Below are 45,742 nucleotides of genomic sequence, written 5' to 3'. Positions count from 1 at the left end.
CCCCGGGACCGCCCCCGCCCGTAGCGCCCGCGCGGGCCTCACGGGCCTCACGGGCCTCACGCGCCGCCGCCGAGGCGGGGCGTGGGAGAGCGCGCCGGAAAGCCGAGAGCACCGCCTCCGGGTGGGACGGCGGTGCCGGGGAGGGGTCGAGAAGGGGGCGGGCCGGTTACTTGCTCGCGGTGGCGGCGGTGGTCGCCGTGCCGTGCCGGACGGTCTCCACGGTGGCGCCGACGCCGAAGGTGCCGAGGGCGATGGAGGCGAGGACGGCGGTGCAGGCGAGCAGGCGGCGGTGGCGCTGGGGCAGCGGGAAGCGCGGTTCCTGGTAGGGCGTCGGAGGGCTGGCGTTCATGACAGGGAGGGTTCCAGTGCGGTGTGAACGGTCGGTACGCGCGGGTGAAGTCCGGACGGGGGTTGGGCGTCGGTTGGTCGCACCCGCCCCACCCCGGCTGCGGGTGGGGCGTATGCCCAGGTCAGCGGCGGGTTCGTTGGTCGGCGAGGGCTTCGCCGACGGCGACCCGGACGGCGTCGCGCAGGCCGTGCGAGGGGTGCAGGCGGGAGGGCCCGGCGGCCGGGTCCTCGCGCAGTTCCTTCACCAGGGAGACGCACAGCAGCAGCATCACCACGACGAAGGGCAGCGCGACCAGGATGGTGGCGTTCTGCAGCGCGGTGAGCCCGCCGGCGAGCAGCAGGGCGGCGGCGACCCCGCCCATCAGCACGCCCCAGACGACGACCAGCCAGGTGCGGGGGTGGAGCGAGCCCCGGCTGGAGAGGGAGCCGAGCACGAGGGAGGCGGAGTCGGCGCTGGTGATGAAGAAGGTCATCACCAGCAGGACCGCGACGACGCTGGTGACGGAGCCGAGCGGCAGCGAGCGCAGCATCTCGAACAGCGAGGCCTCGGCGCCGCGCGGGATGGTGGCGACGAGGTCGGCGGCGCCCGTGGTGACGAGCCGGATCGCGGTGCCGCCCATGACGCAGAACCAGATGACGGTGGCTCCGCTGGGCACGAGCAGCACCCCGAGCAGGAACTGCCGGATGGTGCGGCCGCGCGAGATGCGGGCGATGAAGGTGCCGACGAAGGGCGCCCAGGAGAGCCACCAGGCCCAGTAGAAGATCGTCCAACTGCCGAGCCAGCTCTCGTCGGTGAACGCCCCGGTCTGGGTGGACATGCCGAGCAGGTCGGAGAGGTAGCCGCCGACCGTGGACGGGATCGAGTCCAGGACGAACACCGAGGGCCCGAAGAGGAAGACGAACAGCATGATCAGCGAGGCGAGCACGACGTTCGCGGTGGACAGCCACTTGACGCCCTTGTGCACGCCGGAGAAGGCGGAGAGCACGAAGGCGGCGGTGAGCGAGCCGATGATGACGAGCTGGGCGTTCTGGGTGTTGCGGACGGAGGAGATGTAGCCGAGCCCGTCCGCGACCTGGAGCGCGCCGAGGCCGAGGCTGGTCGCGGAGCCGAAGACGGTGGCGAACACGGCCAGCAGGTCGATGGCCTTCCCGGGCAGGCCGTCGGCGCCGCGCTGCCCGATCAGCGGGACGAAGGCGGCGGAGACGCGGTTGCCGCGGCCCTTGCGGAAGGTGGTGTAGGCGAGGGCGAGGCCGCCGACCGCGTAGATCGCCCAGGGGTGCAGCGTCCAGTGGAAGAGCGAGAACTCCAGGGCCTGCTGGGCGGCGGCCGCGCTCTGCGGTTCGAGGCCGGAGCCGGGCTGCGGGGCGGCGAACAGCTGGAGCGGTTCGCCGACGCCGTAGAACATCAGGCCGATGCCCATGCCGGCGCTGAACATCATGGCGACCCAGGCGAGGGTGGAGAACTCCGGTTCGTCGTCGTCGCGGCCGAGCCGGATGCGGCCGAAGCGGCTGAAGGCGAGCAGCACGGTGAGGGCGAGGAAGACGTCGGCGGCGACGGTGAACAGCCAGCCGAAGTTGTGCAGCACCCAGCCGAGCGCGGTGCTGGAGGTGCTGCCCAGGGAGTCCTCGGCGAACACGCCCCAGGCGACGACGCCGAGGACGAGCACGGCGCTGACGCCGAACACCGTCCGGTCGGTGGGGAGGGTGCCGGCGGGTTCGTCGGGCTCCTTCACGCGCTGGTCGGTCTGCGGCGGTTGGCTGCTCATCGGGTGGACCTCTCGACATGCTCGCGGGTTCAAGCGGTATGTCGCACTATGTCCAGTCCGCGCGGTGAGCGGGTGGAGGGCGCGCCGGGGGAGCCGAGGGTCGGGACCTACGTCCCGTCGGGCCTCGGCTCCGCCCGGCCGGTCAGGCCGCGCGCTCCTCGCCGGGCGCGTGCGCGCCGGCCAGGTAGTGGGAGAGCGCCCGGCGGCTGCGGGTGAGGTCCTCGATCCGGGCGTCGAGGTCGGCGAGTTCGCCGCGCAGGGTGGCGAGCAGGTCCGGGCAGGCGACCAGGGCGGGGACCGGGCCGGTGGCGCAGGGCAGGGTCTCGGCGATGACCCGGGTGGGCAGCCCGGCGGCGAGCAGGCTGCGGATCTGCCGCACCCGTACGGTGTCCTCCTCGCCGTACTCGCGGTAGCCGGCCGCGGTGCGGGCGGGCCGGAGCAGGCCCTGCTCCTCGTAGTAGCGGAGCAGCCGGGCGGATACCCCGGTCAGGCGGGCGAGTTCTCCGATGCGCATGACGGGGCGAACGCGGGCCGCGGCCGGGGTGTTCCCGGCCGCGGCCGTCCGGCGGCCCGGTCCTTCAGGATCCCGGCTTCAGGAAGTCCAGGACGACGTCGCGCAGTTGGGGCAGTGCCTCGACCATCGGCAGGTGCCCGCAGGGGAGTTCGACGTAGCGGGCGCCGGGGATGCCCGCGGCCAGCAGGCGGTGCTGGGCGGGCTGGACGAGCATGTCTTCGGCGGCGCCGACGACCGTGGCGGGCACCGCGACGGAGGCCAGCTCGGCGCGCACGTCCGTCCGGGCGGCGAGCCGGAACTGCTGCGGGAAGCCGTCCGGCTGCGGGGAGTTGAGCGCCTGCCGCAGCTCCGCCAGCCGGTCGGCGGGCAGCGCGTCCACCCAGCTGTGGCCGAAGACGACGGTGAGCATCAGGTCGGCGAGCTCGGCCGGCCGGTCGCGCAGGCGCACCATCGTCTCCGACAGTGCGCTCTGCCGGGCCGATCCGCCGGCCAGGCCCGCGACGAGCAGCAGCGAGCGGACCCGCTCCGGGTGCCGGGTGGCGATCCGGACGGCGACGGCGGCGCCCAGCGAGTAGCCGGCCACGTCGAAGTCGGTCAGGCCCTCCTCGTCGGCGGCGGCGACCAGCCGGTCGGCGTACTCGTCCAGGGTGGGCTCGCCCGGCTCGTACGGGCTGTCGCCGGAGCCGGGGTAGTCGGGGGCGACGACGGTGCGGTGGGCGGCGAGGTCGGGCAGCAGCGGGCCCCAGTTCCCGGCGGCGCTGCCGGCGGCGCCGTGCGCGAGCAGCAGGCCGGGGCCGCTGCCGCGGACGATCCGGGCGAGCGGGGCGAAACGGGTGGTGGTGGACGGCACGGGTGCTCCTCGGCGGGTGACGGGTGACGGGTGGCCGGTGACGGGTGGCCGGTGGGCCTTCCCGCCGGCACCGGGAACGCTAGGAGTTCACACCGGTGAGAAGGTCAAGCCGCGGGCCCCGCCCGGAGGCCCTGGTCACGTAGCGCGCCGGAGCGCTTACGCTGGGGTCGGGAGCGCCGTCCGGACAGTGCCGTCCGGGTGCCGCGGCGCTCCTGCGCCGGGGCGCCCCCTGTGCCCGCGTCGGCCGCGCCGGTGTCCGCGCCCCGCGCCGGGTGGCCGCCGAGGAGGTGCCCAGGCCCGTGCCCGGAAGCGTCAACGTGCCCGGAATCGTCAAGCCACTGCCCGCCGCGTGGTTCGTTCCGCACGACACCAACGCCGAGATGCGGTGGGAGGCCCTGCGCGACGCCGACGACGGGCCCGTCGTCGGCCGCCACGTCCCGGTGGAGCGGTTCTTCGTCCGCAACCACACCGGCACCCCGCTGATCGACCCGGACCGCTGGCGGCTGAGGCTGTTCGGGACCGGCCTGCGCGGCGCCCCGGCGCCCGGGCGGGCGGTCGAGTTCGGCCTCGACGACCTGCGGGCGCTGCCGTCCACCCGCCTCGGCGCGCTGATCGAGTGCGCGGGCAACGGCCGCAGCTTCTTCCACCGCCGGCAGGGGCACCGCGTCCCGGGCACGCCGTGGGCGCTCGGCGGCATCGGCTCGGCGCTGTGGCGGGGCGTCCGGCTGGCCGAGGTGCTGCGCGCGGCCGGGCTGACCGGCGGCGCGGTGGACGTGCTGCCGACCGGCCTGGACGCGGACTACGTCGTCGGCGGCACCAACTACGGCCCGGTGCGCCGCCCGCTGCCGATCGCCAAGGCGCTGGACGACGCGCTGCTCGCGTACGAGATGAACGACGAGCCGCTGACCCCCGACCACGGCGCGCCGGTGCGGCTGGTGGTGCCCGGCTGGGTCGGTGTCGCCTCGATCAAGTGGGTCGGCAGCATCGAGGTGGCCGACCACCCGCTGTACTCGCCGTGGAACACCGACTTCTACCGGATGTTCGGCCCGGGGCACCCGCCCGCCGGCGGCGCCCCGCTCACCGCCCAGGTGGTCAAGTCCGCCTTCGAACTGGCCGAGGGCGCGCGGCTGGAGGCCGGGCGCACCCACCGGCTGCACGGGCGGGCCTGGTCCGGCACGGCCCCGGTGCGCCTGGTCGAGGTGAGCGCGGACGGCGGCCGGAGCTGGCGGCCCGCCCGGCTGGACGAGCCGGCGCGGGCCGACGACTGGACGCGCTGGAGCTTCGACTGGCGCCCCGCGCGGCCCGGGCGCCACGAGCTGCGCGCCCGCGCGACGGACCGCGGGGGCGCCACCCAGCCCGAGCGGGCGCCCTTCAACCGCGAGGGCTACCTGTTCGGCGCGGTGGTGGCGCACCCGGTGACGGTGGTCTGAGGGCGGCCCGGGGGCCGGCTCAGCCGGTGGACTGGACCTCGTACGGGGCCGGGTAGTGCGTCTCGTACGGGGCCAGCACCAGCCGCACCACGTCCTCCAGGCGCCGTCTGGCGTCCCCGAGCGTGGTGCGGCCGGTCACCCAGGCCGTCAGTTCGCCCTGCCAGGCGTGCGCGACGATGTGCCGCACGAGCTCGCTGGCCGCCGCCGGCACCTCCGCGGTCACCGCCTGCAGGGCGGTGCTGTCGGCCCGGGCCATGCCCTGCAGCGCCTCGCTGGCGAAGGGGTCGGTGGAGGCGGCGACGGCGACGCGCAGCCGGGCCAGTTCGGGCTGCCGCTGGTAGGCCCGCATCCCGCCCCGGACGAACCGGACCGCCCGGTCGGTGGCGCCGAGCCCGGCGCGTGGCCCGCGCAGCTCGGCCACCAGGTCGGCCAGCAGCAGGCGGTGCCATTCGGCGATCGCGGCCGCCAGGAGGTGGTCCTTGGAGGAGAAGTAGCGGTACGCCGTCCCCAGGGCGACTCCGGACCGCTCACAGACCTGCTTCATCTGCAGCCGCTCGACTCCGATCTCGTTCACCAGGGCGAGCGCGGCCGCGATCAGATTGTCGCGGCGTTCGAGCTGACGTGGAGACATCGCCTCCACCGGCCGTGGTGACAGGTCAACCTTGGTCACCCGCACCATGATACGGGCCGGGGCCGCTCAGGAGTATGACGCCGTCCGGCCCCCTTCCGTTCGCCGGGCGGTCACCGGGGCGCGCGGGGAGGCCGGATGGAGGCCGGATGGAGGTCGGGCGACGGTCCGGCGGAGGCCGGACGGAGATCGGGCGGAGGTCGGACGAAGGTGAGGCGGAGTTCAGGCGGAGGTCATCGGGGGTCGTCGCCGCCCCGCTCGGCCCGCCGACGGCGCGGCCGCTGCTGCAGTTCGCGGATCAGCGCCTCCTGGACGGCGGAGGCGACCAGCCGGCCCTCCCGGTCGTAGAACTCGCCGAGCGCCAGGCCCCGGCCGTCCGAGGAGGACGGGCTGCGCTGGGCGAACAGCAGCCACTCGTCGGCCCGGAACGGGCGGTGGAACCACATCGCGTGGTCCAGCGAGGCCATCATCAGCCGGGGCGGCTCGGTGCGCTGGAGGAAGTTCGGCTGCTGGTGCAGCCCGGCGGTGGAGGCCAGCGTGAGGTCGGACAGGTAGGTGAGCGCGCAGACGTGCAGCAGCGGGTCGCCGCTGGGCAGCGGGGAGGCGATGCGCAGCCAGACGAACTGCTGCGGCATGCCGGGCACGGCCGGCGGCACGCCCGGGGCGTCGGCCGGGACGAAGCGCAGGTCGAGGTCGCGGAAGCCGTCCATGGCGACCTCGGGGCCGCTGCCGGCGGTCGGGGCGGGCTGCTGCGCGCCCCAGTGCGAGAAGGAGTCCGGCAGGCTCTCCGGGGCGGGCAGCAGGGGCATCTCGCGGTGCCGGTCGTGGCTCGGCTCGGCGCTCTTGAAGGAGGCGGAGAGGGTGAAGATCGCCGCGCCGCGCTGGAGCGCGGTGACGCGCCGGGTGGTGTAGGAGAAGCCCTCGCGGATGCGCTCGACCTCGTACCGGATCGGCCTGGTGGGGTCGCCGGGGAGCAGGAAGTAGCCGTGCAGGGAGTGCACGGCGCGGTCCGGGGCGCAGGTGCGGCCGGCGGCGGTGAGCGCCTGCGCGGCGACCTGGCCGCCGAAGGCGCGCATCGGGGCACCGGCGTGGCAGTGTCCCCGGAACGTGTTCTCGTCCAGCTGCTCGATCTCCAGCAGGCCGGCGAAGGATCCGGTGGTCCGGACGGTGCTGATGTCCTGTTCGGTCAGGTCGGTCACGCGCCCATAGTGGCAGAGACGGCGGTGCCGCGGTGTGACCTGGGTAACGCGGGCGGGGGCGGGAGGGTCGGTAGAACCTGTTCCAGTCGGGCGCCCGGTGGAGGGATTGTCGGACCCATCACCTAGCGTGCTCGGCATGACGCAATCCGCACACGCGTACGCCTACCTGCGTCCGTCGGCCGTCCTGGACGGCGCCGGCGGCCGGCGGCTCGACCTGGCCACCTCCGGCGGCGCCACCCCGCTCGGCACGGCGGCCAACCCGCGCTTCTTCGCGGGCTTCCTGGCCGACCCGGCGCCCGCCGCCGCCGCGCTGCTCGCGGTCGCGGACGTCGCCGCCGCCCGCTACCACCAGCCGCGGCGGCGCGCCTCGCTCGACCCGGTGGTCACCGCCAACGGGGACCGGCTGCGCTTCGAGTCCTTCTCCGGGTGCTGCGGCGTCTACGCCCGGCTCGACGTGCTCGCGGCCGGGCTGGACGGCGGCGAGATCGGTCACGGCACCACCAACGTCGACGTCAACGACCCGCTGCGGGAGGCGCTGACCAGGATCGGCCCGGCCGATCCGCTGCACCTCGCGGTCGGGCCCGACGCGCTGGAGGTCACCGGCCTCGACGGGCGGCTGGTGGAGAAGAAGGTGCCGCTGCCGGAGCGCTGGCTGCGCGGCTTCGCCGAGACCCAGGTGGTCGCCGCCGGGTTCGACCTGCGCGCCGAACTGCCCGCCGCCGAGGCCGTCCGCTTCCTGCGCGCCCTGCCGCGCTCCGGCCGCGGCGCCACCGGCTGGGTCGTCCCCGCCGGGCGGACGCTGCGGCCGACCACCCGCCCGGTGCCCGGCGCGGTCTGCCTGCCCGGGCCGGAACGGCTGGTCGCCCTGCAGCGGGTGCTGCGGCACGCGCTCGCCCTGCGGGTGTACGGGCCGCCGGCCGCGGCGGCACCGGCCGCCTCCGCCTGGGAGGTGGCGCTGCCCGGCATGCGGCTCACCCTGACGCTGTCTCCGGACGCCTCCCGCGGCTTCTCCGGCGAGGGCGGCGTGCTCACCGCGCTCGCCGGGAGCACCGTCGAGCAGGACGCCGAACTGGTCGCGGCGCTGCTCGCCTGGGAGCCGCGGATCGAGACCGGCGAACTCGCCGAGCAGGCCGGGATCGGCGCCGAACGGGTCCGCGCCGCGCTCACCCGGCTCGGCACCGCCGGGCAGATCGGCTACGACACCGCCGAGGCCGCCCACTTCCACCGGCAGCTCCCGTACGATGCCGGGCGCGCCGAGGCGGCCAACCCCCGGCTGCGGGGCGCCCGGGCGCTGGTCGCGGCCGGTGCGGTGCGGTTCGAGGAGGGCGGCGCCACGGCCGTCGTCACGGTCGGCGACCACCTCCAGAGGGTGCGCACGGACGCGGCGGGGCGGGCGGGCTGCACCTGCCTGTGGTGGGCCAAGTACCGGGGCGGGCGCGGGCCGTGCAAGCACGTGCTGGCGGTCGCGATGGTGCGGGAGGCGGCGGGGTCGGCGGGTCTGGCGGGGTCGTCGGGTCCGGCGGGGTCGGAGGTGCGGGGATGCGCGGGGCGACGGCGGCGGGCGTGACGGAGGCGACGGCGGCGGTGACGGCGGCGGAGAGGGCGGAGGCGATGGTGACGGAGACGGCGCAGGGGACGGAGGCCGGGGCGGTGACGGCCGAGGAGCGGGTCGAGCGGCTGCTGGCGGCCGTCCGCGGCGGGCGGGCGTCCCGAATACCCGCGCTGGTCGACGCGATGGACCGCGCGCAGCGGCGCACGGCCCTGCCCGCCCTCAAGGCGCTGCGCAAGGACCTGCGCGACGACTGGTCGAAGGACGGGCTCGCCACCCGGCACGCCCTGATGCTGGCCGGAGCCGGCTGCCACCCCGGCCCGGCCGGGGCCGCCACCTGGCTGGCCGGCAGCGACTTCACCCCCCGCGACTGGGCGTGCAGCCCCGAAACGGCCCGGCTGTTCGAGGCCCAGCCGGCCGACTGGCAGGTCGAGGTCGTCACCCGGCTGGCCGACCGGCCCGACCGGACCCGGGGCTGGTGGCCGTACTACCGGCTGGCCGCGGCCGTCCTGCGGCGCACCGGCCGCCCGGTGCCGCGCAGCGAGACCTTCGTGCGCGCCTGGTTCAGCCAGGCGTTCACCGACTCCGGGCCGCGGCCGCCGCTCGCCGAACGGCTGCGGGCCCACCCCTTCACCCCGGCGCTGCTCCCGCTGGTCCTCGAACTCGTCGACGTCTCGTACGAGTTGACCAGGCGGCTCAGCCCCCGCCCCGGAGACTGCTGGACCGAGGCGATCGCCGAACTGGCCGCCGCCGGCGACGTGGACCGCTCCGACCTGGTCGACCGCTGCCTGGCCCGGCTGCTGCGCGGCGGCATGGCGGCCGACCAGCGGGCCTTCCTGGAGCTGCTGCGCGCCCTCGCCCCCACGCCCGAGGAGTACGCGGCGCGGCTGCGCGACCTCGTGGCCCTCCTGGACGGGCTGTCAGTGGTCGCCGGACACGCCCAGGAGGTGCTGGCCGGGCTCGACGACGCCGGGCTGATCGAGCCCGAGGTGCTGTTCGAGGCCTCGGCGGTGGTGCTGTTCCGCACCGAGAAGAAACTCGTCCGGGCCCAACTGCGCTGGCTGGAACGGGCCGCCCGGCGCTCGCCCGAGCGGGCCGGCCCGGTGGCGCTCGCCGCCGCCGACGCCTTCGGGCACCCCGACCCGGGCGTGCAGGAACGCGCGCTCAACGTCGTCGCCCGGCAACTCGCGGCCGCCGGCCCGGCGGTGCTGCCCGACCTGCGGCAGGCCGCCGAACTGCTGAACCCCGTGCACCACCCGCGCGCCGGCGAACTGTTCGGCGCGCCGGTCGGCGACGGCGCCCCGGCGGCGGACGCGGACGAACTGCTGCCGCCCGTCCCCGCACCGCGGCCGCTCGGGGCGCCGATCGACTCGGCGGCCGAACTCGCCGAGGAGCTGTCCGCGCTGCTCGCCGCCGAACTGCCCGGCGTCGCCGCCTTCGAACGGGTGCTGGACGGCCTCGTCCGGCACGCCCACCGGGACCGGGCCGGGCTGCTCGCCGCGCTCGAACCCGTCCGGCGGGTCCACCCCTGGCACGGCGGCGCCCGGTGGGCCGACTGCACGCCCGGCGACGTGCTGTACGTCGTCGCCGCGCTCGCCGGCGAGACACCGCCGCGCCGGCTGTGGGACACCCTGCACGGCGCGGGCGGCTCCCCGCTGCGCACCCCGCGCGGCACCGTGTACGGCAACGCGCTCGCCGCCCGGCTCGAGGAGGCCGCCTGGCAGGTCACCGCGACCCGCCCGCCGTACCTGCTCGCCACCCCGACCGACGCCACCGGCGCCCTCGCGCCCCGCGTGCTGGTCGAGCGGCTGGCCGGCTACGAGGAGGCGGGCGTGGCGCCCGGGCCGGCCGACCTGTCGGCGGCCCTGCTGCGGGTCGGGCCGCCGGCCCGCGGCGACGCCGTGGACGAGGAGGTGCTGAGCGCCGCCGAGGCGCTGGCCTCGCCCGCCGGGCGGTGGCTCGCGCACTGGCTGCGCACCGGCGGGCTGCCCGCCCAGCCGTCCGAACGCGTCCTCTTCGCGCCCGGCCGGGGCTCCCGGCACGGCCACCACTACGGCGAGCGCTGGTGGGAGGACGTCCGGCGCACGGTCGTCGCCCAGCCCGGCCTCGGCGCCGCGCCGAAGGGCTCGGCCGTCGAACACCTCGCTCCGGAGTTCCGGGACCTGCTCGCCGCCACCGAGCCCAGCGTGGCCCGGGCCCGCCGGGCCTTCGACTGGTCCTGGCTGCCGATCCGCCCGACGCACTGGGCCGCGATGCTCCCCTGGCACCGGGAGGAGCTCGCCGCCCGCTGGCTCGACCACTTCGCCGGGGGCGCCGACCGGGACGAGCGCGGCCCCGGCCGGCTGCTGCCGCTGCTCGCCGAGTCCGGCGGCCCGGCCGGGCTCGCCCTGCACCTGGCCCTCGCCTACGGGCTCGGCGCCCGGCACGCCGAGGACCGCACCGGCGCCGTCGACGCCCTGCTGGTGCTCGCCGCCCGCGGCCAGCTGGACGCCGAACTGCTCGGCCGCGAACTCGGCGAACTCACCGCCTGGGGCACCGTCAAGGCCGGCCGGCTGGCGGCGGCCCTCGCCCTGGCGGCCGGGACCGGCGCGCACCGCACGACGTGGTCGGTGCTCCGGGCCGCCCTGCCCGGCCTGCTCGGCGCGGCCGAACCGGCCACCCGGGGCCTCGGCGACCTGCTCGCCGTCGCCGCCGACTGCGCCCGCCGCACCGGCGCGCGCGGGCCGGTCGCCGAGGTGACGGCGCTCGCGGAGCGCACCGGCTCCGCCCGGGCGGTCAAGGAGGCGAGGACGCTGCGCGATCTCCTCGCCATGTGATCCGGGGCAGACGGCTGACAGATAACAGATAACAGGTAACAGATGACAACTTTCAGCGAACAACTTTCAGATAACAGAGTTTGAAATCTGTTCGCTGAACTCCGTCGGCTGTCCGCCGCCGGCCGCCGACGCCGCGTCCACCCGCGTTCCCACCGGAGCGTCACCGACCGCCTCACCTCTCGCCTCGCCGCCCGCCTCGCCGCCCGCCTCACCGCCCGCGTCGCCGACCGCGTCGAACCGGGCGGCCGAGACGGCGCGCCACCACGGGTGCAGCGGCGGTGGGTCGGCGGGCTCGAAGGGCTTGCCGGGGCGGGGCACCGCGAGGCGGGCGCCGAGGGCCCGGGCGGCGGCGACCACGCGCTCGGCGGGCTCCTCCCACGGGTGCAGCGCCAGGTTGAAGGTGCACCAGTGGATCGGCAGCATCAGCCGCCCGCCCAGGTCGAGGTGCGCCCGCACGCCCTCCTCGGGCGTCATGTGCACCTCCGGCCAGAAGTCGCTGTACGCGCCGACCTGCATCATCGTCGCGTCGAACGGCCCGAGCCGGCGGCCGGTCTCGGCGAAGCCGGGGAAGTACCCGGTGTCCCCGCTGTGGAAGATCCGGTGCCCGCCGCCGCTCACCACCCAGGACGCCCACAGGAACAGCGCGCTGGTGCGCGGGCCGCGGCTGCAGTAGTGCCGGGCCGGGGTGGCGGTGAGGGTGAGCCCGGCGACCTCCGCCGACTCCCACCAGTCCAGTTCGACGATCCGCCCGGCCGGGACCCCCCAGTGCTCCAGGTGCGCCCCCACGCCCAGCGGCACGGCGAACACCGCGTCGGTGCCGATCAGCGCGCGGATGGTCGCCATGTCGAGGTGGTCGTAGTGGTCGTGGGAGACCACCACCACGTCCACCGGCCCGAGTTCGGACAGCGGCAGCGGCACCGGGTGCAGCCGCTTGGGCCCGGTCCAGGAGAACGGGGAGCAGCGCTCGCCCCAGACCGGGTCGAGCAGGACGCGCCGCCCGCCGATCTCGGCGAGCACGGTGGCGTGGCCGAGCCAGGTGAGCCGCAGTCCGGACTCCGGGGGCGCGGCGAGGTCGGCCGGGAGCAGCCGGTGCACGGGCACGGCGGCGGCCGGGAAGCGGCGGGTCTTGTCCCCGGTGAGCTGGGCGCGGGTGATCTCCAGCGGGCTGCGCTCGTAGACCAGGCGGCGGGTCGGCAGCGGGTTGCGGAACGCGCCGTCGGTGTACTGCGGCGAGCGGCGGATGCGGGCCAGCCGTTCGCCCCGGGGCTCGGCCCCGAAGGCCTCGGTCCGGACGCGGTGCCAGGCCGCGCGGGGCAGCCCGGCCAGACCCGGGACGGCGCGGTCGGCGGCGGGGCCGGCGGACGGCGGGGCGAGCTGGGCGGACAGACCGGCGAGGCGGGAGAACCACGGGGCGGGGCGGGGCACGGCTCCTCCAGGGACGGTCACGGCTACCGGGCATGCCGGGGCGCGCACCGCAGGGGCCGCAGGGCCTGCTGCGGTGCGACAACCATCTCGTCGGAGGTTACTCGCCGTGGGCCGTTCGGACCCGGTGGGAAGCCGGCCGCGGGCCGAACGGCGTACCCGGGGGCAGCCGCTCCACGGGCCCGCTCAGGCGTAGAAGCGGGTGATCGTCTCGGCGACGCAGTGCGGCTTGGCGCTCGCCTCGCTGGTGATCGTGAACCGCACCACCGCCTGCACGCCGCCCGGCACCTCGGTGGCCGAGACCAGTTCGGCCCGTGCCCGGATCGCCGTGCCCACCGGCACCGGCGCCGGGAAGCGCACCTTCTCCGAGCCGTAGTTGAGCGCCATCCGCACGCCCTCGACGCTGTAGCACTCCTTCGCCAGCACCGGGATCATCGACTGCGTCAGGTAGCCGTGGGCGATGGTCGAGCCGAAGGTGCTCTCCTTCGCCCGCTCCGGGTCCACGTGGATCCACTGGTGGTCCCCGGTGGCCTCGGCGAACAGGTCGATCTGCCGCTGCTCGATCGTGTGCCACTCGCTGGTGCCCAGTTCGGTGCCGACGGCGGCGGTCAGCTCGGCGAGGGAGGCGAAGCTCGTCACGGTGCGCTCCTGGAAGGGGGACGGGCCCCGAGGCGGGGCCGGAACGCCGGAAGCGTATGCCTACCCGCTGGTATCTGTCAGGAGCGGTCCGCGAAACCCGGCCGCCGCCCGGTCGGGAACAGCCGCCGCCCGCTGACCAGCTCCGGCACCAGGGCGACGAACTGCGGCTCCGGATCGCCGACCCACGGCCGCAGCCCCGAGCGCAGCACCCGCCGCACCGCCTCGGGGTCGCGCAGCACGTCGGCCCGCCCGTGCACCAGCACGCTCCAGCCGGTGCGGGTCACCGGGTCCAGCAGGTCGGCCTGGAAGGCCACCACGGTGCCGTCGAGCCCGCGCGCCGTCGCGCTGTCCCGGCGGACGGCGAGCACCAGCAGGCCGTCCAGCACCTCGAACGAGACCGGCAGGACGGCCGGCAGCGCGTGCTCGGTGTACACCACGCGCCCCACGGGCACGGTGCTGAGCAGCCGCAGGCACTCGGCCTCGCCCAGGGTCTCCACACGGTCCTCACGCTCCATGCGTCCGATCGTCCTCCGGTCGGCGCGTGCGTCGATAGGGCCCATGGTCCCTGGGCGGACGGGTCGGGAGCCCCGCCGGCGGCCGTCCGGGGCGGTAGCCTGCCCGGCGGCGCAAGGTCGCGCGCCCGCCCGCAGGACGGCGGCGGGGCGCGGTGGGCGGCGGCCCCGGGAGCGCCCGAGGCCGGCACGGGAGGGGGCGGACGGATGGCGGGCGGGGTCGACCTGGTGGTGATCGGGGCGGACGGCGGGCCCGACCGGGCCTTCGGCGGCTCGGCGCGGGCGGCGCACGGCGCGCGGCTGCTCGCCGAGGTGCTGCCCGGGATGTGCTTCGACACCGGCGCGGCCGGCTGCCGGGTCGCCGTGGTGCCCCCGGACGCGGACGCCAACGCGATGCTCACCGCCGTGCGGGAGGCGGCGCAGCACCCGGGCCGCTGGCTGCTGGTGTGCCTGGTCGGCCAGTTGGCGGCCGATCCGCGCGGGCGCCGGCTCGCCCTGGTCACCGCCGGCAGCACCCCCGACAACGCCTACCGGCGCGGCCTGGCCTGGGACTGGGTGGTCAGCGCGATGGTCCACGGCGGCCACGAGGAGGCGCTGCTGCTGGTCGACGCCGTCGCCGACCGGGACACCTGGGCGGCGCTCGAACGCGGTGGCGGCGAGGACGGCGCGGGCGAGCTGCTCAGCTACCCGCGCGTCCCGCTGTGGGGCCGGGTCGGCCGGTACGCCCCGGGCAGACGCGGCCGGGACGCCGTACTGCCGGGCGGCGAGGGCTCGTTCAGCCACGCCCTCACCGCCGTGCTGCGCGGCGGCGTCCCGGGAGCCCCCGCCGCCGTGTCCGTGCCGGACCTCCAGCCGGCCGTCGCCGCGCTGCTCGACGGCGGCGCCCCGGCCCCGCCGTCCGGTGGGCCCGGCGCGCGCCTGCTCGTTCCGCCGCAGGGCGGGCGCCTGTTGATGCGCAATCGGGCCGCCGTTCGGGGCGCATTGGCCGGATTGTCGCTTTCCGAAGAACTGTTGGCCGTTCTGTGGCGGGAAAGTGCCCCGAGGCAACCGCCTCCCGCGTAAGGTCAGGGGGCCTGAGGTGTTGCCGTGATGGGGTGGGTTGGCGAAGAATCGATCCCCGGCGGAAACACCGGCAGGGCGGCGGAATTCTTCCGGCGGCCGTGGATCACGGATCGTTCGGTCGCGATGAGGTGGGGCGATGCGGCAGCGCGGAAATGTGTTGCGCCCTGGGGCGATTGGCGTCGGTGGGGCGGTTCTGGTGGTGCTGCTCGGCGGGTGTGCGGGCGATGGTTCCGCGGGTTCCGCCGATCGTCTCGGGACCGCGGTGCCCACCGTTGCGGGAGTGAACCCGGTAACTCCTTCGAGTGGTTCTGCAAACGGCTCGATCGCGCCGACAGACGGGCCGGAGGGCGCGGCCGGGCGTTCCGCGCTGAGCACCTATCAGGACTGGTGGCGGGCCCAGGCGGAGGCTTTCGGGCGCACGGATTCGGACGGCATCACGCTGGAGGCGTACTCCTCCGGGCGCGCACTGTCCGACACCGTCTCCGGGCTGCGGCAACTGCGGGACGCGAAAATGGTGATGACCGGCGAGCCGCGCAATTCCCCCGTGGTCAAGGCCGTCGACCTGAAAGGCGATCCGCAGACCGTCGTGATCGAGGACTGCGTCGACGTGTCGGGCTGGCACCGCGTCGACGCCGTGACCCGGGCCGCGCGCGAACCGGCCGGAGCGCTGAGCCGGTACGTCGCCACCGCATCCCTGCGCAACTTCCAAGCGCATTGGCTGATCTACGACTTCAAGCGGGAGGTGGGCCGGACATGCTGAACGCGGGAGGAGCGGGCCGGCGATTCGCGGTGGCCGCGGCGCTGTCCGCCGGATTGCTGCTGCCCGGGGCCGGCGCGGCGACGGCGGACGAACCGCCGTCGGCCGGGGCCGAGCAGTGCTATCCGAGCGTGATCTGCGAACACGCCGACAGCGGGACGACGACCACCCCCGGCTCCGCGCAGACCGGCGGCACCGGCAGCGGCGGCGGGGGATCGGACGGCCCGCCGGTGTGCGGCTACCACGGCAAGGAATGGGCCTGCCACGACCCGCAGTTGGGCTGGTTCAACAACGGCGCCGGGTGCTACTTCAACCCGCTGGACCAGCCGCTGCCGGAGGGCGACAAGGCGTGGGAGGGGCACAAGCCCTCGGAGGGCGCGATCTACTCCAAGGTCTGCCCGCAGACGGACGGCGGGCTGGGCGGTGCCGAGTTCGTGTTCGTGGAGAACGGGAAGGGCGCGGGCCCGATCTCCCCGGAGGACGTAGCCCGGGACATGGTCTACCACCGGATCACCTACCCGGTGCCGGAGGTCGGCATCGCGCCGCAGGGCACGGCCGTGGTGAACAGCCCGGTCTGGCTGTGGGCGAAGAACGCGACCCCGCTGAAGTCGGACCCGCTGGGGGTGGCGGGCGCCAAGGTCGCCGTCACCTCCCGGCTGGAGCGCGTCGAATGGGACGTCGAGGGCCGCAAGGTCGTCTGCGCGACGGCCGGCACGCCGTACCAGGCGTCGTACGGCGCGGCCAAGTCCCCCGACTGCGGCACCGAGTTCACCACCGGCTCGGGCAGCAGGAAGGACGGCGTGTTCACGGTGACGGTGAAGGCGGTCTACGCGGCCGACGTGGTCATCACCGGCTCGGTGAACAAGACCTTCACCATCCCCGGCCTGGTCCGGGTCGGGCAGGCCACCACGCTCAAGGTGGCCGAGGTGCAGGTCCTCAACTGACCGTACGGGCACGGGGGTGCGGGTGCGGACCGCCCGGCGGCAGCGGGGCGGTCCGGCAGTGACGGCGCGGGACGACGAGGACGACGAGGGACGAGGGAAGGGCGGAACCCGGTGGACAACCGTACGTATCCGACGCCGGGGGCCGGCGCACCCGCGGGCACCGCGGTGTCCGCGGCCGCCCCGGACCAGCCGGGCGACGGCGACGGCAGGCGCCGCGGACGGGCCGCGCCGCACACCCCCGGCCGGGCCATGGGCGCCCGGCGCCGCCGCCCGGCGGTGCTCGCGATGGCCGTCGCGCTGATCGCCGCCGGCGGCCTCGGCGGCGCGGCGCTCTACAACAGCACCGGCCAGCGGGTCGCGGTGCTGGCGCTCGCCCGGGACGTCCCCTGGGGGCAGGTGATCACCGAGGACGACCTGGTGACCGCCCGGATCGCCGGCGACCCGGCGCTCAAGCCGCTGTCCGCCCAGGACCGCGGCCGGGTGATCGGCCTGCGGGCGGCCACCGACCTCAAGCGCGGCGCCATGCTCACCGGTGCCGACGTCGCCCAGGCGCTCACCGTGCAGCCCGGGCAGATCGTGGTCGGGGTGTCCGCCAAGCGCACCCAGCTGCCCGCCGGCCGCCTCCAGGCCGGGATGCAGATCGTCGTCGTCTCCACCCCCGACAACGGCCGGGCCGACTCGCTGCCCGCGACCGTCATCACCGTGGGCCGGGTGGACACCGACGGCAGCCAGGTCGTCGACGTGGCGGTCGGCGCGGCGGACGGGCCCCGGCTCGCCCAGTGGGTGCAGAGCGGACGGATCCAGGTGCTGCTCGCCCCGCGCGCGGCGGCGGGCGCCCCCGGCGCGGGTGCCCCGGCGGCGTCCGGCGCACCCACCGGGGCACCGTCCGCAGCGCCGTCCGGCGCGCCCGCCGGGGCATCGGCCGGAGCACCGGCCGGGGCGCCCACCGCCGGCGCCGCGCCCGCCGGCACCGGCAGCGCGCCCCCGGCCGGGACGGGCGGCGCCTGATGGCGGTGATCGCGGTGGTCGGCGGCCCCGGCGCCCCCGGCGCCACCACGACCGCCCTGGCCCTGCTGCTCGCCTGGCCCCTCCAGCCCGGCCGGCGCGTCCTCCTGGTCGAGGCCGACCCGGACGGCGGCGCCGTGCTCGCCGGCGCCCTGGAAGGCCGGGTCGAGGCCGTGTACGGGCTGCGCAACCTCGCCGTCGCCGACCGGCGCGGCCTGCTCGCCCAGACCATCTGGGAACAGCTGATCGACCTCTCGCCCGAGGGCGACGCCGACCGGCTGCTGCTGCCCGGCCTGACCGACCCCGCCCAGGCCCCCGGCCTCGCCTACACCTGGGAACCGCTCGCCGAACTGCTGCACGGCCTCGAACCGCAGGGCTACGACGTCATCGTCGACCTCGGCCGCTCCGGCGCCACCGGCCCCAGCGCCGTGCTCGCCCGCCGGGCGGACGTGGTCGCGGCCGTGGTGCGCACCACGCTGCGCGGGCTCAGCGCGGCCCGCCCCCGGCTCGCCGCGCTCGCCGAGGACCTCGCCTCCGGCGGCACCGGGGCGGACGCGCTCGCCCTGCTGCCGGTCGGCGAAGGGCCGTACCCGGCGGCGGAGGTGTCCCGGGAGCTCGGGCTGCCGGTGCTCGGGCTGCTGCCGCACGCCGCCCGCACCGCCCGGGTCCTCTCGGACGGCGGTGACACCACCGACCGGCGGTTCGTCCGCTCGGAGCTGATGCGCACCGCGCGCTCGGCGGCGGACCAGGTGCAACTGCTGGTCCGGCGCCGGCGGCAGCGGCTCGCGCCGGGCGCGGTGCCGCTGCCCGCGGCGGGGGCGGCCGCGGTCCAGGCCGGGCAGGCCCCGCCGGCCGCGGTCCCGGCGGTTGCTGTCCCGGGCGCTCCTGTCCCGCCGGCGCCGGCGGGACAGGTGCCCGGGCCGGTCCCGCCGTCCGTGCCGACCCCCGGCCCGGCGGCCCCGTACGGCGGCACGCTCCCGTACACCGGCACGCTCCCGTACGGCGCGCCGGACCCGTACGGCCCCGCCGGCCCGGCGGAGCAACCCTCCTACGCCCCGCCGCAGACCACGCCGCCGGTGATCACCACCGGGCCCGTGGCGCCGCTCGCCGGGCTGGCGCCGCAGCCGGCCGCGCCGGCGCCGTTCCCCGCGCACGTGCAGCCGCAGCAGGCCGGGGCCGAGTGGCGGCCGTCCGGCCGCGCCGACCAGGCCGACCAGTCCGACCAGTACTCGCCCCAACAGCCGGACATGACGGATCGTCAGAATCTGGTGAACGGCCGGTACCCGTACAACCCCGGGGAGGTGCTCCGTGCGCGGTAGCCCCCTGCACCAGCACCCGGCGGCCGACCCGGCCGCCCTGCCCTGGGCCCCGCCCCAGCACGCCCAGCAGCCGCAGGGCGTCCCGCAGCCCCAGAGCCCCCAACAGCCTCAACAGCCCTACCGTCCAGGCCCGGTGGCGCCGCAGCCCGCCGCCCCGCAGCCCGCCGCCCCGCAGCAGGGCGGCGGCCCGGCGGCCGGGCCCACCGCCGTCCCCTCCCAGCTGCCCTCGCTCGACCTGCGCGGCGCCGCCACCCGGCCGGCCGTCGACCCGCAGGTCGCGCGCGAGCTGAAGCGCCAGGTCGCGGCCGAACTGCACCAGCAGATCAGCCGGTTGACCGCCGCCTCCGGCTCCGAGCCGGACCGGGCCACCCGCCGCCAGCGCGGCCGGGCGCTGATCGAGGAGGCCGTCGCCCGCTGGTCCGACGCCTACGCCCAGACCCACGGCATCCCGCCCACCCGCGAGCAGGACCGCGCCCTCGCCGAGGCCGTCTTCGACCTGCTCTTCCGGGCCGGCCGGCTCCAGCCCTACCTGGACGACCCGGAGATCGAGAACATCCTGGTCAACGGCTGCGACGACGTCTGGGTCTCCAAGGTGCACCAACCCCTGCGCCAGGTCCCGCCGGTGGCCGACAGCGACGCCGAACTCGTCGAACTCCTCCAGGACCTGGCCCGCCAGCACGGCGGCGGCGAGCGCGGCCTGTCCACCGCCAGCCCGACCCTCGCGCTGCGCCTGGAGGGCGGCATGCGCCTGCAGGCGCTCACCGAGGTCACGCCCCGCCCGTACGTGGCGATCCGGCGCCACCGGGTGGCCTCCGCGACGCTGCCCGAGATGGTCGAACTCGGCACCCTGGACGCCACCCTGGCCGCCTTCCTGGCCGCGGCGATCCGGGCCCGGAAGAACGTGATGATCACCGGCACCCAGGGCGTCGGCAAGACCAGCCTGCTGCGCGCGATGGCCGCCGAGATCCCGCCGGACGAGCGGATCGGCACCCTGGAGTCGGAGTTCGAGCTCTGGCTGCACACCCTCGGCCACCTGCGCCAGGTCGTCCCGATGGAGGCCCGCGAGGGCAACGGCGAACGCGTCGAGGGCCGCCCGGCCGGGGAGTTGACGATCGGCGACCTCATCCCCGCCGCGCTGCGCATGACCCTCTCCCGGATCATCGTCGGCGAGGTCCGCTCCGGCGAGGTCGTCCCGATGCTGCGCGTGATGACCAACGGCGAGGGCGGCTCGATGTGCACCCTGCACGCCCGTGGCCCGCACATGGTCGTCGACCGCATCGCCGAACTCTGCCTGGAGTACGGCTCGCACATGTCCGACGCGCTCGCCTACCGGCTGACCGCCAACGCCCTGGACCTCATCGTGCACGTCGCCATGGTCGACGAGACCGCCGTCGGCGGCCGCCGGCACCGCTTCGTCTCCCACGTCCTGGAGGTCGCCGGCCTCGGCGAGAGCGGCCGGCCCGCGCTCAACACCGTCTTCGGCCCCCGGCCCGAACTCGGCGAGCCCAGAGCCGTCCCGCACACCCCGCCGCAGTGCCTGGACGACCTGCGCCGGGCCGGCTTCGACGCCGCCCTGCTCGGCTCCCGGTACGGGAGTTGGGCCGCCCCGCTGCAGCTGCGGATCGGCGGTGGCGCCCGGTGATGCTGCTGTACGCCCTGTGCGGGCTCGCGGTCGCGGCCGGCCTGGTCGCCCTCGCCGCCTGGGCCCGCGGCTCCGAACCGCCGGGCGCGGACGGCGCGGACGGCGACGACGCCGGGGAGAACCCGCTGGCCGGCCGCATCCACGTGTTCTGGTACGGCGCCCCCGGCACCGCCTCGCTGCGGATGGTCCGGCTGCGCCGCGTCCAACTGCCGCTCGCGCTCCTCGGCGCCCCGCTGGCCTGGCTGTTCACCGGCATCCCGCTGACCGCGCTGCTGGTGCCGCTGGCCGTCTTCGGCCTGCCCTGGCTGTTCGACACCACCCGCCCCGACACCCACCGGATCGAGCGGCTGGAGGCGCTGTCCGAGTGGACCCAGCGCATCGCCGACGTGCTGCTGCTCGGCGTCGGACTCAACCAGGCCATCGTCACCAGCCGCCGCACCGCCCCCGCCGCCCTGGAGGCCGAGATCGGCGAACTCGCCGCCCGCCTGCAGGCCCGCTGGCGCCCCGAAGAGGCCCTGCGCTCCTTCGCCGACAGCCTGGCCGACGCCACCGCCGACAAGGTGCTCGCCGCCCTCGTCCTGCGGGCCGGCGACAGCGGCCCCGGCCTGGCCCGCACCCTCGCCGACATGGCCGACTCGGTGCGCGAGGAGGTCCGCCAGCGCCGCGCCATCGAGGCCGACCGGGCCAAGCACCGCACCACCATCCGCTGGCTGGTCGGCATCATCGTGCTGGTCGTCGCGGTCGGCTCGTTCAACACCGAGTACACCCGCCCGTACGGGACCTTCCTCGGCCAGGTGGTGCTCGCCGTCGTCGCCGCGCTGTTCGTCGCCGTCATCGCCTGGATGCGGGCCCTGGCCTCCCACCCGCCGGTGCCCCGGCTGCTCGCCCCCGACCGGCGCAGCAAGGGCGCGCGCCGGCCGGGCGCGAGCAGCCCGGAGCCCGCCGAACCGCCCCTGGAGGCCCGGTGATCTCCCCCTGGTCCGTGCTGGCCGGCGCCGCCGCGGCCGGCGGCCTCGCCCTGCTGATCGCCGAACTGCGGCCCGCGCCACCGGACCTGCACCAGGCGCTGGACCGGCTGCACCGCGCCCCCGCGGACGGCCCCGAGGACCCGGACGAGCGTCCGGGCTGGTACGACCGGATCGGCGCGCGCACCCTGCAGGTGCGCGGGGTGTCCGTCCCGCGCCGCGAACTCGCCCTGATCGGCCGCAGCCCGGCCCGCTTCATGGTGCACAAGCTGCTGTTCGCCGTGATCGGCCTGGTGCTGCCCGCCTACCTCGGCGCGATGGCCGCGCTGATGGGCCTCGGCCTGCCGTTCACGCTGCCGCTGGTCGCCGGGCCGCTGCTGGCCGGCCTGCTCTGGTTCGTCCCGGACGCCATCGTGCGCGGCGAGGCCAAGGAGGCGCGCACCGAGTACCTGCACGGCATCGCCGCCTACCTCGAACTCGTCGCCATGGAACGGGCCGCCGACTGCGGGCCGGCCGAGGCGCTGCGCCGTGCGGCCTCGGTCGGGCAGGGCGCGGTGTTCCGGCGGATCCGCGACGCGCTGGAGCGCGCCGCCACCGACCGCCTCCCGCCCTGGGCCGGACTCGACGCGCTCGCCGAGGAGTTGGGGCTCGCCCCGCTGCAGGACACGGCCGACATCATGCGGCTGTCCGGCAACGACGGCGCCGCCGTGTACGACACCCTGCGGGCCCGCGCCAAGGGCCTGCGCGGCGAACTCCTCGCCGAGGACCTGGCCCGCGCCAACGCCGACAGCGAGCGGATGGTCGCGCCCGGGGCCGCCCTGACCCTGCTGATGACCGTCCTGATCGTCTTCCCCGCGATCCACCAGATCCTCAACTGAGGCCGAGCGGCCGCAACTCCTCACCACACCACACCCCCGGGAGACCCCGATGACCGTACGACTCGCCCGCCGGGCCGGCCGCCTGCTGTGGCCCGTCCTGCGGCCCGCGCTGCTGCCGGTGCAGTTCGCGGCGCTGCTGTTCACCTTCCGGCTCGGGCGGCTGCGAGCCGCCCGGGCGCGCGGCGACCGCGGCGCGATCAGCATCGAACTCGCCCTCGCCATCATCGCGTTGGTGGCCGTCGCCGGAGCCGTCGCGACGGCGCTGTACCTCCTGAAGGACAAGGTGGTCAAGAAGGTCGAGCAGGACCCGAACATGCCGGGCGGCGGCGGTGGCGCGGGCGGCGCCACCCCGTGACGCGCCGCACCCGCCGCCGCCGGGGCGACCGGGGGTCGATGAGCCTGAGCCTGGCCTTCGTCTTCCCGGTCGTCCTGCTGCTCGTGCTGCTCGTCGTCCAGGCCTCGCTGTGGTGGTACGACCGGCAGGTCGCGCTCACCGCCGCCCGCGAGGGCGTGGACGCCGGGCGGGTGCAGGGCAACGCGACGGACGAGGTGAAGGACCGGGCGGCCCTGCGGCAGGCGCAGGGCTTCCTCGACCGGACGGGCGTGCAGGGCTACCGGGTGCGCACCGACGGCAGCACGGCGGACACCATCCGGGTCACCGTCGAGCTGAGCCCGCCGATGCTGATCCCCGGGCTCAAGGGCCCCACCATCCGGCAGTTCGCGCAGGCGCCGCGCGAGCGGTTCGTGCCGCCGGCGGTGACGGGGTGAGCGGACGGCGGTCCCGGCTGCCGCTGCGGCTGCGGTCGTGGCCGCGTCCACGGCGGCGGGACCGGGGCGGGATGGCGATCGAGGCGGCGATCATCGCGCCGGCCGTGGTCGCCCTGGTGCTGCTGGCGGTCGCCGCCGGCCGGGTGCAGACCGCCGCCGGCACCGTCGAGGCGGCCGCCCGCGCCGCCGCCCGGACGGCCTCGCTGCAGCGCAGCGTCGACGGGATGACCGAGCCCGCCGAGCGGACCGCCCGGGACACGCTCAGCCAGCAGGGCGTGGTCTGCCGGGACAGCCACGTCCGGGTCTCCACCGCTCCGTTGGACCTGCCCGGCGGGGCCGTCACCGCGGTGAAGGTCGTCGTCGAGTGCGACGTCGAACTGGCCGGCCTGATCGGCGGGCCGTCCGGACTGCCCGTGACGAAGCACCTCGTCGGCGAGTTCACCTCGGTGGTGGACCGCTACCGGGGCACCTGACGGCGGGCCGCCGGCCCGGCGGGGACGCGTACGGACGGCCGGATGCGGCGGGCGGGCACGGCGGGGGATTGGGGACGGCCCGGGCGGGGGATGCGCAAGCGGAGAGCGCCCGGGGGATGACACGACGGAACCGAGCGGCGCCCGGCGGGGGCCGGAGGGGAGGACGGCGTGCGGAATCGGGAGGGGGGATGAGCATGCGGATCGCCGCATGGCGGGCCGGTACGCGGCGCGGTGCTTCACGGCGCGGCGCCGCACGGCAGGTCGGTGCCGTACGGCGGGTCGGTCCGTGGCGGGCCGGTGCGTGGCGGACCGGTCCACGTCGGGCCGGGGCGTGGCGGCGTCGGTCCGACCGGGGCACGGTCGCCGTGTTCGTGGCGATCTGCGCGGGCGCCCTGGTGCTCGTCATCGCCCTGGTGGTCGACGTCGGCGGCCGGCTGCGGGTCGCCGAGCGGACCGACGCCTACGCCCAGGAGGCCGCCCGGGTCGGCGGCCAACAGCTCGACCAGGCCGCCGTGTTGCAGGGCCAGGGCATCAAGGTCCAGCAGGAGTACGTCCGCGAGGCCGCCGACGCCTACCTCGCGATGTACGGCCTGCGGGCCGACGAGATCGACTTCTCCGACGACGGCAGGGTCGTCACCGTCACCGTGCGGGCCGACTTCACGCCGGTCCTGCTGGGCGGCCTCGGGAAGCGGAAGGTTACGGGCAAGGGCAGTGCGACCCTCGTCCACGGAGTCGAGAAAGCGGAGACCAACTGATGGCCGCGCCACGTGCTGAGGACCAGGCCCGAACCGCCCAGGCCGGCCCGGTGAGGGGCCGAACCGCGAGCCGCCGCCGGACACGTGCCGGGCGGGCACCGGCACTCGGCGGCCCGGGACGGACCCGGCCCGGCCCCGGGCGCCCGCCCGGCCGCGGCACCGGGGTGCTCGCCGCGCTCGGCGCGCTGGCCGCCCTGCTCGCCCTGCTGCTCGGCCTGCCCGCCCTGTTGCTCTACGGCACCCGGGCGGTCGCCGCGATGGGCGACGTCGCGCCGGACGGCGTCGGCCAGGCGCTCACCGGCGCGGACGACGGACGGCTGTTCCTGTGGCTGCTGGTGGTCGTCGGCTGGCTCGCCTGGGCCTGCTTCGCGCTCTCCGTCCTGCTGGAGGTCCCGGCCCAGCTGCGCGGCCGGATCGCCCGGCGGATCCCGGCCTTCGGCTGGAGCCAGCGCCTCGCGGCCGGCCTGGTCGGCTCCGTCCTCGCGCTGCTCCCGGTGGCCGGCTCGGCCTTCGCCGCCGCCCCCCAGGCCGCCCACGCCGCCACCGCCCCCGCCCAGTTGACGCCCGGCGTACAGCGGGCCGCGCTGCCCGCCGCGCAGTCCGCGCCCGCCCTGGCGCCCGCCGCCGAACAGCAGCCCACCTACACGGTGCGCGACAGCCGGCCCGCCGACAGCCTGTGGTCGATCGCCGAGCGCCAACTCGGCTCGGGCGAACGGTGGGTGGAGATCGCCAAGCTCAACGACGGCCGGGTGATGGACGGTTCGGGCACCCGCTTCGACGCCGAGCGGCCGATCCAGCCCGGCTGGGACCTGCTGATGCCCGCCGACGCCAAGCCAGACGCGGCGAAGGCACCCGCGCCCGCGCCCGCCCCTGCCACCGACCCGGGGGCGCAGCCCGCGAACCCGGCGCCGGCCGGGTCGGACCGGGCCCCGCAGGCCGGCACGGAACCGGGGGCGGCGGGGGCGGGGGGCCACGCCACGGTGACCGTCCAGGAGGGCGACAGCCTGTCCGCCATCGCCCAGCGGGAGTTGGGGGACCCGGAGGCGTGGCCGAAGCTGTTCGACGCCAACAAGGGGGTGCAGGCCCCGGATGGGGAACGGCTGACCGACCCGGACGTGGTGGTGCCCGGGATGGTCCTCGCGGTGCCGGGGGCCGCCGCCTCGAACCCCGCGCCCGCCCCGGCGCCCGCGCAGCCGCCGGCCGCCCAGACCCCGACGCCGCAGCCTCCCGCGACCCAGGCCCCGGCCGGTTCGGCGCCGTCGCACGCCCCCGACCACGCCCCCGACCACGCGCCCACCCCCGCGCCGGCCCAGGCGCACGCGGACCCGGCCCCCGGCGACGACAGCTACACCGTCGCCCTCGCCGCCTCCACGGTCGGCGTGCTGCTCGCCGCCATCATGATCGGCACCGTCGCCCACAAGCGCGGCACCCAGCTGCGCGCCCGCCGCCCCCGGCACCGCATCGCCATGCCCGAGGCCGAGGCCGCCGCCTTCGAGAACGAACTGCGGGCCCGCCAGGACGACACCGGCCTCGACCTGCTCGACCGCGCCCTGCGCACCCTCGCCCGCAACACCGTGCGCGGCGGCAAGCGCCTGCCCGCCATCGTCGCGGCCCGGATCACCCCCGGCCACACCGTCGAACTGCACCTCTCCGGCCCGGCCGTGCCGATCGCCCCGTTCCGGGCCGCGCACGCCCCCAACGTCTGGTGGTGCAGCGAGGACTCCGGCGACCTGCTGAGCGCCGCCCAGGCCCGCAGGACCGCCGCGCCCTACCCGGCGCTGGTCACCCTCGGCACCGCGCCGGACGGCTCCGTCGTCCTCGCCGACCTCGAGGCCGTCCGGCTGCTCCACCTCTCCGGCCACCCCGACGACGCCCGGGACGTGCTGCGCACCCTCGCCGTCGAGCTCGCCCACAGCCCGCTCGCCGACAAGCTCCACCTGCACCTGGTCGACCTCGCCGAGGAGGTGCCGATCAGCGGCCCGGCCGCCGAGCGCGTCCACCGCCACGCCACCCTGGAGGCCGCGCTCGCCGCCCTTGGCCCGCGCACCGCGAAGGCCCGCGCCACGCTGGTCGCCGCCGACGCCGCCAGCCCGCGCGACGCCCGCAGCCGGGGCCAGGCCGACGAGTCCTGGATCCCGGAGATCGTGCTCTGCGCCCACCAGCCCGGCGGCGACCTGCCCGCCGAGCTCGGCCGGCTCCTCGACGCCCGCCCGCGCACCTGCGTGGCCGTCATCACCCGCGCCCCCGAACGCGGCACCGGCCCGGTCGCCCGCTGGACGCTGCCGACCAGCGGCCAGGCCGCCATCCCCGGCCTGCACCTGACCGTCGAACTCCAGCGGCTCAGCGCCCCGCAGTACGAGCAGGTCGCCGCCCTGCTGCAGGCCGCCGACGACACCACCCAGCACCCGGCCCCCGCCTGGACCCTGGACGGCCCGGGCCTCGACCCGGACCAGGACGACGCCGACACCGCCGAACTGCCGCCCGTCGTACCGGTGCTGGCGACGGTCGGCGCCCCGGGCGGCGGGGACGAGGAGGACGCGGCGACGGCGACGGCGTCGGCGGCGGGCGGGACCGTCGCCGGGCCGCGGATGCTCGCCCGGGTGATCGGCACCGGCGCCAGCCCGTTCGCGGGCACCGACCCGGTGGCCCCGGCCCCGGGTCCGGCGGCCCTGCCCGCCGCCGCGCCCGCTGCCGCGCCCGCCGCGCCTGCTCCGCTGCCCTCCCCGGGCGGCGCGGGCGAGGTGCCGCCCGGTCCGGCCCGGTTCGCCGTCAACGGCCAGGGCCGGCACGCGGTGGTCGGGCCCGAGGGCACCGGCCCGTCCGGGCCGTCGGACGACGAAGCGCCGGGGGTCGACGACCCCACCCGCGACCTGCGGCTGCCGGGCGCGCCGGAGGGCGGCGAGGGTGGCGAGGGCGACGAGGGTGGCGAGGGCGACGAGAGGGCCGACGAGGCCGACGTCGTTGCCGAGGACGCCGACACGTCCCCGGCGGCGCCGCCCCCCGCCGTCCAGTCCGTCCAGCCCGTTCAGCCGGTCGCGCCGCAGCCCGCCCCGGCCGCGGACACCCCGGCCACGGACGCCGGTGCCGGCCCCGCCGCCGTCGCGCCGCTCGCCCGGACCACGTCCGGCCGCAGCGACAGCGACGACCTGCTGGCCATCCTCCGCTCCCCGGAGGCGCACGCCACCCGCAACGCACCCCGGATCCGCCTGCTCGGCCCGGTCGACGTGGCCGGCGCCCGCGGCGCCGTCGAACCGGGCGCGCTGCCCCGGCTCACCGAACTCGCCGTCTACCTCGCGCTGCGCCCCGGCGCCGACCGGCACGCCCTCGACCACGACCTGCACCCCGGCGCGGCCCACCTCGACCCGCACCCCACGGCGGCCGACGGCGGCAGCCCGCTGCCGGCCAAACTCGCCGACCTGGCGGGCTGGTTCGGCGCCTCGCCGGACGGCCGCGCCTTCCTGCCCACCGACACCGCCGAGGGCTACTCCTTCACCCCGGCCGTGACCTGCGACTGGGACGAGTTCCGCAGCCTCTACCGGCGCGGCATGCGCAGCACCAGCGCCACCGCCGACGCCGCCCTCGCGCACGCCCTGGCCCTGGTGCGCGGCGCCCCGTTCGCCGAGGCCCCGCCCGCCTCGTACGGCTGGGCCGAGGCCGAGCGCCAGGACATGATCGCGGCGATCGTCGACACCGCGCACGAACTGGCCGCCCGCCGCCTGCAGTACGGCGACCACCGCAGCGCCGAGGCCGCCGTCTTCCGCGGCCTCGCCGTCGCCCCGGACGTCGAACTCCTGCACCGGGACCTGTTCTACGCCTACGCCTCGGCCGGCGCCCGCGACCAGCTGCTGCGCGCCGTCAACCGCCTGGACGCCCTCTCCCGGCGCACCGGGCGGGAGTTGGACGCCGACACGGTGGCCCTGCTGCGCGACCTGCTGGCCGGCGCCTGAGGCAGCCGCGGGCCGTCCGCCGGGGAGGTGAGTCCGTCGACTCGCCTCCCCGGCGGTGCCGTTGGGATAGCCGGACGGTCAGGCCGCGTGCAGCCAGGTCTCGATGGCCGTGAAGTCGGCCTCGCCGAGGCCGCGTTGGGGGTCGACGCGGTGCAGCAGCGCGCGGGCGGGGGAGTGCGCGTCGACCCAGCGGCGGTCGGCAGGGGTGATCTCGTCGTCGACCCAGACGAACGGGCGGCCGCCGACCCGGGCGAGCAGCGGGCGGGTCTTCCAGTGCAGGCCGTGCGGGTCGCCGGGGTGCTCCGGGCCGTCCTCGTCCGCCACCGGCCAGTCCACGACCGGGAGTCGGGGCAGGCTAAGGCGGGGGGAGAGGCAGTCGTTGGCGTCCTCGAGCCAGGTCGTCGCCCACACCAGCGTGCAGGGCAGGCCCAGCAGGCGCGGCCCGAGCGCCGGATCGACCCGGGCGAGCAGCGGGTTGCCGTCCGGTCCCGAACCCGGGCCCGGGTAGGTGCGGTGACCGCCGGGCGGCGGCCCGCCGAAGGGGATGAGCGGTCCGTCGACGTCGAGGAACAGCAGCGGTACGTCGGCACTGGCCATGACGGCACGATAGCGGGGGCGCTCCGGCGCGCCGAACGGCGACCCGGCCTGGATCGGGCCCGCCGGGATCTCGTAGGGTGGCGCGCACGGAAGTGGTGAGAGACACCACGCAGGCAAGGGCATCAGACGCCGCTCTAGCGGCGGGGCGGGGCGGTGACCAGAAGATGGCGGAGACGACAGCTGTTTCCGGAGGTCCCGACCCGGCTGCGGACTCGGGCCCCTGGGACGCCGTACCGCCGCCGCCCGTGCGCCTGCCGTCCGCCGAGGAGCACCCGCCCGGCCCGGCCGCGCTGTACGAGCCGCCGCCGGCCCCGCCCGCGCCGCCGGTGCCGCCCGCGCCGTCCACCGGCTGGACGCTCACCGGCCTGCCCGCCGCCGCGCCGGCGGCGCCTGCCGCCCAGGCTCTTCCGCTCGCCCAGACACCGGGCGCGGGCGGGCTCGGAGCGGCACCGCGCGGGCGCATCCTGGTCGTCGAGGGCGGGTACGGCGGCTCGGGCCGCCGCAGCTGGGGCGGCCGCGGCGGGGCGGGCCACGCGCCGGTGCTCTCCGCGATGCTCGCCGCGGTGTCGCCCCAAGTGCTGCTCGCCGCCGACGCGGTGGACGCCGTCCACCTCCCCGGCGCCGTCGACCCGCAGACCGTCCTCGCCCACCTGCGCGCCGCCGCCCTCCACCCCGGGCCGCTGCTGGTGCACCTGGGCGGGCACGTGATCGCCGACAAGCGCGGCGGACAGCTCCAGCTCACCCTGCGCGACGCCAGGCAGGACGGCCTGCCCTGGCAGGCGATCGCCGCCGAACTGAGCCACCGGCCGGCCGAGTGGCAGACCCTGGTCATCGCGGACCTGAGCGCCGACCAGAACGCCTGGCCGTACCTGCAGGGCACCGTCTCGCCGCTCAGCGAGGGCATCCCGCTGTGGGCCGTCGTCAGCCCGGACCCGGAGCAGATCGGCACCTTCACCCGCGCCCTGATCGAGGCCCTGCACGGCGGCCGCCCGGGCGCGGGCGACGTCCTCGCGCCGGAGCAGCTGCGGCAGCAGGTGTACTCGGTGCTGCGGCCGGACGTCGTCATCCTGGCCACGCACGCCAAGGACCGGCCGGTGTTCCGCAACACCGCGCGGCGCGGGGACGGTCCGCCCGCCGACGCGGTGCCGGCGCCCGTGCCCGCCGCCGCGCCGCTGCTGCCCCGTCAGCCGGAGCCGCAGGACGCGGTGGCCGGGCTGCCGGTGGCGGTGCCGTCCTCCGTGCCGGCCCCGGCGGCGGCGGAGCCCGAGGCGGCAGCGGCCACGGTGGCCGACGCCGGGCAGGTGAGCCTGGTCAAGCCCGGCGTGCCGCCCACCCCGCGCCGCCGGACCGGGCCGGTCAGCCTGCTGAAGGCGGGCCAGGCCGCTGAGGTCGAGGAGGCGGCGGGCGTGTCCCTGCGCAAGGCCGTCCCGGCCGACGCCGCGCCGGAGAGCGAGCCGGCGACGGCCGCTCCGTCCGCCGGGGTCACCCTGGCCAAGCCCCGGCCGCAGGCCGAACTGCCGCAGGTTGAACTCCCGGAGGCCGAGCCTGAGTTGGCGCCGGCTGTGGAGGAGCCGCAGGACACGGTTCCGGCGGACGGCGTTCCGGCCGACGCGGTGCCGTCCGATGCGGTGCCGTCCGATGCCCTGCCCGAGGACGAACCCCCGCTGGAGACCGCGCCGTCCGACGCGACCGAGGCACCCACCGCGGAGCCGGTCACCGAGGCGCCGGCCGAGGAACCGCCGGCTGAGGAACCGCCGGCCGAGGAGCCGCCCGCGAGTCAGCCCCGCGCCGACTACCGGGAGGTCATCGGACGGATCGTCCGCAGCGCCGACGCCGGTGACCACGCGGCGGCCACCGACCTCGCCTTCGCCCTCGAACTGGAGGCGATCGCCGAGCACGGCGCCGTCTCGGAACCCGTCCTCCAGGTGCGCCAGGTCCGGGCCCACGTGTGCCGCCTGGCCGGTCGGCTCAGCGAGGCCGCGGTCATCTACCGCGAGGTCGCGCTGACCATGCTCCGCTCGCGCGGCGCGGACAGCCCGGAGGCCCAGCAGGCGGCGACCAACGCCGAGGCCTGCTGGCGCACCATCACCGACCGGACCGAGGCCGTCCGCATCGCCCCGGAGATCATCGAGCTCCGCGCCCACCTCCCGGGCCCGGACGGCCGCAAGCTGCGCGCCGCCGAGCGCCACCTGGCCCACCTGGTGGCCGCGCCCGCCACCGACCAGGCCTGAGGCGCCGCGGCCGGCTGTCGGGAGCGGACGACCGGCTGCCGACAGCCGACAGCAGGCAGGTAACAAGTAACAGAAAACAGCGAACAGATAACAGATGTTGAAATCTGTTATCTGTTCGCTGTTACTTGTCAGCTGTTACCGCTGCCGCTGACTACTGCTGGTCCTCGTCGCCCTGGAAGTCGCCGGCGATGGCGTGGACGAACTTGGTGCCGTCGATGGTGCCGAGGCCGCTGGCGAGGTCGTAGCCCTCGGTGGCGTTGTAGCCGGTGACGCCGTTCCAGCCGTTGTCGCCCTGCTTGACGTCCACGATGCCGCTCCACTTGCTCGGCAGCATGCTCAGGCCGTACAGGCGCCCGTTGATCTGGCCGAGGCGGTGGCCGGCGAGCTGGTCGGCGAGCGCGACGATGCCCGAGAACAGCGGGGTGGCCTCGCTGGTGCCGCCGGTGAGGTGCCAGCCGACCGCGGTCGGGTCGTAGGACTCGTAGGTCCAGGCGGCGCCGTCGACGGCCGCGCTCATGCTGATGTCGGGCGTGCCGCGGTGCTCGCCGGTGACGTTCGCGACGCCGGCCTGGTACCACGGGCGCGAGAAGACGCCGGAGACGCCGCCGCCGCCCGCGCCGGACTTGTCGTGCCACACCTTGTCGTCGGCGGTGCGCTTGCCCGCGTCGTCCAGGGTCAGCTGGGTGCCGCCGATGGAGGTGACCAGCGGGTCCGAGGACGGCCAGGAGTTGACCTTGTACGGGTACAGGTCGGTGCCGTTGAGCTGCGCGTCGGTGGCGCCGTTGTCGCCGGAGGCGGCGAGCACGGTGACGTTGCGGTCGGCGGCGGCCTTGAAGGCGTAGCGCAGGTCGGTGATCGACTTGAAGTCGCCCTTGTCGAAGCCCGGGAAGGTGTTCTCGGTGGCGCCGAAGCTCTGCGAGATGACGTCGCCGCGGCCGGCCTTGATGAGGGACTTCTCGGCGTCCATCATCTCGGGCAGGCCGGTGGTGCCCTCGGTCTCGGAGACGCCGGTCTCGACGAGGACGATGTGCGCGTCGGGGGCGATCGCGTGGGCGTACTCGACGTCCAGCGTGGTCTCGCCGGCCCACCCGGTGTGGTCGGGGTTCTTCGGGTCGAAGACGGGGACGTTGCCCCACTTGACGACCTCGACCTGGGTGTCCTGGATGCCCCACTGCTTGTCGAAGACCTCCAGGTCGTGCTGGATGGTCGGCGAGCCGAAGGAGTCGACGATGACGATCGTGCGGCCCTTGCCGGTCACGCCCTCCTTGTAGAGGGGGTTCAGGTTGTAGGCGTTGCGGTACTGCAGCGGCGAGTAGCAGTGGATGCCGATCTGGCTGACGCACTGGGTGGTGCTCAGCGGCGCGACGCGCGCCTCGGCGTTGTGGTGCCCGGCGGAGGCGGGGCGGACGTGGACGCCCGCGAGGCCGTGCGCGGGGGCGGCGGTCGCGATACCCGCGGCGGGTACGGCGACGGTGCCGGCCGTCAGGGCGGTGGCCCCCACGGCGAGCAGAGCCAGGGCGCGGCGGAGGGTAGCGGGGCTGCCCATGGGACTCCTTGGGACGCAGGGCCCGACCGGGTTCGGTCGGGTCGGTTGGGCCATCCCATCGAGTGCCGCATGATCATGCCATAGTCATTCCGTGTGGTCGTCGGACCATGGGCATGGTCATCTTCGGCTACGCGAAAAGGTAAAGGCCGTCCCAGGTGAAGGTAACCGTGCACCCGGGACGGCCATGTGATGACACGTCAGTAGTATGACAATGACGTCCTACCGCGCTCCGCCGTTGACGTACAGCGTCTGCCCACTGACGTAGGAGGCGTCCTCGCTGGCCAGGAAGGCGACCACGGACGCGATCTCCTCCGGCTGGCCCGCCCGGCGCAGCGGCGTGCGGTTCGCGACCTCCGCCTGGTGCTCCTCGGCGCTGCTGCCGACCCGCTCGGCGGTGGCGGCCGTCATCGCGGTGACGATGTAGCCGGGCGCCACGGCGTTGACGTTGACGTTGAACGGGCCCAGCTCGATCGCCAGGGTGGCGGTCAGCCCCTGGATGCCGGCCTTGGCGGCCGCGTAGTTGGCCTGGCCGCGGTTGCCGAGCGCGGAGCGCGAGCTGAGCGAGACGATCTTGCCGTACTTCTGCGCCACCATGTACTTCTGCGCGACGTGGCTGCAGTTGTAGGCGCTGGTCAGGTTGACCGTCAGGACGGCGTCCCAGTCGGCCTTCGGCATCTTGAAGAACAGGTTGTCCCGGGTGATGCCGGCGTTGTTCACCAGGATGTGCAGCCCGCCGAGGTCCGCCACGACCTGCGCGAACACCTCCGCCACGGCGTCGTAGTCGGCCACGTCGCAGCCGTAGGCGCGGGCGGTGCCGCCCTTGGCGGTGATCTCGGCGACCGTGTCGGCCGCCCGCTCGGCGGTGAGGTCGACGACGGCGACCGCCGCGCCCTCCTCGGCGAGCCGCCGGGCGGTGGCCGCCCCGATCCCCTGGGCCGCGCCGGTCACGACGGCGACCTTGCCTGCGAAACGCGTCACGTGAACTCCTCGAAGGGTGGGCGACGGCTGACGGGTGACAGATGACAGATGTCAACATCTGTTATCCGTCAGCTGTCGGTTGAAATCTGAAGTCTGAAAGCTGAAAGTTGAAGTCTGAAAGTTGAACGCTGAAATCTGTTCGCTGAAACCTGTTCGCCGCGACGGGCTCGGCGTCAGGCGTGCTCGACCAGCACCGCCGTGCCCTGCCCGACGCCCACGCACATGGTGGCCAGCCCGCGCCGTGCCCCGGTGCGCCGCATGCGGTGCAGCAGGGTGGTGAGGATGCGCGCGCCCGAGCCTCCCAGCGGGTGGCCGAGGGCGATCGCGCCGCCGCTCGGGTTGACGACCTCCTCGGCCCGCTCCCGGCTGAACCCGATGCCGTCGGCCGAGGCGAGCGCCTGGGCGGCGAAGGCCTCGTTCAGCTCGGCGGTGTCCAGGTCGTCGAGCGACCAGCCGGCCCGCCCCAGCACCTTCCGCGTCGCCGGCACCGGCCCGATGCCCATCACGTCCGGGTGCACCCCGGCCGAGGCGCCGGCCACGTACCGTCCGAGCGGGCGCAGCCCGAGGTCGCGCAGGGCTTCCTCGCTGACCAGGACCAGTCCGGCGGCGCCGTCGTTCATCGGCGAGGCGTTCCCGGCGGTGACGGTGCCGCCCGGCCGGAAGGCGGGCTTGAGCCCGGCGAGCTTCGCCAGGCTGGTGTCCTCGCGGATGCCCTCGTCCTGGCTCACCGTCACCCCGTCCGGCCGCAGGACCGGCACGAGTTCGGCGTCGAAGTGCCCGTCCTTGCGGGCGGCGGCGGCCCGCTGGTGGCTGCGCAGCGCGAAGGCGTCCTGCCGCTCGCGGTCGATGCCGTACCGGTTCGCCACCTCCTCGGCGGTCTCGCCCATGCTGAGCACGCCGTGCAGTTCGGCCATCCGCGGGTTGGTGAGCCGCCAGCCGAGCCGGGTGTCGTAGGTCTCGATCCGGTGCGGCAGTGCCTCGTCGGGCCGGGGCAGGACGAACGGGGCACGGGTCATCGACTCGCAGCCTCCGGCCAGCACCACGTCGGCCTCGCCGGAGCCGATGGCCCGGGCGGCGAGGGTGACGGCCTCCAGGCCGGAGGCACAGAGCCGGTTGACGGTGGCTCCGGGGACGGTCTCGGGCAGCCCGGCGAGCAGGACGGCCATCCGGGCGGCGTTGCGGTTGTCCTCGCCTGCCTGGTTGGCGGCGCCCCAGTAGACGTCGTCGATGCGGGCCGGGTCGAGGGCGGGTACGTCGGCGAGCAGGGCGCGCAGCACGGTGGCCGAGAGGTCGTCCGGGCGGACCGTGGCGAGCGCTCCGCGCAGCCGGCCGATGGGTGTGCGGCGGGCTGCGGCGAAGTAGACGGGACGCACGTCGTGCTCCTTTTCGAGGGTGTCGAGGGGGTCGAGGGGGTCGAGGGGGGCAGGCGTTCAGAAGGCGTTGACGCCGGTCAGGGCACGCCCGATGAGCAGCTGGTGGATCTGGCTGGTGCCCTCGTACAGGGTCATCACCCGGGCGTCGCGCAGGTACTTGCCGACCGGGTACTCGTCGATGAAGCCGTACCCGCCGAACACCTGGAGCGCGTCGTTGGCGGCCCGGACGGCGGCTTCGCTGGCGAAGAGCTTGGCCATCGAGGACTCGGTGGCGAACGGCAGGCCGCGGTCGATCCGGTCGGCGACCTGCCAGGTGAGCAGCCGGGCGGCCTCGACGTCGACGGCGATGCCGGACAGCAGTTGCTGGACGAGCTGGTGCGAGGCGATCGGCTTGCCGAACTGCTCGCGCTCGCCGGCGTAGCGCACGGCGGCCTCCAGGCAGGCGCGGGCGATGCCGACGCAACCGGCGGCGACCGACATCCGGCCCTTGGCGAGGGCGGCCATCGCCACCGTGAAGCCCTTGCCGACCTCGCCCAGCCGGGCGCTGTCGGGCACCCGGACGGCGTCGAGGGCGAGCGCGGCGGTGGCCTGGCCGCGCAGGCCGAGCTTGCCGTGGATCTCGGTGCGGGTGAAGCCGGGCAGGTCGGTGGGGACGAGGAAGGCGGTGATGCCGCGGTGGCCGCGCTGATCGGGCGCGTCGGGGGAGCCGGTACGGGCGAAGACCAGGGCGACGTCGGCCCAGGTGCCGTTGGTGATGAAGGTCTTGGCGCCGGTGATCAGCCAGTGGTCGCCGTCGCGTACGGCCCGGGTGGAGAGGTTGGCGGCGTCCGAGCCGGTGCCGGGTTCGGTGAGGCCGAAGCAGCCGAGCGCCTCGCCGGAGGTGAGCCGGGGCAGCCACTGCCGCTTCTGCTCCTCGGTGCCGTAGGCGTTGATCGACTTGCCGACCAGGCCGAGCGAGACGGAGACGATGCCGCGCACCGCCGAGTCGCCGCGCCCCAGCTCCTCCAGGACCAGGCAGTACGCGAGGTGGTCGCCGCCGCTGCCGCCGTACTCCTCGGGGAGGGTGAGGCCGAGGAAGCCGAGCTTCGCCAGCTTGCCGACGATCGCGCGGTCGACGGACTCGTCGCGGTCCCACTGCGCGGCGTACGGCACGATCTCGCGGTCGGTGAAGGCGGCGGCGAGGTCGCGGACGGCGCTCTGCTCCTCGGTCAACTCCAGGTTCACGGCGGGGCCACCTCGTTTAAACTAGCGCTGCAAGTTTTACGGTGGACTGTAGCCCCGCCGGACCGCGCTGGGAAGGGGCACCTGCCAGAATCGGTCCCCGACCCGCGCGCTCCCACCCGACCGGGTGAACCCGCGGGCGCGGCCCGAGCACGCACCGCCCGAGCAGACACCGCCCGAGCACGCACCGACGTGCCGCACGAACTGGAGGCGACGACCCGATGGCCCGCCCGCGCACCCCGCTGCTCAACCGCGAGCGCATCGTCGCCGCCGCACTGCGGCTGATCGACGAGGAGGGGCTGGCCGCCCTCTCCACCCGCCGCCTCGCCGCCGAGCTGTCGGTCAGCGGGCCGTCGCTCTACAACCACTTCGCGACCAAGGACGAGATCCTGGACGCGGTGGTCGACACGGTCATCGGCGAAGTTGACCTGTCGATGTTCGGCGCGGACGGCCCGCCCTGGCCGCAGGCGCTGCGCGACTGGGCCCGCTCCTACCGGGCCGCGCTGGCCGCCCACCCCAACATCGTCCCGGTGCTCGCCCAGGGCCCCGGGCGGCGGCCGAACGCGCTGCGCCTGGCCGACGCCGTCTTCGGCCACCTGGTCGACGCGGGGTGGCCGCGCGGCCAGGCCACCCGGATCGGCGCGCTGATGCGGTACTTCGTCACCGGCTCGGCGCTCGCCTCCTTCGCGGCCGGCTTCCCCGCCGACGCCGGGGTGTACGACGCGGCGGACTACCCGCACCTGGGCGAGGCGCACCGGCTGGCCGGGCACGGCGGCCGGGTGGACGAGGGCGCCTTCGAGACCGGCCTGGAGGCGCTGCTCGACGGGCTGGCGCTGCGCTTCGAGCGCCTGGTCGCGCGGCCGTAGCGCGTGTGGCCGTAGCCCTGCGCCGGCAGCCGTGCGCCGGCCGCCCTACCAGGGCTCGCGCGCCACGAAGGCCGGCCGCAGCTCCGGGTCCACCGGGTCGTAGTAGCGGTGGTACACCGGCGTCAGCCCGCCGGAGACCGGGGGCACGATCCAGCTCCAGTCCGCCGGGGTGGCCCGGCCGAGCCGCTGCTCCTGCGCGACGTGCTTGAGGAAGCGCTGCGACTCGGTGTGGTGGTCGGCCATCGTCACCCCGGCCTCCTGGAAGGAGTGCAGCACCGCGACGTTCAGCTCGACCAGCGCGCGGTCGCGCCAGAGCGTGCGGTCGCTGGAGGTGTCCAGGCCGAGCCGCTCGGCGACGGTGCCGAGCATGTCGTAGCGGTCGGCGTCGGCGAGGTTGCGGGCGCCGATCTCGGTGCCCATGTACCAGCCGTTGAACGGCGCGGTCGGGTAGCGGACGCCGCCGATCTCCAGCGTCATGTCGCTGATCGCCGGCACCGCGTACCAGCGCAGGCCGAGCTCGGCGAACCAGGCGTGCTCGGGGTGGCCGAGCGGCACCTCCAGCGCGCTGTCGTCCGGCAGCTCGAACCAGGACGGGCGTTCGCCGGGGCGCTCCTGGACCAGCAGCGGCAGCACCTCGAAGCGGTCCTCGGCGCACTTCCAGCCCAGCTCGCGGGCGCGGGCGGCGAGTTCGGCGCCCGCCGGGTCGCCGACCACCCCGCCGGCCCCGCCCTCGACCCGGTGACCGGCGTAGCGGACCAGCTGCTGGTTGAGGATCCGCGCGGCCGGGCGGCCCGGCCGGTCGGGGGCGAACACCGAGACCACCGGGCGGATCCGCCCGCCGTTGCCCGCCACCCGCAGGTGTTCGAAGCACTCGGCGGCGATGTCCTCGGCCGTGCTCAGGTGGCGCAGGTCGCGCACCACCAGGCTGCGCCAGTAGAGCCGGCCGATGCAGCGGGCGGCGTTGCGCCAGGCGAGCTTGGCGCCGTAGGCGAGTTCGGCGGGGGTGTGCCGGTAGCTGCCGGTGCGGTCGATCTCGTCCAGGACGGCCCGCAGCCGCTCCTCGGGCGGGCCCGCGGCCGGCTGCTCGTGGTGGAACTGCCGGATGAACGCGGCCGCTTGGCCGGGGTCGGTGAACGGCGGTGGCGCGGTCGGCAGTTGCGCGGCCGCCGCCGCGGCCGCAGTCGGGGGAGCGGTGGTCGGCCAGGGCCGCGCCGGGGCCTGGCCGTAGGCGTCGCGGCCGTCGCGGCCGTGGACGTCGTGGGTGTGGACGTCGTGGGTGTGGGCGTACGGGCAGCCGCCGGCGCCGGGTGCGGCGGCGGGCCTGCGGGTGCGGAGCCGGTTGAAGATCAAGGACACATCCCTCCTGGCGGACAGCGAACAGGAGTACCGGACGTGGCCGGGCCGCCGCAGGGAGTGAACGATTCGGCCCCCGTACCCGCGCTCGTCGCGCTAGGGTGCGGGGGCCGAAGGTCGGACGATCGGATCGCCCGGCGGTCGGGCCTCAGCCCATGTCCTCCAGGCGGACGCCCTTGGTCTCCTTCAGGTACTTCGCCACGAAGACGGCCGACAGCGCCGCGAAGGCCGCGTAGGCGAGGTACGTCGCGGAGAGGTTCCAGCGCGACAGCGACGGGAACGACACGGTGATGGCCCAGTTGGCGATCCACTGCGCCGAGGCGGCGACGGACAGCGCGGCGGCCCGGATCCGGTTGGGGAACATCTCGCCGAGCATCACCCAGACCACCACGCCCCAGGACATCGCGAAGAACAGCACGAAGGCGTTGGCGGCGATCAGCGCGACGGTGCCCTGCAGGTCGGGCAGCGAGACGTTGTCCCCGCTGCCGGTGGCGGAGGAGAACGCCCAGCCGGCCGCGGCCAGGGAGACGGCCATGCCGGCCGAGCCGATCAGGGCGAGCGGCTTGCGGCCGATCCGGTCGACCAGCAGGATCGCGATCACGGTGCCGAGGATGTTGATGACCGAGCCGATGAAGCTGATCAGCAGCGAGTTGCTCTGGTCGATGCCGACCGACTGCCACAGGATCGACGAGTAGTAGAAGATCACGTTGATGCCGACGAGCTGCTGGAAGACCGACAGGCCGATGCCGACCCAGACGATGGGCAGCAGGCCGAAGCGGCCGCCGAGCAGGTCGCGGAAGCGCGGGCGGTGGTCGGAGGCGATCAGCGCCTGGACCTCGGCGATCCGGGTGTCGGCGTCGACGCCCTCGGCCTCGACGGCGGCCAGCACCTTGCGGGCGTCGTCCAGGCGCTCGGCCTGGATCAGGAAGCGCGGCGACTCGGGGATGACCGAGGCGAGCACGAAGTAGACCACGGCCGGGACCACGCAGATGCCGAGCATCCACTGCCAGGCCTCCAGGCCGAGCAGCTGCCCGCGGGTGTCGCCGCCGGCGGCCTTCGCCAGCAGCCAGTTGACCAGCTGGGAGATCGCGATGCCGAGGACGATCGCGGCCTGCTGGAAGGAGGCCAGCCGGCCCCGGTACTTGGTCGGGGCGACCTCGGCGATGTAGGTGGGGGCGATCACCGAGGCGATGCCGATGGCCGCGCCGCCCAGGACGCGCCAGACGGCCAGGTCCCAGGGGGAGAACGGCAGCATCGAGCCGACCGCGCTGACCGCGAACAGCAGGGCGCCCGCCTTCATCACCTTGATGCGGCCGTACCGGTCGGCGAACCGGCCGGCCAGCGCGGCGCCGAGCGCGGAGCCGAGGAGCGCCGAGGAGACGATCAGGCCGGTTTCGCCGCTGCCGACGTCGAACTTCCCCTGGATGCCGGAGACGGCGCCGTTGATCACGGAGCTGTCGTAGCCGAACAGGAAGCCGCCGAGGGCCGCTGCGGCGGTGATGAAGACGACGAAGCCGAGGCGGCCGGGCGCGGGTGCCTCGACCGCCCCGGAGGACTTCTGGGTGACGCTCACGATCTTGACTCCTGGTACTCAACACTGAGCTCGGTCGTCGCGATCGTAACCCGTATTCGTTTAAGTCTTGTACGCCGGGGCCCGGAATGCTCACTTCGCTAATTCGTAAGGTGAAAAAGCAAATTGAGCTCTCCGGGCCGGGCGCCGCTACCGGCCCACTGGGCCGGCCCCGCGGCGGGCCCTGCGGCAGGGCCCGCCGCTGCGCCCCTCTCCCAGCGCCGCTACCGGTTCGCTCGGGCCGGGGCGGAGAGGGACAGCCCGAACCGGCCCTCCTCGTCCGTCCACCAGCGCTCCAGCCGCATCCCGGCCGCCGCCAGCTCCCCCGCCACCCGCTCCCGGCGGAACTTCGCCGACACCTCGGTGCGCAGCTCCTCGCCCGCGTCGAAGTGCACCGGCAGGTCCAGGGCCGGGATCTTGACGGTCTGCGCCCGCCGCGCGCGCAGCCGCATCTCGATCCACTCCTGCTCCCGGTCCCAGAGCGCGACGTGCTCGAAGGCATCCGGGTCGAAGTCGGCGCCCAGCTCGCGGTTGAGCACGTTGAGCACGTTGCGGTTGAACTCGGCCGTCACCCCGGCGCCGTCGTCGTAGGCGGCGACCAGCACCGCCGGGTCCTTGACCAGGTCGGTGCCGAGCAGCAGGAAGTCGCCGGGGTCGAGGGCGGCGCGCAGGCCGCGCAGGAAGGCGGCCCGCTCGTCGGGCAGCAGGTTGCCGAGGGTGCCGCCGAGGAAGGCGACCAGGCGCGGGCCGCCGCCCGGGGGCAGGCCGAGCCCGGCGGTGAAGTCGGCGAGCACGCCGTGCACCGCGAGGCCCGGGTACTCGGCGGCGATCGCGGTGCCGGCGGCGGTCAGCGCGCTCTCGCTGACGTCCACCGGGACGTACGTCTCCAGGCTCCCGCCGGCGCGCAGCGCGTCCAGCAGCAGGCGGGTCTTCTCGGAGGAGCCGGAGCCCAGCTCGACCAGGGTGCGGGCCCCGGTGGCGGCGGCGATCTCGCCGGCCCGGGCGGTCAGGATGGCCCGCTCGGCGCGGGTCGGGTAGTACTCGGGCAGCCGGGTGATCTCCTCGAACAGCTCGCTGCCCCGGGCGTCGTAGAACCACTTCGGCGGCAGCCACTTGGGCCGGGAGGTCAGGCCGAGCTGCACGTCGTGGCGCAGGGCGGTGCTGAAGTGGTCGGCGGGCAGCAGTCGGGTGAGTTCGAAGGTGTCCATGACAGGGTGGTTCCTCTGTTCAGAAGATGAAGGGAGAGTTCTGGTTCAGGAGCCGCTCGGGAGCCGGTGCACGGTGACCGCACCCGCCTCGACCAGCAGCAGCGAGCCGTCCGGGACGGGCGTCCAGCCCCCGGAGTCGTCGTACGGCTCGGAGGCCACCACGGTGCCCAGGCCGGGCAGCGCGCGGTGGTACAGGGTGTCGCCCCAGGCGGTCGCGGCGAGCGAGCGGCCGTCGCCGAGCAGCAGGTTCAGCCGGCCGGTGGTGTGCGCCGCGACGTCCGCGACGGTGCCCGCCAGCGCGTCGCCGAGGCCCGCCCCGGCGCGCAGCCGGTGCAGGGTGAGGGCCCACAGCAGCGCCGAGTCGGTGCGCGCCTCCAGCTCCAGCAGCTCGGCCGCCGGCAGCAGCGCCGCCAGCGCGTCCAGCTTGCCCGGCCAGCCCGCCAGCGCGCCGTTGTGGCTGAACAGCCAGCGCCCGGCGGCGAACGGCGCGGCCGCCGCCTCGCCCGCCGCACAGCCCTCGGTGGCCGAGCGGACGGCCGCCACCAGCGACCGGGTGCGCAGGACCCGGGCGAGGTCGGCGAAGGCCGCGTCCGCCCAGATCGGCCCGGAGCGCCGGTAGCGGGCCGGGACCTCGTCGCCGTCCGCCCACCAGCCGAGGCCGAAGCCGTCCGCGTTCACCGTGCCGTGCCGCTGCTCCCGGGGCGCCCACGACTGCCGGTACAGCGCGTGCGGGGGCAGCACCAGCAGCTCCTGCGGCGCCAACGGCTCGCCCAGGTAGGCGAGATGGCGGCACATCAGCGACCCTCCGCATCGCGGGCGGTGCGGAACCCGGCGAAGATCTGCCGCCGGATCGGGTAGTCCCAGTTGCGGAACGTCCCCCGGCAGGCCACCGGCGCCACCGCGAAGCAGCCGCCGCGCAGCACCTTGTACTCGGGCCCGAAGAACACCTCCGAGTACTCCCGGTACGGCCAGGCCCGGAAGCCCGGGTAGGGGCGGAAGTCGCTCGCCGTCCACTCCCACACGTCGCCCATCAACTGCCGCACGCCGTAAGGGGACTGGCCGTCCGGGTAGCTGCCGGCCTCGGCGGGGCGCAGGTGGCGCTGGCCGAGGTTGGCCTGCTCGGGGCCGGGCGGTCCGTCGCCCCACGGGTACCGGCGGGAGCGGCCGGTGGCCGGGTCGTGCCGGGCCGCCTTCTCCCACTCCGCCTCGGTCGGCAGCCGCCGCCCGGCCCACCGGGCGTACGCGTCCGCCTCGTACCAACTGACGTGCAGCACCGGCTCGTTCGGTGGGACGGGCTCCACGCTGCCGAAGCGGCGGCGCAGCCACTGGCCGTCCTCGCGGCGCCAGAACAGCGGGGCGGTCAGCTCGGCGCGCAGCCGGTGCTCCCACCCCTCGGGCGTCCACCAGCGCGGGTCGTCGTAGCCGCCGTCGTCGATGAACCGCTGGTAGGCGGCGTTGGTGACCGGCGCGGTGTCCAGGAAGTAGCCGGGCAGCTCGACGGTGTGCGCCGGGCGCTCGTTGTCCAGGGCCCACGGCTCGGTGTCCGTGCCCATCGTGAACGGCCCCGCGGGGACGAGGACTTCGGCGGGCAGCGTGACCGCGTCGGCCGGCGCCGGCGGGGGCGGCGGGGCGGCCAGGGCCGGCTCGCCCCGGCGCAGCTGGTGGGTGATCAGCATCGTCTCGTCGTGCTGCTGCTCGTGCTGGGCGATCATCCCGAAGGCGAAGCCGGCGTCCAGCAGCGGCGCGCCCTCCAGCGGGCTGGCGGCGAGCAGGTCCAGCACCCGGCCGCGCACCTCGTGCGCGTAGGCGCGGGCCTCGGCGGGCGGCAGCAGCGGCAGGCTCGGCCGCTCGGCCCGGGGGTGCTGGAAGGCGTCGTACAGCGGGTCGATCTCCGGGTGCATCGGGTCGCGGCCGCCGACGTTGCGCAGCAGCCAGAGCTCCTCCTGGTTGCCGATGTGCGCCAGGTCCCAGACCAGCGGGGACATCAGCGGCGAGTGCTGGGCGGTCAGGTCGCGGTCGTCGACGCAGTCGGTCAGCGCGGCGGTGCGGGCGCGGGCGGCCAGCAGCTCGGCGGCGATGGTGTCGCGTAGCGCTTCGGCGTCCGGCGGGGTGGCGGGGGGTCGGACGTCGGTCATGATGCGGGCTCCTTCCCAGGAGTGCGGCGGGTGCCGGAGCGCAGGGCGTCCAGCTGGTCGTCGGCCGGGCAGCGGCCCCGCGCGGGGTAGCGCTCGGCGAACTCGGCGACGGCGGCGCGCAGTCGGTCGGCGCCGGGCAGGCGGCTCAGGGCGGCGTCGGCGGCGGCGAAGCAGGCGAGCGCGGCGCGGCGCAGCTCGGGGTCGGCGACGGCCAGGGTGGCGGCGCGGCGCCAGACGTCGGTGCGCGGCGGGCGCGGGCCGCCCGGCCGTCCCGGCGTCGCGGCGGCTCCCGGGGTCGTCGGTGTCGCGGCGGCTTCGAGCGGTTCCAGGGCGGCGAACGCGGCGTCGGCGGCCACCGGGTCGTCCAGCAGGGCGGTGGTCAGCGCGGCGGGGACGACCCAGCCATCGCCGGGCTGCGCGTCGATCATGCGCAGCTCCAGGTGGCCGCGCGGGCGCACGGGCGGGAACAGCGTTGTGCGGTGGTAGTCCAAGTCGTCGAGCGTGGGCGGGCGTTCGGCGCCGCCGTGGATCCAGTCGCGGAAGGTCAGCCCGGCCGGGGCCGTCCACGGGAGGCCCTCCGGCCGCTGGACGCACAGCAGTCGGGCATCCAGCACGTACTGGGCCCAGGCCTCGCGCGGGTCGCCGTGGTCCGGTGCCGGGGCGAGGGTGCGGGTCGGGTCCATCCGGGACCAGACGGTCTGCCGGGTGGACCGGTGGCCGGTCGGGCGGCCGTCCAGCAGCGGGGAGTTGGCGAAGGCGGCGACCAGCACGGGGCCGAGCAGGTGCGCCAGCCGCCAGCGCCGGGCGAGGGCCTGCGGGCCGTCCGCCTCGCCCGCGTCCAGGCACACCTGTACGGAGGCGGTGCCGGTCATCATGATCCGGCCCCAGGGGCCGGCGGAGTCGAAGAACCGCTCCATCGCGAGGTAGCGGGGGTGGTCCAGCACCATGCGGCGGGGGCGGGCCAGCGGGTCCGTCCCGGTGCCGGTGAGTCGCAGGCCCCGCGCCGCGAAGGCGGCCCGCAGGGCGGTCAGATCGCGTCGGGTGTCGTCGACGCAGGCCAGGAGGCCGGTGGCGGGCGGGGAGCTGAGCTCGACCTGTCCGCCGGGTTCGAGCGTGAGGCGCGAACCGGAGGGGAGCGAGGTGCCGTCGGGGCCGCCGAGCGGCAGCGACTCCAGGGCGGAGTGGACCAGTTCGGGGGGTACGGGTCGGTCCGGACATCGGTCGTCGTGGACGAACCACTCGACCTCGACACCGACCAGGCGGGGCGGGCCGATCTTGAAGCAGACGCCCGACACGTGACTGCGGGCCACGGACTCGGTGAGCGGCGTCACCCCCGCCGGGGGCGGCTGCGCGTTCTGCCGGTCCGGGGGAGTTGTGCGGGAGACGGGTATCACCGGACTCACCATCCTCGGGATCACGAATTGCGGCCCGGTCTACCTTGCCCAGTCTGCTACGGAGCATGCGAGGGCGCTCCGCAAAGAACGCGTGAACGTTCGTTTCCGCAGGTCGGAGGTGGTGCGATCGGGTGATTCGGCTGGATCTCGAGGAGATCCCGAGCGGCTTTCGGATGCCTTTCGGGCGGCTTTCGGGAAGGTTCGGTGCGGGGGGCGCGAGCGGCGCGGCCGGCCCACGGCCGGAGGGGGGACGGGTGGGGCTCTAGAGCTTTTCCAGCCGGCGCAGGACGGTGTCCAGCAGCGGGCCCGGCAGGGCGTAGTTGAGGCGCAGCGAACCGGCGCCGCCCGGGCCGAACTCCGTGCCGGCGGTCGACTCCAGGCCGCAGCGCTCCAGCAGTGCCCGGCGGGCGTCGGCGGGCGGCAGGCCGAGCGCGGCGGCGTCCAGCCAGAGCAGGTACGAGGCCTGCGGCGCCGAGCGGACGGCCGGGCCGAGCAGGCCGGTCAGCCGGGTGCGGGCGGCGGCGAGGTGGGCGAGCAGGGCGTCCAGCCACGGGCCGCCCTCGGCCAGGGCGGCCCGCTGCATCGTCTGCTCCAGCAGGCCGCCCTCCCAGAGGCCGTAGCCGGCCAGCTCCTCGGCGAACGCCGTGCGCAGCCGCGGGTCCGGGACGAGGGCGAAACTGCTGGGCACGCCGGAGCAGTTGAAGGTCTTGCCGACCGAGCTCAGGGTGACGGTGCGGTGCCGCAGGGCCGGGTCGACGGCGGTGACGGCGACGGGGTGGGCGTGGCCGGGGCCGGGGCCGGGGCCGGGGCCGGGGCCGGTGAGGTCGGGGTGGGTGAGGTCGCCGTGGACCTCGTCCGAGACCAGCACGGCGCCGGCCCGCGCCGCCCGCTCGGCGAACGCGCGCAGCTCGTCGGCCGTCCACACCCGGGCGGAGGGGTTGTGCGGGTTGGTGAGCAGCACGGCGGTGGTGGGGCGGGGGAGCGGGCCGAGGGGGAGCCGGTAGCCGTCCGGGCCGAGCGGGAGCGGCAGTTCCCGGTACGGGAGGCGGGCGGCGCGGCACAGCTGGGCGAAGCCGCCCCAC

At 75.9% G+C, this 45,742-nt stretch carries 39 protein-coding genes; 18 read left to right on the top strand and 21 right to left on the bottom strand.

What is annotated here, in order from left to right:
* Nucleotides 1-166 precede the first annotated feature (166 nt).
* The 4 genes from VM95_RS41860 to VM95_RS26815 all read right to left on the bottom strand — a co-directional run bounded on the left by VM95_RS41860 (nucleotide 167) and on the right by VM95_RS26815 (nucleotide 3,478).
* Nucleotides 167-349 (bottom strand): hypothetical protein, encoded by a 183-nt coding sequence (locus tag VM95_RS41860; RefSeq protein ID WP_045701233.1) that lies wholly within the window; start codon nucleotides 347-349, stop codon nucleotides 167-169.
* Nucleotides 350-470: 121 nt separating this feature from the next.
* Nucleotides 471-2,114: a BCCT family transporter gene (locus tag VM95_RS26825; RefSeq protein ID WP_107073108.1), complete on the bottom strand. Its 1,644-nt coding sequence runs from the start codon at nucleotides 2,112-2,114 to the stop codon at nucleotides 471-473.
* Between the two features lie 142 nt (nucleotides 2,115-2,256).
* Nucleotides 2,257-2,628: a MerR family transcriptional regulator gene (locus tag VM95_RS26820; RefSeq protein ID WP_045701231.1), complete on the bottom strand. Its 372-nt coding sequence runs from the start codon at nucleotides 2,626-2,628 to the stop codon at nucleotides 2,257-2,259.
* Nucleotides 2,629-2,692: 64 nt separating this feature from the next.
* Nucleotides 2,693-3,478, bottom strand: a complete 786-nt coding sequence (locus tag VM95_RS26815) for an alpha/beta fold hydrolase (RefSeq protein ID WP_045701229.1) — start codon at nucleotides 3,476-3,478, stop codon at nucleotides 2,693-2,695.
* 161 nt (nucleotides 3,479-3,639) lie between these two features.
* On the opposite strand from VM95_RS26815, the gene VM95_RS26810 reads away from it, so the two are divergent.
* Nucleotides 3,640-4,908 (top strand): sulfite oxidase, encoded by a 1,269-nt coding sequence (locus VM95_RS26810; protein ID WP_425265360.1) that lies wholly within the window; start codon nucleotides 3,640-3,642, stop codon nucleotides 4,906-4,908.
* Nucleotides 4,909-4,927: 19 nt separating this feature from the next.
* Here the strand turns inward: VM95_RS26810 and VM95_RS26805 are convergent, their stop codons facing one another.
* Entirely contained in the window at nucleotides 4,928-5,578 is a 651-nt protein-coding gene (locus VM95_RS26805) for a TetR/AcrR family transcriptional regulator (RefSeq protein ID WP_045701262.1), read from the bottom strand.
* A 191-nt stretch (nucleotides 5,579-5,769) separates the two neighbouring features.
* Nucleotides 5,770-6,735, bottom strand: a complete 966-nt coding sequence (locus VM95_RS26800) for an acyl-CoA thioesterase (RefSeq protein ID WP_244178958.1) — start codon at nucleotides 6,733-6,735, stop codon at nucleotides 5,770-5,772.
* 136 nt (nucleotides 6,736-6,871) lie between these two features.
* On the opposite strand from VM95_RS26800, the gene VM95_RS26795 reads away from it, so the two are divergent.
* Both VM95_RS26795 and VM95_RS41855 read left to right on the top strand, forming a co-directional pair.
* The gene (locus VM95_RS26795) at nucleotides 6,872-8,302 is read left to right on the top strand and encodes an SWIM zinc finger family protein (RefSeq protein WP_107073107.1); all 1,431 of its coding nucleotides are present in this window, start codon (nucleotides 6,872-6,874) and stop codon (nucleotides 8,300-8,302) included.
* Nucleotides 8,275-11,100, top strand: coding sequence for a DUF7824 domain-containing protein (locus tag VM95_RS41855; RefSeq protein ID WP_107073106.1), 2,826 nt, complete (start codon nucleotides 8,275-8,277; stop codon nucleotides 11,098-11,100). The genes VM95_RS26795 and VM95_RS41855 overlap by 28 nt, the downstream gene beginning before the upstream one ends.
* 66 nt (nucleotides 11,101-11,166) lie before the next feature.
* Here VM95_RS41855 and VM95_RS26785 read toward each other — a convergent pair whose 3' ends face one another.
* The 3 genes from VM95_RS26785 to VM95_RS26775 form a co-directional block, all read right to left on the bottom strand.
* Complete coding sequence (locus tag VM95_RS26785) at nucleotides 11,167-12,426, bottom strand: MBL fold metallo-hydrolase (RefSeq protein ID WP_052707602.1); 1,260 nt, start codon at nucleotides 12,424-12,426, stop codon at nucleotides 11,167-11,169.
* A gap of 282 nt (nucleotides 12,427-12,708) precedes the next feature.
* On the bottom strand, nucleotides 12,709-13,161 hold the full coding sequence (locus VM95_RS26780; RefSeq protein WP_045701227.1) for a MaoC family dehydratase: 453 nt from the start codon (nucleotides 13,159-13,161) through the stop codon (nucleotides 12,709-12,711).
* A 77-nt stretch (nucleotides 13,162-13,238) separates the two neighbouring features.
* Entirely contained in the window at nucleotides 13,239-13,676 is a 438-nt protein-coding gene (locus VM95_RS26775) for a pyridoxamine 5'-phosphate oxidase family protein (RefSeq protein ID WP_045701225.1), read from the bottom strand.
* A gap of 204 nt (nucleotides 13,677-13,880) precedes the next feature.
* Between VM95_RS26775 and VM95_RS42810 the strand changes: the two genes are divergently transcribed.
* The 13 genes from VM95_RS42810 to VM95_RS39150 all read left to right on the top strand — a co-directional run bounded on the left by VM95_RS42810 (nucleotide 13,881) and on the right by VM95_RS39150 (nucleotide 28,188).
* Nucleotides 13,881-14,735, top strand: coding sequence for a hypothetical protein (locus VM95_RS42810; RefSeq protein ID WP_045701223.1), 855 nt, complete (start codon nucleotides 13,881-13,883; stop codon nucleotides 14,733-14,735).
* 136 nt (nucleotides 14,736-14,871) lie between these two features.
* The gene (locus VM95_RS42805; protein WP_157882227.1) at nucleotides 14,872-15,495 is read left to right on the top strand and encodes a hypothetical protein; all 624 of its coding nucleotides are present in this window, start codon (nucleotides 14,872-14,874) and stop codon (nucleotides 15,493-15,495) included.
* Nucleotides 15,489-16,436, top strand: coding sequence for a hypothetical protein (locus VM95_RS26760; protein WP_157882226.1), 948 nt, complete (start codon nucleotides 15,489-15,491; stop codon nucleotides 16,434-16,436). The genes VM95_RS42805 and VM95_RS26760 overlap by 7 nt, the downstream gene beginning before the upstream one ends.
* Nucleotides 16,437-16,547: 111 nt before the next feature.
* Nucleotides 16,548-17,444 (top strand): SAF domain-containing protein, encoded by an 897-nt coding sequence (locus VM95_RS26755; RefSeq protein ID WP_052707600.1) that lies wholly within the window; start codon nucleotides 16,548-16,550, stop codon nucleotides 17,442-17,444.
* Nucleotides 17,444-18,760, top strand: coding sequence for a hypothetical protein (locus tag VM95_RS45535; protein ID WP_063773571.1), 1,317 nt, complete (start codon nucleotides 17,444-17,446; stop codon nucleotides 18,758-18,760). Before VM95_RS26755 ends, VM95_RS45535 begins: the two co-directional genes overlap by 1 nt.
* The gene (locus tag VM95_RS26745; protein ID WP_107073105.1) at nucleotides 18,750-20,402 is read left to right on the top strand and encodes a TadA family conjugal transfer-associated ATPase; all 1,653 of its coding nucleotides are present in this window, start codon (nucleotides 18,750-18,752) and stop codon (nucleotides 20,400-20,402) included. The genes VM95_RS45535 and VM95_RS26745 overlap by 11 nt, the downstream gene beginning before the upstream one ends.
* Nucleotides 20,402-21,370: a type II secretion system F family protein gene (locus VM95_RS26740; RefSeq protein WP_045701219.1), complete on the top strand. Its 969-nt coding sequence runs from the start codon at nucleotides 20,402-20,404 to the stop codon at nucleotides 21,368-21,370. Before VM95_RS26745 ends, VM95_RS26740 begins: the two co-directional genes overlap by 1 nt.
* Nucleotides 21,367-22,245 (top strand): hypothetical protein, encoded by an 879-nt coding sequence (locus tag VM95_RS26735; RefSeq protein WP_045701217.1) that lies wholly within the window; start codon nucleotides 21,367-21,369, stop codon nucleotides 22,243-22,245. The genes VM95_RS26740 and VM95_RS26735 overlap by 4 nt, the downstream gene beginning before the upstream one ends.
* Before the next feature lie 49 nt (nucleotides 22,246-22,294).
* Nucleotides 22,295-22,600 carry a hypothetical protein gene (locus VM95_RS26730; protein ID WP_045701215.1) on the top strand — a complete coding sequence of 102 codons (306 nt, stop codon included), beginning with the start codon at nucleotides 22,295-22,297 and terminating at the stop codon, nucleotides 22,598-22,600.
* The gene (locus tag VM95_RS26725; RefSeq protein WP_244178957.1) at nucleotides 22,597-23,013 is read left to right on the top strand and encodes a TadE/TadG family type IV pilus assembly protein; all 417 of its coding nucleotides are present in this window, start codon (nucleotides 22,597-22,599) and stop codon (nucleotides 23,011-23,013) included. Before VM95_RS26730 ends, VM95_RS26725 begins: the two co-directional genes overlap by 4 nt.
* 71 nt (nucleotides 23,014-23,084) lie before the next feature.
* Nucleotides 23,085-23,486 carry a TadE/TadG family type IV pilus assembly protein gene (locus VM95_RS26720; RefSeq protein ID WP_045701213.1) on the top strand — a complete coding sequence of 134 codons (402 nt, stop codon included), beginning with the start codon at nucleotides 23,085-23,087 and terminating at the stop codon, nucleotides 23,484-23,486.
* A 371-nt stretch (nucleotides 23,487-23,857) separates the two neighbouring features.
* A complete protein-coding gene (locus VM95_RS26715; RefSeq protein ID WP_157882225.1) occupies nucleotides 23,858-24,241 on the top strand; it encodes a hypothetical protein in 384 nt (127 codons plus the stop codon).
* Between the two features lie 164 nt (nucleotides 24,242-24,405).
* The gene (locus tag VM95_RS39150) at nucleotides 24,406-28,188 is read left to right on the top strand and encodes an AfsR/SARP family transcriptional regulator (RefSeq protein WP_157882224.1); all 3,783 of its coding nucleotides are present in this window, start codon (nucleotides 24,406-24,408) and stop codon (nucleotides 28,186-28,188) included.
* A 78-nt stretch (nucleotides 28,189-28,266) separates the two neighbouring features.
* Here the strand turns inward: VM95_RS39150 and VM95_RS26705 are convergent, their stop codons facing one another.
* Nucleotides 28,267-28,785 carry an HAD domain-containing protein gene (locus VM95_RS26705; RefSeq protein WP_045701209.1) on the bottom strand — a complete coding sequence of 173 codons (519 nt, stop codon included), beginning with the start codon at nucleotides 28,783-28,785 and terminating at the stop codon, nucleotides 28,267-28,269.
* Nucleotides 28,786-29,030: 245 nt separating this feature from the next.
* Here VM95_RS26705 and VM95_RS26700 point away from each other — a divergent pair, with 245 nt between their 5' ends.
* Nucleotides 29,031-31,016, top strand: a complete 1,986-nt coding sequence (locus tag VM95_RS26700) for a hypothetical protein (protein WP_045701207.1) — start codon at nucleotides 29,031-29,033, stop codon at nucleotides 31,014-31,016.
* Between the two features lie 151 nt (nucleotides 31,017-31,167).
* Here the strand turns inward: VM95_RS26700 and VM95_RS26695 are convergent, their stop codons facing one another.
* From VM95_RS26695 to VM95_RS26680, 4 genes are all read right to left on the bottom strand, one after another.
* A complete protein-coding gene (locus VM95_RS26695) occupies nucleotides 31,168-32,562 on the bottom strand; it encodes a S53 family peptidase (protein WP_045701205.1) in 1,395 nt (464 codons plus the stop codon).
* Between the two features lie 219 nt (nucleotides 32,563-32,781).
* Nucleotides 32,782-33,540, bottom strand: coding sequence for a 3-oxoacyl-ACP reductase FabG (gene fabG / locus VM95_RS26690; protein WP_045701203.1), 759 nt, complete (start codon nucleotides 33,538-33,540; stop codon nucleotides 32,782-32,784).
* Nucleotides 33,541-33,713: 173 nt separating this feature from the next.
* Nucleotides 33,714-34,913 (bottom strand): thiolase family protein, encoded by a 1,200-nt coding sequence (locus tag VM95_RS26685; RefSeq protein WP_045701201.1) that lies wholly within the window; start codon nucleotides 34,911-34,913, stop codon nucleotides 33,714-33,716.
* Nucleotides 34,914-34,970: 57 nt separating this feature from the next.
* Nucleotides 34,971-36,137, bottom strand: coding sequence for an acyl-CoA dehydrogenase family protein (locus VM95_RS26680; protein WP_045701199.1), 1,167 nt, complete (start codon nucleotides 36,135-36,137; stop codon nucleotides 34,971-34,973).
* Nucleotides 36,138-36,355: 218 nt separating this feature from the next.
* Here VM95_RS26680 and VM95_RS26675 point away from each other — a divergent pair, with 218 nt between their 5' ends.
* Nucleotides 36,356-37,000, top strand: a complete 645-nt coding sequence (locus VM95_RS26675) for a TetR/AcrR family transcriptional regulator (protein ID WP_045701197.1) — start codon at nucleotides 36,356-36,358, stop codon at nucleotides 36,998-37,000.
* Between the two features lie 45 nt (nucleotides 37,001-37,045).
* Here VM95_RS26675 and VM95_RS26670 read toward each other — a convergent pair whose 3' ends face one another.
* The 7 genes from VM95_RS26670 to VM95_RS26640 form a co-directional block, all read right to left on the bottom strand.
* Entirely contained in the window at nucleotides 37,046-38,350 is a 1,305-nt protein-coding gene (locus VM95_RS26670; protein WP_425265359.1) for a nitric oxide synthase oxygenase, read from the bottom strand.
* A gap of 151 nt (nucleotides 38,351-38,501) precedes the next feature.
* On the bottom strand, nucleotides 38,502-39,926 hold the full coding sequence (locus VM95_RS26665) for a sugar porter family MFS transporter (protein WP_045701195.1): 1,425 nt from the start codon (nucleotides 39,924-39,926) through the stop codon (nucleotides 38,502-38,504).
* A 221-nt stretch (nucleotides 39,927-40,147) separates the two neighbouring features.
* On the bottom strand, nucleotides 40,148-41,131 hold the full coding sequence (gene egtD, locus VM95_RS26660; protein WP_045701193.1) for an L-histidine N(alpha)-methyltransferase: 984 nt from the start codon (nucleotides 41,129-41,131) through the stop codon (nucleotides 40,148-40,150).
* A 45-nt stretch (nucleotides 41,132-41,176) separates the two neighbouring features.
* Nucleotides 41,177-41,926, bottom strand: coding sequence for an ergothioneine biosynthesis protein EgtC (egtC, locus tag VM95_RS26655; protein WP_045701191.1), 750 nt, complete (start codon nucleotides 41,924-41,926; stop codon nucleotides 41,177-41,179).
* Nucleotides 41,926-43,266, bottom strand: coding sequence for an ergothioneine biosynthesis protein EgtB (gene egtB, locus VM95_RS26650; protein ID WP_045701189.1), 1,341 nt, complete (start codon nucleotides 43,264-43,266; stop codon nucleotides 41,926-41,928). The genes egtC and egtB overlap by 1 nt, the downstream gene beginning before the upstream one ends.
* Complete coding sequence (gene egtA / locus VM95_RS26645; protein WP_078860560.1) at nucleotides 43,263-44,672, bottom strand: ergothioneine biosynthesis glutamate--cysteine ligase EgtA; 1,410 nt, start codon at nucleotides 44,670-44,672, stop codon at nucleotides 43,263-43,265. Before egtA ends, egtB begins: the two co-directional genes overlap by 4 nt.
* A gap of 250 nt (nucleotides 44,673-44,922) precedes the next feature.
* Nucleotides 44,923-45,742: aminotransferase class I/II-fold pyridoxal phosphate-dependent enzyme (locus tag VM95_RS26640; protein ID WP_157882223.1), on the bottom strand; the 820-nt coding region annotated here is incomplete at its 5' end.

The organism is Streptomyces rubellomurinus (assembly GCF_000961885.1).
In the GTDB taxonomy this organism is placed as follows: Bacteria; Actinomycetota; Actinomycetes; order Streptomycetales; family Streptomycetaceae; genus Kitasatospora; species Kitasatospora rubellomurina.
Note: the sequence above shows the minus strand (reverse complement) of the source record. Positions and strands in the feature narration are given on the sequence as shown.

Bases quoted from the DNA above. Each gene is read 5' to 3' on its own strand.
- VM95_RS41860 (WP_045701233.1), bottom strand. From the start codon at position 349: ATGAACGCCAGCCCTCCGACGCCCTACCAGGAACCGCGCTTCCCGCTG.
- VM95_RS26825 (WP_107073108.1), bottom strand. From the start codon at position 2,114: ATGAGCAGCCAACCGCCGCAGACCGACCAGCGCGTGAAGGAGCCCGAC.
- VM95_RS26820 (WP_045701231.1), bottom strand. From the start codon at position 2,628: ATGCGCATCGGAGAACTCGCCCGCCTGACCGGGGTATCCGCCCGGCTG.
- VM95_RS26795 (WP_107073107.1), top strand. From the start codon at position 6,872: ATGACGCAATCCGCACACGCGTACGCCTACCTGCGTCCGTCGGCCGTC.
- VM95_RS41855 (WP_107073106.1), top strand. From the start codon at position 8,275: ATGCGCGGGGCGACGGCGGCGGGCGTGACGGAGGCGACGGCGGCGGTG.
- VM95_RS26775 (WP_045701225.1), bottom strand. From the start codon at position 13,676: ATGGAGCGTGAGGACCGTGTGGAGACCCTGGGCGAGGCCGAGTGCCTG.
- VM95_RS42810 (WP_045701223.1), top strand. From the start codon at position 13,881: ATGGCGGGCGGGGTCGACCTGGTGGTGATCGGGGCGGACGGCGGGCCC.
- VM95_RS42805 (WP_157882227.1), top strand. From the start codon at position 14,872: ATGCGGCAGCGCGGAAATGTGTTGCGCCCTGGGGCGATTGGCGTCGGT.
- VM95_RS26760 (WP_157882226.1), top strand. From the start codon at position 15,489: ATGCTGAACGCGGGAGGAGCGGGCCGGCGATTCGCGGTGGCCGCGGCG.
- VM95_RS45535 (WP_063773571.1), top strand. From the start codon at position 17,444: ATGGCGGTGATCGCGGTGGTCGGCGGCCCCGGCGCCCCCGGCGCCACC.
- VM95_RS26740 (WP_045701219.1), top strand. From the start codon at position 20,402: ATGCTGCTGTACGCCCTGTGCGGGCTCGCGGTCGCGGCCGGCCTGGTC.
- VM95_RS26730 (WP_045701215.1), top strand. From the start codon at position 22,295: ATGACCGTACGACTCGCCCGCCGGGCCGGCCGCCTGCTGTGGCCCGTC.
- VM95_RS26720 (WP_045701213.1), top strand. From the start codon at position 23,085: ATGGCGATCGAGGCGGCGATCATCGCGCCGGCCGTGGTCGCCCTGGTG.
- VM95_RS26705 (WP_045701209.1), bottom strand. From the start codon at position 28,785: ATGGCCAGTGCCGACGTACCGCTGCTGTTCCTCGACGTCGACGGACCG.
- VM95_RS26695 (WP_045701205.1), bottom strand. From the start codon at position 32,562: ATGGGCAGCCCCGCTACCCTCCGCCGCGCCCTGGCTCTGCTCGCCGTG.
- VM95_RS26675 (WP_045701197.1), top strand. From the start codon at position 36,356: ATGGCCCGCCCGCGCACCCCGCTGCTCAACCGCGAGCGCATCGTCGCC.
- egtD (WP_045701193.1), bottom strand. From the start codon at position 41,131: ATGGACACCTTCGAACTCACCCGACTGCTGCCCGCCGACCACTTCAGC.
- egtC (WP_045701191.1), bottom strand. From the start codon at position 41,926: ATGTGCCGCCATCTCGCCTACCTGGGCGAGCCGTTGGCGCCGCAGGAG.
- egtB (WP_045701189.1), bottom strand. From the start codon at position 43,266: ATGACCGACGTCCGACCCCCCGCCACCCCGCCGGACGCCGAAGCGCTA.
- egtA (WP_078860560.1), bottom strand. From the start codon at position 44,672: ATGGTGAGTCCGGTGATACCCGTCTCCCGCACAACTCCCCCGGACCGG.